This is a genomic window from Micromonospora sp. D93 (assembly GCF_018070365.1).
Taxonomy (GTDB): Bacteria; Actinomycetota; Actinomycetes; order Mycobacteriales; family Micromonosporaceae; genus Micromonospora; species Micromonospora ureilytica.
Map to the genome: position 1 here is coordinate 115344 of NZ_JAGPXW010000002.1, position 57398 is coordinate 172741.

Below are 57398 nucleotides of genomic sequence, written 5' to 3' on the forward strand. Positions count from 1 at the left end.
AGCGCCGCGGCCGTCGCCACGAACCTGGACCTGGATCTCCTGATGCGCACTGCTGATCCTCCCTTGCCGACATCTGCCCACAAGCTGGGCATTCGCAGCGTAGAGAGGATCGGGACGACGCATGTGAATGCTTCGAGACCAGCCTGAGTACCCGAGCTGTACGTTCCGTTCTGCACGGCCCGGGACGCGGCGCGGTCCTACCGGGCGGTGCCGCCACCCGATCGATTCGCGCCGGCGGCGGAGGGCCGGTGCGCGATGCGGGGTGCCCGCACGGCTGAGGCGTTGCCCGACCCCGGGCGGTAGTCCCGTGCCGCGCTGGCCACCATCTCGTCGGCATCGCGGGCGAGCGCCTGCCGGATGCGCGGCGGAACGAACTCGGACGTCGCCATCGCCATGCGAACCTGCACCGCGCGGTCGTCGACCAGGCGGGTCAGGTCCGCCTCGCTCAGCTCGACGGCCCGCACGAGCGCGGCACGGACGTCGACCACCGGGTCCGCGGCGAGCGCGCTGCGCTGCTCGGCGGTGGTCCGCGGGTTGCGGGCAACCCCCTTGCGTACGCGAGCGGTGCGATCGGCCAGCAGGGCGGTGATCACGTCGGGGTCGTGGGTGTGGGTGGCGAGTCGTTCCCGTACCTCGGGTGAGACGTCGTCGATCAGCCTGGCGGCCAGCTCCGGCTCCAGCTCCCGACTCTCCGCGAGGAGACCACGAAGCTCCTTGTCCGAGGTCTCCGACATGACCTGGCGGATCGACTCGTCACAGGCCGGGTTGCCGGCGACCGCCCAGCGGACCCACCGGTCGGCGTCCTTGACCAGGCGCATCAGGTTGGCGATCGAGGTGGAGGGGTTCCTCGCCACGGCCTCACGGACCTGACGATCGTGGTCGCGGGTCAGGGGGCGCAGGGCCTGCGCGGGGGCGTCGGCCCGAGCGGCGACCGCCTTGCGGACCAGGGCCGAGGGGTCGGAGGCCAGGTCGATAAGGGTCATTTGTGGCGTTGTGGGGTCCTGTGCGAGGGCGAGCCGAGCGTCATCGCCGCCACCGATCGGACGGTGGGCGGTGGTGCCGGACTCGCTGTGACTGTCGGCCGCGCCGACGTCCTGCTGTTTCCCCATGGCGCAATCATGTCACGCGCCCGGTTCGCCAGGATCGGCCGCGGGCGGGACCCGGGCGGGTAGGCGCAGGCCGGACATGCCGCCGTCCACCGGCAGCGACGAACCGGTCACCGACCTGGTCGCGGGCGACGCGAGGTAGACGACGGCGGCGGCCACCTCGTCGGCGGTCACCAGGCGGCCGGTCGGCTGCCGAGACGCCAACTGCCGCTTCTCCGCCGTCGGGTCGGCCGCGCTGGCGAGCAGGCGGGCCACCCAGGGCGTGTCGACGGTGCCGGGGGCGACACAGTTGACCCGGACGCCCTCCGTCACCAGGTCGGCGGCCATGGCGAGGGTGAGGGCGTGCACGGCGCCCTTCGACGCCGAGTACAGGGCGCGTCGGGGCAGGCCGACGGTCGCCGCGATCGAGGAGATGTTGACGATCGCCGCGGACGACGACCGGCGCAGGTACGGCAGGGCGACGGCGCTGGTTCGGGCCACGCCGGAGACGTTGACGTCGAGCACCCTGCTCCACCGCTCGTCGTCGTCCTCCTCCACAGTGCCCACGGCCGAGATGCCTGCGTTGTTCACCAGGATGTCGATGCCGCCGAACGCCTGCGCGACCGAGGCGACGGCCGCGCTGAGGGAGGACCTGTCGGCCACGTCCGCCCGGACGCCGAGTACGCCGGAATGCTCCGGCAGACCGGCCAACTCCAGGTCCAGGACACCCACTCGGGCGCCGGCGGCGGTGAACGCCCGCACGCAGGCGAGACCGATCCCCGATCCGCCGCCGGTCACCACCGCCACGAGACCGTCACACCGCATCAGGCGTCCCGGAGCGGGTTGCGCTGCCGGCCGAGGCCGTCGATCTCGACCTCCATCACGTCGCCCGCGGTGAGGTACGGGAATCGGCCGGAGAGCGCCACTCCCTGCGGGGTGCCGGTGTTGATGACGTCGCCCGGGTCCAGGACTGTGAACTGGGACAGGTGCCAGACCAGGTACGCCACGTCGAAGATCATGTCTTTGGTGCTGGAGTCCTGGCGGGGCTCGCCGTTGACCCAGGAGCGCAGCCGCAGCGCCTGCGGGTCGCCGATCTCGTCGGCGGTGACCAGCCACGGGCCGAGCGGTTGGAACGTCTCGCAGGACTTGCCCTTCGACCACTGGCCGCCGGAGACGGCGAGTTGGAAGTCCCGTTCGGAGACGTCGTTGGAGAGCACGTACCCGGCGATGTGCCCGAGGGCGTCGGCCGGCGAGGCGAGGTAGCGGGCCGGTCGGTCGATCACCACCGCCAACTCGACCTCCCAGTCGGTCTTCGTCGATCCGCGCGGGATCAGGACCTCGTCGTACGGGCCGACGACGGTGTTGGGCGCCTTGTAGAAGATGATCGGGTCGGTGGGCGGCGTGGCACCCGACTCGGCGGCGTGCGCCGCGTAGTTCTGCCCCACGCAGAGCACCACCCCGGGCCGGGCGATCGGTGCGCCGACCCGCTGACCGCTGACGTCGATGTCGGGCAGGTCGGTGGCTTCGCGGGCCCGCCGGACGCCGTCGCCGGCGAGGAACTCGCCGTCGATGTCGGCGGTGAGCGACGAGAGGTCGAAGTGCCGACCGTCGACGTACAGCACGGGGCGTTCCCGCCCCACCGGCCCGACGCGCATGAATCTCACGAACCCGACCTCCAGTGCATAGGACGCAAAGCCCCTATTTCCTATAGGATGTTGCCTTGCTAGTGTGTACTCGCTCACACCGGCACAGTCAAGAGGTGGCTGAGGAGACGAGATGGCCCAGCAGGAACCTCGCGAGGGTCGGCTCCGTCCCGCCCGTCGGCTCACCCTCACCGAGGACGTCTACGAGTCGATAAAGACGCTGGTCATGGACCACATCCTTCCCCCCGGCGAGCGGGTCAACATCGACGCGCTCGCCCGGGAGCTGGACGTCTCCCCCACCCCGGTCCGCGAGGCCCTCGCCCGGCTGGAGGCCGACGGCCTGGTCCGTAAACGCCCGCTCTCCGGCTACACCACCACGCCGCTGCTGAGCCGCGCCGAGTTCGACGACCTGTTCGACGTCCGCCACCTGTTGGAGGGCGCCACCGCAGGACGGGCCGCCACGCACGCCTCCGCCGAAGCACGCCACCGGATCAGCGCCGAGGCGGCGGCGAGCATCGACGTGGAGGCCGGCGACGGATATCGCCGGCACGCCGCCTTCACCGCGCTGGACGCGAGATTCCACGACCTCATCGCCGAGGTGTCCGGCAGCCCACTGCTGCGGGACACCATCACGCGGCTGCACTCACACCTGCACCTGCACCGGCTGTACTTTCCGGTCGCCGGCGCCCCGGACACCAACACCGAGCACCAGCGCATCGCCGCCGCCATCGTCGCCGGCGACACGGCAGCCGCCACCGAGGCGATGCGCGCCCACCTCTGCGCCGCCCGGGAGCGCCACCTGCCCGCCTTCGACCAGCCGCCCACCCCCGGAACACCGCGCGACTCGGCGTGACCCACCCCCACACATCCGAGGAGCCGCCGTGCGGATCGCCCTCTTCATCACCTGCGTCAACGACCTCGCGTTCCCGGCCACCGGCATCGCGGTCACCCGCATCCTGCGGCGACTCGGCCACACCGTCGACTTCCCCGCCGACCAGACCTGCTGCGGGCAGATGCACGCCAACACGGGTTACCGGGCCGAGGCCATGCCGATGGTGCGCAACTACGTCGACGTCTTCGACTCCTACGACGCCATCGTCGCGCCGTCCGGGTCGTGCACCGCGATGATCCGCGACCAGTACCCGCGTCTGCACCCGCCCGCCACCTCGGTGGCCGCCCGCACGTACGAGCTGTCCGAGTTGCTCGTCGACGTTCTCGGCGTCACCGACGTCGGCGCCGAGTTCCCGGAGACTGTCACCTACCACCCCACCTGCCACGGTCTGCGCATGTTGCGCCTCGGCGACCGGCCACTGACCCTGCTGCGCCAGGTACGCGGGATCACGCTGGTCGAGCTGGGCGACGCCGAGGAGTGCTGTGGTTTCGGCGGCACGTTCGCCCTGAAGAACCCGGACGTCTCCACAGCGATGCTCACCGACAAGTGCGCCCGGGTCCGCGACACCGGCGCACGGGTGCTCGCCGCGGCCGACAACTCCTGCCTGGCGCACATCGGCGGCGGCCTCGACCGCCACCGGTCGGGCGTACGGGCGGTGCACTACGCCGAGATTCTCGCCGAGACGGGAGCCACCTCATGAGCCATCCGGTCGCACCCGCCACCGGGAGCGGGCGGATCCGCACGCCGCTGCCCTTCCCCACCGCCGCCAAGCCGGCCGTCGCCGACACGCAACTCCGGGCCAACCTGCACCGGGCCACCCGCACCATCCGCGCCAAGCGAGCGCGGGTGGTCGACGAGGTACCCGACTGGGAGGCCCTGCGGGACGCCGGCTCGGCGATCAAGGCGGACGTCCAACGTCGGTTGCCGGAGTTGCTGGAACAGTTCGAGGCGTCCGCCACCGCTGCCGGCGCCACAGTGCACTGGGCCCGCGACGCGGCCGAGGCGTGCCGGATCGTTGTCGCGTTGACCCGGGCCGCCGGGGCCGACGAGGTCGTGAAGGTCAAGTCGATGGCGACCCAGGAGATCGAACTCAACGAGGCGCTGGAGGCCGCCGGGATCGCCGCGTACGAGACCGATCTCGCGGAGCTGATCGTGCAGCTCGGCGAGGACACCCCCTCGCACATCCTGGTGCCGGCGATCCACTACAACCGGGCCCAGATCCGGGAGATCTTCCAGCGTCGCATGTCCGACGCGCCGGCCGACCTGAGCGACGAACCGGCCGCGCTGGCCGAGGCCGCCCGCGTCCACCTGCGACGACGTTTCCTCTCCGCCCGGGTCGCCGTCTCCGGCGCCAACTTCGCCGTCGCCGACACCGGCACCCTCGTGGTGGTGGAGTCCGAGGGCAACGGGCGCATGTGCCTCACCCTCCCCGAGACGCTGATCAGCGTCGTCGGCGTCGAGAAGCTGCTGCCGACCTTCACCGACCTGGAGGTCTTCCTGCAACTGCTGCCGCGATCCTCGACCGGCGAACGGATGAACCCGTACACCTCGATGTGGACCGGCGTCACCCCCGGCGACGGCCCGCAGGACGTGCACGTCGTCCTCGTCGACAATGGCCGGTCCGCGGTGCTCGCCGACCCGGTCGGGCGGCCCGCGCTGTCCTGCATCCGCTGCTCCGCGTGCCTCAACGTCTGCCCGGTGTACGAGCGGGCCGGCGGGCACGCGTACGGATCGGTGTACCCGGGGCCGATCGGCGCGATCCTGTCGCCGCAGCTGACCGGCGTGGCCGACAACGCCTCGCTGCCGTACGCGTCGACCCTCTGCGGCGCCTGCTACGACGTGTGCCCCGTGAAGATCAACATTCCGGAGATCCTGGTCCACCTCCGCCAGCAGGCACCGCACCCGCCGGCCGAACGGGCCACCATGCGCGTCCTGTCCTGGGTGATGCGCAGCCCCCGACGCTGGGCCGTCGCCCTGCGGCTGGCCCGGGCCGGTGCGGGGCCGCTCGGGGCGTACCGTGAGCGACGCACCGGCGCCCGGACGCTGCGGCGACTGCCCTGGCCCGCCTCGGCGTGGACCCGGTCGCGCGACCTGCCGCTGCCCGCGCCGCAGACCTTCCGGGAATGGTGGGGAAAGCAGTGAGCGCACGTGACGAGATCCTGGCGCGGCTCCGGACGGCCCTGGCCGACAGCCCGCCGCCGGTGCAGGTGCCCCGCGGGTACCGCCGGGTCGACGACCGACCCGACCTGATCGCAGCCCTCGTCGACCGCCTGGAGGACTACCGGGCGGTCGTCCACCACGGCATCGACGCCCTACCCCGGCTGCTCGGCGAGGTCGACCGGCTCGCCGTCCCCACTGACGTCCCCGCCGACTGGCTGGCCGGCTACGCCGGGCAGCTGCACCGCGACGCTCCCCCGCTGTCACCGGCCGCCCTCGACGACCTGGACGCGGTCCTGACCGGCTGCGCCGTCGCGGTCGCCGACACGGGGACGATCATCCTCGACGCCGGCCCGGCGCAGGGGCGGCGTGCGCTCACCCTGGTGCCCGACCGGCACATCTGCGTCGTCCGCACCGACCAGGTCGTCGGTCTGCTGCCGGAGGCGTTCACCCGACTGGACCCGCGCGCCCCGCTGACCTGGATCTCCGGCCCGTCCGCGACAAGCGACATCGAGCTCAACCGTGTCGAGGGAGTGCACGGGCCGCGCCGGCTGGAGGTCGTCCTGATCAGCCCGCCGGGCAGCTCAGGCGCCTGACGACGACACCTGCTCGTCGCTGCGGGTATCGCCCCGCCCGGCCGTCGCGCGCAGCGGAACGCCGCGCACGTTGAGCAGCATGACGATGCCCACGCCGACCACCAGGGCGATGTCGGCGACATTGCCGACGAAGAACCCGGCGTAGTCGATGAAGTCCACCACGTGCCCGCGAGCGAACCCCGGCTCCCGGAAGAGGCGGTCCAGCAGGTGCGTCGCCGCGCCGCCGAGCACCAGGCCCAACGCCACCGCCCAGGCGCGCGACGTGACCCGCCACGCCACGACAGTCACCGCGACCACCGCCGCCGCCGCGAACACCGCGAAGATCCAGGTGTACGCGGAGCCGATCGAGAAGGCGGCACCCGGGTTGTACACGAGTCGCAGTTGCAGCAGGTCACCGAGAACCGTGATGGTCTGCCCGCCGGAGAGCGCGGATTCGGCCCAGTACTTGGTGAGCTGGTCGGCGGCGAGCACCACGGCAGCGATCAACACGACGGCGCGGAACATCCCGGAACCCTAACTGGTCCGGGGTGACCGCAACACCGACGGTTGCTCCTGACCCACCATCATGATGCAAGTCTTTGGTAATTGCCAAGGAGTGGCAACTGTGCCACCGTAATGATCAACGGTTGCGGCACCGCGCCCACCCGATCAACGATCCTCCCCACACCACAGGAGCCCTCGTGACCCGGATGCGTCCGACCTTCCGACGCCTCGTGGCGTCGACCGCGGCGGCGGGGATGCTCGTCCTCGCCGGATGCTCGGCCCCGGCCACCCCCGACGGCACATCCGGCGGCGCGACGCTCGTCGTCGCCACCTCCGACGAGCCGGACGCGTTGAACCCGGTGCTCAACTACGGCGTCGACGGCGCCTCGCTGATCTTCGACGGCCTCGTCACCCGGGACGACGACAACCGCCTCGTCGCCGGTCTGGCCACGGCGTTGCCGGAGCTGTCCACGTACCAGGCCGTCCTGGATCCGAGTGTCGACTCGACGCTCCGCTCCGACCTGGACATGGTGGAGTCGGTGACCGCGCCCGACGCCGCCACCGTCGTGTTCCGGCTGCGCTACCCGTACGCGCCATTCCTGCAGCGACTCACCCTCGGCATCGTGCCGGCCAAGCTGCTCAGCGGGCAGGACATCAACACCGCCGGGTTCAATCGCGAGCCGATCGGGACCGGGCCGTACCGGGTCGAGTCCTGGACGCCGGGCGACCGCCTGGTGCTCACGGCCAACGAGAGCTACTTCGGCGGCCGGCCGAAGAACAACCGGGTGGTGGTCGCGTTCGTCGCCGACGACAACGTCCGCGCCCAGCGGATGCGCGCCGGCGAGTTCGACGCCGCCGAGTTGCCGCCGAAGCTGGCCTCCGGCTTCGACACCGACGCCACGTACCGGGTGCAGCGGGTGCCGACCGCCGACTACCGCGGCGTGATGCTGCCGACGGGCAACCCGGTCCTCGCCGACCCGGCGGTCCGCCGGGCGCTCAACCTGGCCGTCGACCGGGCCGCGATGGTGTCCGGGCTCCTCGGTGGGGCCGGCGAACCGGCGTTCGGCCCGATCCCGCCGACCTCCGAGTTCGCCGACCCGGCGATCGTCGGCAAGCCCACCGCCGACCCGACGGCGGCGGGAGCGCTGCTCGACGCTGCCGGCTGGACCCCGGGTCCCGGCGGGGTACGCGTCAAGGACGGCCGACCGGCCCGGTTCACGCTGATGTACCCGGCGAGCGACACGCTGCGCAAGGATCTTGCCCTCGCCGTCACCGCCGACGCGAAGAAAATCGGCATCGAGGTCACTCCGGCGGGGCTCACCTGGGACGCCATCGACCCGCGGATGAAGTCCGACGCCCTGCTGATGGGCTACGGCACCCCGTACGACCCGGATTTCGTCTCGTACAAGCTGTTCGGCTCGCGGTTCGCGGGGCAGGGCTACTTCAACCCCGGCTCGTACCGCTCCGAGGTGACCGACAGTGCCCTCCAGGAGGGTCGCGACCAGATCGACCCGGCCCTTCGCAAGGCCGCGTACGCGCAGTTCCAGAAGCAGCTCGCCACCGACGTACCGTGGCTGTTCCTCACCTATCTGCGGCACACCTACGTGCTGAAGTCCTCGGTGCGGGGTGTGGCCCCGCGGGTCGAGGCGCACGAGCACGGGGTGGCGAACAGTCTCTGGTGGAACATCGACACCTGGACCCGGTCGTGAGCCGCTCCGGTCGCCTGGCCGGGGCCGGCGCGGTGGTCCGGCGTCGGCTCCTCGTCGCCGTGCCGGTGCTCGTCGCGACGAGCATCGGGATGTTCGCCCTCGGCGCCGCCTCGCCGGTCGACCCCGCGAAGCAGTACGCGGGCGCGGCGGCCTTCACCGCGAGCGAGGAGAACCTGGCCCAGCTGCGCGCCAACTGGGGCGTCGACGACCCCCTTCCGGTGCAGTACCTGCGCTGGATCGGCAACCTGGTGCAGGGCGACCTGGGTTGGTCGACCAGCCGCCACGAGCCGGTCGCCTCGGTGCTCGCCGCCCGGGCCGGCTGGACGCTGCTCCTGATCGGCGTGACCCTCGCCCTGGTCCTGGTCGCGAGCCTGCTGCTGGGCGCGCTGGCCGCGTACCGCCGGGGTGGGCTGTTCGACCGCGCGTTGCGGACGGCGGCCTACGCGGTCGAGTCGATGCCGGTGTTCTGGCTGGGCCTGGCCGCGATCGCCGTGTTCGCGCTGGCCCTGGGCTGGTTGCCGGCGGGCGGGCTCACCGACGTCACAGCGACCAGCACCTCCTGGGGCGACGTGGCGCACCACCTGATCCTGCCGGTCGCGGTGCTGGCCGTGTCCCAGGCGCCGTGGTTCGTGCTGTTCGTCCGGGACGCCGTCGCGGAGAGCCTGCGCGACGACCACGTGCTCGCGGCGCGGGCACGCGGGTTGCCCGGTCGGACGGTGCTGTTCGGGCACGCGCTGCGGACCGCGCTGCTGCCGTTCCTCACCCTGGTCGGCACCCACCTGCCCGAACTGGTCGGCGGGGCGGTGCTGGTCGAGACGGTCTTCTCGCTGCCGGGCCTCGGCGCCGTCACTGTCGCCGCCGCGCTGGGCAGCGACTTCCCGCTGCTGGCGGCGATCACGCTGGTCACCACAGCTGTGGTGCTGGCCGCGAACCTCGCGACCGACCTCGCCTATGCCGCCGCCGACCCGAGGGTACGACTCGATGGCTGACCTCGCCGCCCGACCGCCGCTGCTCCGAGTGGCCCGGTCGCGGCTGCGGCTGCGGCCCGGCCAGGCCGGCGCCGTCGCGGCCGGTCTGGTCCTGCTCGTGGCCGTCGCCGGCTCGCTGCTCGCCCCGCTCGTCTGGCCGCTCGACCAGAGCGCTGTCGCACTGGACCAGACCCGGTTGGCGCCGTCCTGGACCCACCTCGCCGGCACCGACGACCTGGGCCGCGACGTGGCGCACCGTGCCATCTACGGACTGCGGGTGTCGCTGCTCGTCGGCGCGGTCGCCGCGCTCGTCGCCACCGTCCTCGGGGGCGTGGTCGGCGGGATCGCCGGCACGCTCGGCGGCCGGGTGGACCGGATCCTGATGCGGATCGTGGACACCATCGCCGCGATGCCGCACCTGCTGCTGGGCATCTTCATCGTCGCCATGCTGCGTCCCAGCCTCGGTGCGGTGATCGCCTCCGTCGGGCTCACCCACTGGCTCTCCACCGCCCGCATCGTCCGATCCGAGTTGTTGAGCCTTCGGACCCGACCGTTCGTCGACGCCGCCATCAGCGGCGGGGCCGGCCGGCTCCGGGTCCTCACCCGGCACCTGCTGCCGCACGTCCTACCCCGGCTGGCGCTGGCCACCACCCTGATGATCCCGCACGCGGTGTGGCACGAGACCGCCCTGTCGTTCCTCGGTCTCGGCCTGCCGCCGCACCTCGCGTCGCTGGGCAACATGATCAACGACGGTCAGGGGTCGCTGCTCACCGGCGCCTGGTGGGCCAGCCTGGCGCCGGGCGCGGTCATCGTCGTGATCACCCTCGCCATCGCGGTCCTCGCCGCCCGTTGGCGCGACCGCCTCGATCCCCGGGTCCGAGCGGAGCTGCACCTGTGACCACCACCGAATCCGTTCCCGCTTCGGCGCCTTCCCGGGCCGTGGTGACTCGGCCGCTGCTCGCCGTCGACGGCCTCGGCGTCGAGTTCCGGCTCCGGAACGCACGCGTGCGCGCCGTCAGCGATCTCAGCCTCACCATCCGGGCCGGCGAACTGTTGGCCATCGTGGGCGAGTCCGGCTGCGGCAAGTCCGTCCTGGCCCACGCCCTGCTCGGCCTCCTGCCCGGCAACGCCACGACCACCGGCCACGCCGTGCTGCACCACCCCGGCGCCGACCCGGTCGACCTGGTCACCTGCGGCCAGCGCCAGCTGGCCCGGCGGGTACGCGGGCGTCGGGTCGGGCTGGTCCCGCAGAGCCCGGCCACCGCCCTGAACCCGGTCCGCACCGGACGGCGGCTGCTCGCCGAGACGCTGCGGGCGCACGGCCGTGACCGCGCCGACGCCGACCACCTCGCGGTCGACGTCGGGCTCGACCCAGCGGACCTGGACCGCTACCCCCACGAGCTGTCCGGCGGCATGGCGCAGCGCCTTGTCACCGCGCTCGCGCTGGCACCCGACCCGTCGCTGCTCATCGCCGACGAGCCCACCACCGGGCTGGACCGGCCGCTGGTCGACCACACCCTCGACCTGCTGCGGCGTCGCTGCGACAACGGCGCCGCCGTCGTGCTCATCACGCACGACCTGGCCGCCGCACGCCGGGTCGCCGACACCGTCGCCGTGATGTACGCCAGCCGCATCGTGGAACACCGCGACACCGACGAACTCTTCACCGCGCCGACCCACCCGTACGCCTCGGCGCTGCTCGACGCCCTGCCGGACCGGGCCTTCCGGCCGGTGCCGGGCGACCCGCCGATGCTCACCGCGCTGCCCCCCGGGTGCGCGTTCGCGCCCCGCTGCCCACACCGCACCGACACCTGCGCGGACCGACCACAGCTGACACCGGTCACCGGTGGCGGCACGGTGGCCTGCCACCACCCGATCGTTTTCGGAGCCGTCACGTGAGCAGCACGCACCTCCTCGCCGACCGGGTGACAGTCGGGTACGGCCGCCAGGTCGTTCTCGACGGCGTCACCCTGGGGGTCGACCGGGGCGAGACTGTCGGACTGCGCGGGCCGTCCGGCTGTGGAAAGTCGACACTGGTCCGGGTCCTGGCCCTGCTGCACCAACCCGATCAGGGCCGGGTCAGCATCGACGGCACCGCTGTCGACGCCGTCCGGTACGCGGTGCCGGTCGCCCTACGGACCCGCGTCGCCGCCCTCTTCCAGAGCCCGCGCGCCGCCGCCGACCCTCGACTGAGCCTCACCGACCTGATCGCCGAACCGCTGCGCGCCACCCGGACGCCCGAGTCGGTGGTCCGCGAACGGGTGACCGAACTCGCCGACCTCGTCGGCCTCACCGCAGATCTGCGCGGCCGGCGTCCCCACGCGGTGTCCGACGGGCAACTGCAACGCGCCTGCCTCGCCCGTGCCCTCGTACACCGCCCCGACTACCTGCTCTGCGACGAGGCCACCGCGATGCTCGACGCCTCCACCCAGGCACACGTCGCCGCCGTCATCCGCGACTACCAGCGGACCCAGGGCGCCGGTGTCCTGGTCATCACTCACGACCAGACCCTGCTGGACCGCTGGAGCGACCGGATCGTCGACCTCACCGGTGCGGCGAGGGCACACGCCTGACCCTCGGTGCGGGGCGTTGCGAATGCCGGGGCAACGGGCGATCGGCATCGGAGGTCCGCCTCCGCCACTCGGGCGCGGCAGCGTCAGCCGACGTCGAGGGGCACCCGCCGAGCGCGCGGGTCTGGACGGCCGCCGAGGATGCCTGCGAGGATCTCCGCGCCGTCGACGACCCTCGGGCCGGGGCGGTTGAAGTAGGCAGGCCCGTCGACCACCCACACCTGCCCATCACGCACCGCGGGTAGGTCCGCCCAGCCAGGTTGCGCGGTCGCCACGGACAGCTCGTCGACGGTTCGCTCAGGCGTGAACCCGCACGGCCCGAACACCACCACGTCGGGAGCCAGGTCGGCGACCACCGACCACAGGTGCGGGGTGCTGTGCGCACCCGGCCCGAGCAGCAGCGACCGCCCACCCGCATGGGTGATCTGCTCCGGAACCCAGTGCCCGCCAGGCATCAACGGATCGAGCCACTCGACGAACAACACCGTCGGCGCGCCGGGCACCGGCCCCGGCAACGCGGCGAGGCGACGCTCGGCGTCGGCTCGGATCTCCGCCGCCCTGCCTTCGGTGCCGGTCAGCGCGGCCACGGCGTCGACCGTGTCCAGGATCCCGCCGATGGTCCTCGCCTCCAGGGACATCACACTGGTGTCGAGATCGATCAGACCAACCGCGTCGTTGACCCGCTGGTAGGAGACCGCACACACGTCGCACAGATCCTGGGTCAGGATCAGATCCGGCTTCAACCCCTCCAGCAGGGCGACGTCGAGCTGGTACAACGACGATCCTCGGTGCGCGTCACCGGCGATCGCCGCCGAGATCTCCCGGCTCGTCAAGGTCTCCGGCAGGGACGTCGCGGTCACCGCCGGGATGTCGGCCAGGGCCCCCGGCGGCCAGTCACACTCGTGGGTACGCCCGACCAGGTGCCCGGTCAGGCCAAGCATGGCCACGATGTCCGTGGCCGCCGGCAACAGGGAAATGATCCGCACAACCGCCTGCCTACCAGGCGCGACCGAGCCACGTCCACTCGCCGACAGCGAAGACCACGGCGGCCATCAGTGTGGTCAACGACCGCCTCGGCTCAGCACGCCTCGACTGGTTTGCGGTATCGGGGTTGCCAAGCGGTCACGCGGTATCCCGCCTTCTCGTACAACCGAACGCTGTTGTTCGGATTCTCCGCGACCGTGCTGAGTCGGGTCGTCGAGACTCCCGCTTCCGCCAAGATACGGAGCGTGCGCCTCATCACCGCAAGACCGACGCCCCGCCGGCGCCACGCGGTGCCTACGGCAACCCACGGCGTCCGGGCGGTGCCGTCGGCCTGCAACTCGTTCACCACGACCGCCGCGATGTCGTCCCCCGCCCACACGACGCACCAGATGTCGATGTCCTGGACGTCGCGGAGGTACTCCTCGTAGGTCCTGGGCCGGTAGCCGTCGCGTGCTCCCGCGAAGCACTCCTCGATCACCTGGTGGATCTGGGGGTGGTGGGCAGCCTCGACCGGACGTTGGGTGAGCCCTTCGGGCAGCCGAACGTCGCCGTCCGGTAGAGCGTTCAGGTCGTGGGCCATGTCAACGGCCGTGAACGCGACCCGGTAGCCGTGAGCAGTCAGCAGTGCCAGCTTGCCCGGTTGGTGCTCGCCCACGTTCGCGCCGAAGACGCTCCGGCCGCCGACCGGCCTACTGCCGTCGAACTCGATGGCATGTGCCTCCTGCCACCGCAGCAGGGCGCTGCCGATGCCCCGTCGGCGCCACGCTGGTTCCACACATCCGCTCAGCAGGTAGACCCGGGTATCGGCCGCTTCGGACCACCAGTCCATCCAGGTGAAGCCGACAGTTCGCCCCGAGTCGGCTTGGGCGATCAGACAGAACGGGTGTACGCCGTTGGAGTCCTCGCTGGTGTCGGGACCGGGCAGCCAGAAATCGCCGTCGGCCCGGTAGACCTCGGCACGGACGGCCTGGACGCCGGCAATGTCACTGGCACCCCCATAGCGCCGCATCGTGACACCGGCCTCCACCAGTGAACCGAACTGCTCAACCGCCACTGTCCCGCCCTCTCCGTGCCAGTTCTTCGGAGGACTGCACGCCCGGTCATCGCGACGACCGTCGCACCCGCGCTACTGACCGCTGCTCTCGATGTTAAGAGACGTACACGCGTGGAAGCCCTTACCGGTTGATCCGGTAACGGGATTCTGACCTGCACAAACTGAGAGTGGACGATGCCGGTACCAAACCAGTGACCTCCTCGGTGTGAAGTCTCGGCAAGTCGGTCGGGCCAGGCTTGATGCGAGGTCAGACAGCTTGCTAACGAGCTTGTCGGCCCGGTTTGGCTCGCACGGTTGCTGTACTTCGCTGTTGCACTGCTGGCGTCAGACGAGGCGTTGGATGCGGACCTTCGGGCGCTCGTTTCTGAGGTGGCCGTGCTTGTGCTGGCGGACCTGTTCGTCCCAGACCTCCTGGTCGTAGTCCGGGTTCGGTGGGATCCACTTGCGGGAGCCGTCGCTGTAGTGGAAGGCGGTAGCTCAGTGCGCAGAGCCGCCATCCACCAGCGCGTACGGGCAATAGCTTGCCGCCGACCGGCGTGATCATTCCGTACACATTCCGGGTTTTGCGGACCGGGCCGCTCCGCCTCACTCCGGGCAAGCTCGCCCAGCCTCGCTCCTCGCGCGCTCGGCCTCGGCGGAATATCCTTCTTGCCGCGCGGCCCGGAGTGCGAGTCATGGACGCCTGCGAGGCAGAGGCGGAGCGTGGTTCCGCCGGTCGGACGAGGCATCGTCTGAGTACCGGGATTACATCCCTCCGGGCCGTGCTCCAGGGCGTGTCGCTCAGCTACGGCTAAGACGACACGCCATCGGCGTCTTAGCCGCCTGTGGCCTTCCGTTGACGAACCCTCCGACTGACCGCGACCTGCACCTTCTGCGACCAACTTGTCCGTCCCGGCCGGGGCCGGCCTCAGTCACCTGAGATCCAGAGATATCCGCGAGCCCGGGTCGTCTCCTCGATGAGCGCCCCCAGCGCCTGCACGTCGACCCGGAGCTCCGGTTTGCGGCTCGCGATCTCGTCCAGCTCCGCGGTCAACTGCGGCAGCTGGATCAGGTTGATCATGGTGTCGCCGTAGGAATCGATCCTCGACACCAGGTGGTGCCGCTCCCGGTCGCTCGCCGCCACCAGGCGTTGCAGCGAGGAGCTTGCTTCCACGCCGGCATAGCGTTGCTCGTGCACCTGGTTCTCGATATACACGTCGAGTCCCACCGCCGCGCCTCCTTCACGGGTGCCAGCTTCTCTGGCTGCGATCTGCGGGATGCCGACCTGCGTGACACGGATCTGTCCTACGCGCGGTTCAGCTACGTCGTGACGCACGATCCGGAGTACGGACGAACGGATGTTACCGGGGCCCGGTGGAACGGCGCCGACCTTCGAGGCGTCACCGCCGAGCGCGTCATTGGGTGGCCGCGCGGTCTCTCAGACTCCGGGGTTACGTCCGGTTGACGTGTCGGCACCCGGTCCCACTCTGGCCCTCGTCGAGGACGCCAGCGCGGCTGCTCACCGACCTCGACGTCCACCCCAGAGCGCCATGCAGGTGCTGAACTACCCGTTCAAGGCTGGATGACAAGGCACTAGTTACCGACGCCAAGGCTCGCCATGAACGCCGCCGGGTAACGGTCACCGCGCGCGGCACCCTTCGGCACGGCCGCCTCGATCTCTTCGAGATCATCGGCCGACAGCTTCACGTCCAGCGCCGGCAACGCCTCGGCCAGCCGCTGCCGGGTGCGCGCACCGACCAGCGAAACGATGGACCGGTCCTGCGCCGCGACCCACGCGATCGCCAACTGCGCCACCGTGCACCCCTTCGCATCGGCGACCCGGCGCAACGCCTCCACCAGGGCAAGGTTGTGCGACGCGTTCTCGGAGGAGAAGCGGGGACTGTGGTTACGCGGATCGTCCGCCCGACCCGGCACCCAGTTCCCCGAGAGCAGGCCACGGCCCAGCACCCCGTACGCGGTCAGCCCGATGCCCAACTCCCGCACTGTGGGCAGCACGTCGGCCTCGACCGCCCGCGACAGCAGCGAATACTCAATCTGAAGATCAGCAACCGGATGTACGGCGTGCGCCCGCCGGACGGTCTCCGCGTCAACCTCGGAGAGCCCCACATACCGCACGTAACCTGCGTCGATCATCTCCTTGATCGCGCCGATCGTGTCCTCGATCGGCACCGACCGGTCGAGCCGGGCCGGCCGGTAGATGTCCACGTAGTCGACGCCGAGCCGGGTCAGCGAGTAGCTCAGGAAGTTCCGCACCGAAGCCGGGCGGGAGTCCTGACCGGCGAACCGCATGCCCGGCCCCACCTGCTGCCCGAACTTCACACTCAGCAAATAGCTGTCCCGGTCGCGTCCCCGCAACGCCTCCGACAGCAGCAGCTCGTTGTGCCCCATGCCGTAGAAGTCACCGGTGTCGACCAGCGTGACCCCCGCATCCAGCGCGGCCCGCACGGTGGTGATGCTCTCCTCGCGATCGGCCGGGCCGTACGCGCCCGACATGCTCATCGCCCCCAGCCCCACCGCGGAAACCTTGGGACCCGTGTTGCCCAGAGTGCGTGTCTGCATCGAAACTCTCCCTCATCGGTCGATCTCGGGTCCACCCTGCGCCGCTTTTCGGCCCGCCGGCAGCGGAGCGCTTATCGTGGGAGCGCCGCTCCCTGGCTCGATGCCCAGTCCCGGGGCAGCATGGAGGCATGCAGCGTGAGCAGCTCGCCGACTTCCTGCGGCGCCGGCGCGAGGCCATCCGCCCCGCCGAGGTCGGCATCGCCGACGGCCCCCGCCGCCGCACCGCCGGCCTGCGCCGCGAGGAGGTCGCCATGCTCGCCGGCATGTCCGTCGACTACGTCGTCCGCCTTGAGCAGGGCCGCAGCAGCCAGCCGTCGACCCAGCTGCTCGGTGCCCTGGCCCGAGCCCTGCGCCTGACCGACGACGAGCGAAGCCACCTGTTCCACCTGGCCGGCCACCAGCCGCCGCCCGCCGACGGCATCGCCCGCCTGGCCCGGGCCGGCCTGGTCCGCCTGCTCGACCTGGTGGGCGACACCCCCGCCATGGTCCTGTCCGACCTCGGCGAGATCCTGGCGCAGAACCGCATGTCGATCCTGCTCACCGGCGAGCACACCGGGCTGACCGGCGACCGCCGCTACGTCGCCTACCGCTACTTCACCGACCCGGTCATCCGCGACCTCCACGGCCCCGAGGAATGGCAGCGGCACGCCCGCCAGCAGGTCGCCGACCTGCGCGCGGTGGCCGGCCGGCGGGCCGGCGACCCGGCCGTGACCGGTCTGATCGAACGGTTGCGGGCTGCGAGCGACGACTTCCGGCGGCTGTGGGCCGAGCACGAGGTTGCGATGCGCCGGGCCGACCGCAAGACGTTCATGCACCCGCGCGTGGGCCGCATCACGATGGACTGCGAAACCCTGGTCACCCCCGACCTCGGCCAGCAGCTGCTGGTGCTGACCCCGGCCGACGCCGAGGCCCGGGAGAAGCTTGAGCTGCTGCGCGTGCTGGGGGTCGAGGAGTTCCCGGCCGGCGTGCCTCACTGACAGTGCCCGCGGTTCCCCACGCCCATGCTCGACCCCTTAACCCACAGGGAACAATCAGGGCGCCTTGACCTGGATCAGCTTCGGCTTCTGGCCTGATCTTGCACCGGTCGACCGCGGCAGTAGGCTGCCCGAGGGAGTCAGTTAGAAGTCACGCCACTCGTCGAGCCACTGGTCGGCCAGATGCGATGGGACATCAGCTCGGGCAGCGAGTTCCATAAACGCGTCACGGGCTTCCTCTTCGCCAGGTGGTGGGCTCCGCTGGGAGGCGTGGTGGGGCTGCGGCAAGGTGGCCTGCTGATCGACAACAGCGGTGCTTTGGAGTCCCTCTACCTGACCCGAAAGCGCACGGAGAAGAGAGTATCGCGGTGGCATCCCGTTGGCGCTCATAGTCGGTGACCGTCGGGACGACGGGCAGGACGAGCAGCAGGACCAGGTACGGCACGGCGAGTAGTCCACCGGTGAGCATGGTCAGCAGCAGCACGACGGTTCGTACCCAGTCGACGCGGAACCCGCCGTACGCCGCGATGCCGAGGCAGACGCCGCCGAACCATTTGCCCTCGTTGATCCGAGACCAGAACCGGCCACGCAACCTCCCCTCGGGGGAAGGCGGCGTGGGGCGTGCTGGACCCACCGGCCCGAGCTCAGCCAGGATCGCTGCCATCTGGGCACCGGTCACCGAGTCGTCGCCCGAGCCTGTGAGAGCACTCAACCGGTCGCCAACCGCGGACTCGAGATCTCGGACGATCTCGTCAGCGTCCGGGTCGGAGCGCAACGCGCGTCGCGCATCATCGAGGTACTGCCGCAGGGCGTCGCGCGCTTCGCCGGAGGCCGGGAAGGCCGCGACATGCCCGGTGAGGCGGATGGATACCGGCTCAGTCATCGGTCATCGTCCAATCGTGTCGATCACGTGGGTCAGCTCGTTCCAGTACTCCCGGAACGCGGCGAGCTGGCCTCTGCCGGCATCCGTGAGGGAGAAGTACTTCCGGGGCGGCCCTGACGGCGACTCCCGCCACTCGTAATGCACGAGCCCGTCTCGCCGGAGTTTGCTCAGCAGCGGATACAGCGTGCCCTCCTGGGCAGGGAAGCCTGCCTCCTGCAGCGCGGCGAGGATCTCCGCCGCGTACCGCTGCTGGGACTCGACGGCAGCTAGTACGAGTGGTTCGAGCAGGCCGCGCCGCAAGGCAACGAGCTTTGGATCGGTCTGCATGGCACTACCTTGCCGGAGCAAGGTACCTTTCGCAACCTAGAGCACATGCGGGCTCCGGTCCGCTGTGCGGGTTAGCCGGGTTGAGGAGAAGAACCGGACTGTTCGCCGAGATCGCCCTCGTAAGGCTGCCCGTCGTGGTGCCACGCCGAAAGCAGATGCGCTCCCGCTGGGTGTGGCGCGTGTGCTGCTCGTGCTCGGCACCACCCCGCGCACCGTCGACAGCGATCTCATCCCAACCGGGTCGCTCCAGAAGCGAAAATTCCGCTATAACGAGCATGCTGTTCCGCTGGCCGACATCGCCCCTCCGGAGTGCCCATGACGACGCAGTTGCGTGACCGTCTCGACCAAATACTCCAAGCTGGCCAGGTCGGCGGTCTGCACGCCGTCGCGGCGGTTCGCGGTGGTCAAACCCTGCTGGAGTGCTACAGCGCCGGCGAAGATTTCGCCTGGGGCGACTCGCTGGGCGTCGTCGAGTTCGGGCCCGGGGTCCTGCACGACATCCGGTCCGTCACCAAGAGCGTGACCGTCCTGTTGTACGGCATCGCGCTCGGCGCAGGGCTGGTCCCGCCGCCAGCTGAGCCGCTCCTGCAGCGGTTCCCGCAGTACCCCGACCTGGCGGCCGACCCCCACCGTGCCCGGCTCACCGTCGAGCACGCCCTGACGATGTCGTTGGGGGTGGAATGGCGTGAAGACCTCCCGTACAACAGCCCGGCCAACGCCGAGATCGCGATGGAGCTGGCGCCGGATCGATACCGGTACATCCTGGAGCGGCCGATCCTCGAGCCGCCCGGCGCCCGATGGACCTACTGCGGCGGTGCCACAGCTCTGCTCGGCCGACTGATCGCCGAGGGCACCGGGCAGTCGCTGCCGCAGTACGGGAAGGCCGTCCTGTTCGCACCACTGGGCATCGACAGATTCGAGTGGATGACCGGCGCGGACGGAGTGGCCTCCGCCGCGTCCGGGCTGCGACTCGCGCCCCGCGACCTGGCCAGGATCGGTGAGCTGGTGCTGGCCGAGGGCGCCTGGGACGGTCAGCGGATCGTCCCCGCCGACTGGATCCGCACGATGCTCCAGCCACGCCTGCAGACCAGTTGGGGCGCGCAGTACGGCTACCAGTGGTACATCGAATCCATCGAGGGCCATCGGCTGCTGGCCGGCATGGGCAACGGCGGCCAGCGCCTGTTCGTCCTGCCCGACCTGGACCTCACCGTGGCGGTCACCGCCGGCAACTACGACGACCCCGACCAGTGGCGGACCCCGCTCACGGTGCTGGAACGGGTCATCCTTCCCGCGATGGCTTGAGGCGCCGCGCCCGCCGGTCAGCCCATCGGCAGGGCGCACATCTGGGCCGGACGTCAGCTCACGCCTGCGGTTGGGACAGCTTCTGCGTTCGCCGGAAAGGCACCCGCGTCACGGCACCCGATCGACATCCGGTCATCGGCTATGAGCGGACACTGCCCTACCGCCCCCGCAGAGTGCTGACGCTGACGCCTTCGGGCTCACCGAAGGGGTCATCACAGAGGATGCGCTGGTCACGGGATCGCGAGTGGGATCGGTGTCTCAGCTAACGGGACCAGCTACTGGTCCGGCACGGCGGGATTGTGCGCTCGAACATCGATGTGCAGCAGACCAGTCTGGGTGACGATCAGCCAGCCGTGATCGGGTGTCGCGAGCAACGCGGAGAGCAGGGGGCGGTGACCACTTCGCCAACCTGCACCCAATCTGCTCCCAGTTGCAAGGTCAGGCCTACCAACGGCTCCTTACCGCTTTGACCTGCGCACACTCCCCCACCAGGCGACATAGAGCGTCGTCGACTGCATCGCCAAACCGCGGAGCACTCCGCGGGAAACAGGACGCCGCACCGACTCTGACCTGCAGAAACGAGAAGCCGCAGGCGGAGGCAGGTGCAGTTGAGCGCCGTGCTCCCCCACCCGGGCCCGTGACCCTGGCGTCGCCCAGGCGCCTTGGGTCTCCGTGTCGGCAGGTCTTCACCGAGCAGCGCGAGACCGACGTTCGGCCAACGCGACCGGGGCGCCGAGGCGCAGGGCGCACGGTCGGCGGCAGAAGAGGATGACGGAAACAGCTTGCCGATAGGCGGCGCCAATGCCACGCTCCGCCGCGATGACTACACGGAGCGAGCTTCGGGCATTGCACGACCAGCAGGTGCGGGGCACCATCGCCTCGCGTCTGCCGAACAACTGGAAGCCGTCGTGGGATGGCCCCGTCCTGCAGATCGCCACCCCCGCGCGAGGATGTGCCTTCGCGCAGGATCTCGACGGCCTCAGCATCGAGCTGGACGCGCTCATCGGTCGCGTGCGTGACCGCTCCGCAGCGCGCGGCCAGGCGGTCGAGTGGAAGACGTACGGCCACGACCGGCGAGATCTCACTGAGCGGCTGCGGCTGGCCGGCTTCGTGCCGGAGGATGAGGAAACGGTCGTCATCGGTCTGGCAACCAACTTGACCGCCGCCAGCGAAGCCCCCGACGGCATCGCCATCCGCGCAACTACGGACCTTGCCGACCTGGGCCGGATCGCGGCCATGGAGTCCGAGGTATGGGGCGTCGACTGGTCGTGGCTGGCTGGTGACCTACGCGACCGTATCGAGTCGGCCCCGGAGAACATCGTCGTTCTCGTCGCGGAGGCTGCGGACGAGGTCGTGTCGGCCGCCTGGCTGGTGATCATTCCCGGCACGGAGTTCGCTGCGCTGTGGGGTGGCTCGACCCTGCTGCAATGGCGCCGGAAGGGCATCTACCGCGCGCTGGTCGCCCGTCGCGCACAGCTGGCTGCCGACCGGGGCATCAAGTACCTCATGGTCGACGCGTCCAAGGACAGCAGCCCGATTCTTCAACGACTAGGTCTGCACCCGATCAGTACCACCACTCCGTGGGTATGGAGTCCGACCACCTAATCGGGATACGTACTCAAATTCGGCGGGTGCGCGCGTCGCAACGCGCCAGTCGGCTGCGCGACCAGCTCGACACCCGGGAAGTGTGCCCCTGGATAAGGCCCGGGTGGTGCCGTGCGGGGCGGGAGGCTCAGGACAAGAAGCGGTGCAGGGCTGCGGTCAAGTCGTCAGGGTTCTCCTCGGCGACATGGTGGCCGGACTCAATCGGGTGCCCGCGTAGATCGGGGGCCCACGGGCGCCAGACAGTTAGCGGGTCGCCGTACAGGTCTTCCATGTCGTCCCGGGTCGACCACAGCACGAGAGTGGGGCAGCGGACAGTACGACCGTTACGCCGGTCGGCTTCCTCGTGCACTCGGTCAACGCCGAGGCCCGCCCGATAGTCCTCCAGCATGGCCCGGACGGTGGCCGCGTCGTGGATGGCCTGCCGGAACTCCTGGTAGTTCTCGGCTCCCATGCTCTCGGGCCGGGCCTTACTGGCGTACCACGCATCGGGGTCGGCGGCGATGGCCCGCTCTGGCTTGTCCGGCTGAGCAAAGAAGAACCAGTGGTACCAGTCATGGGCAAACTTCGCATCACACCTGGCAAGAGCCTCGCTGATGGGAACACCGTCGATGACCACCAACTGACTGGCCGTGTCGGGGTGGTCCAGCGCCAGGCGTAACGCCACGTACGACCCACGGTCGTGTCCGACCGTCGCGAACGTCGGGTGGCCCAGTTTCTCCATCAGCCGGACCAGGTCCGCGGCAACAATCCGCTTGGACTGCTGCGAGTGATCCGCGAGGATCTGCGCCTTGCCGGACTGCCCATAGCCGCGCATGTCGGGACAGACGACGGTGAACCCGAGATCAACCAGCTGCGGCGCGACACGATGCCACGTAGACCCCGTACGCGGATGTCCGTGGATGAGGAGGACCGCAGGCCCGTGCCCCGCATACCGGACCCGGAGCTCCACCTCCCCGACATCGACCCGCTCGTCCTCGAAACCGTCAAACATGCGCGGAAAGTATCCAGGTCCCCGCCAAGAAAACATCTACTCATCGGCCATATGCGGACGCCGCACTACTGCCTCCGCCGGGGGCGCCAACACTGACGCCTTCAGACGTGGCCTTAGGCGAACTGAAATGCCGGCCGGCGCCAGCCATCCGGGAGCAGCAACGCCTGACCGCTTGGGGGGAGCACTGGCCCGACGCTGGCACTCGATTGGTTGGACGCCGGATGGCCGACCCGGGATCTGCTCGACGTACCGGCCGACATGAAGGACTCGCGCGAGCTCTCCCAGCCGCTCCGCTACCGAGCACTTCGCCTCTGGCCCGCCTCGGCACATGCCTACCAGCCGATGAGGATTCACCCCCTCTACGCCGCCCTGGAACGCGATCCGGCGTCCGGCAAGCTGCTGCGAAATCTGTGCGCTCAAGAAACACGCCGCTGCCCACCCGCAGTCCGGGCCCGGCGCCGGCCGTGATCGGCCGGCGCCGGATACCGGTTCAGCGCGTTCCGGTGCGGTGCAGCTGGACGGCGCCGGAGGTCAAATCGCGTGGGGCGATCCGGTCGACGTCGAACTCGGTGCTGCCGGGGCTATGGTCGTAGACGACCGTCCCGGTGGCGGTTTCGAAGACGACCAGGCGGGCCCGGTCGGTGGGGATGCCGACGCAGTCGGTGCGGCCCGACGAACAGGCGTCCCAGCCGTAGATCACCCAGGTGTAGCCGGACCGGCCGTTGAGGGTTCCCTCACCACGGGAGGCGACCTTGCCGTCCTTGGTGAGCACGAGCCACTCCAGGGTGCTGGGTTCGAGCCGGAAGCTCGTCCCGTCCGTCCACGCCTTGCCCTGCCCGACCGGGGTGGTGGCAGCGCTGGTCTGGTACTGCGCGGTGTTGTGCAGCCACGTCTGGCCGGCCGCGTTCGGCACGCTGACCAGGGCGCCGGCCGGGGTGGCGGTGGAGCCGTCGATGTTCGCGGTGCCAGCGTCGGGGTCGTAGACCACGATCATGCTGCCGGACTTGTCGGTGGCGGCGTCGTCGTCGCGGACGGTGACGTCGATGGTGTACATGCCAGCGTCGGTGAAGGTGTGCGTGGCCTGGCAGACGTTGTTGGTGGCAGTCACTGATTCTGTACGGCCGTCGTCCCAGACGACGGTGCAGGTGTGGGTGTCGTTGGTGCCGGGATCGTTGAACGGGACCTTCAGCTCGAACGCCGTACGGGCCCGATGAACTGGCCACTGGGTGGGCGCGACGGCCGCGGCGGCCGCGCGCAGCGGGCTCGGCTCGGGGGTCTCCCGCAGCGACGGAGCGACGTTGCTCAGCGTGACCGTCGCGCTGTCGCTGACCGCTCCGTTGACGCCGTCGTCGGCGGTAAGCGTGACGGTGAAGGTGCCGTCGTCGGTGCAGCTGATCGTCGTGACCGGCGTGCCGGCGTCCTCGAAGGCGCAGGTAGCGCCCGCGTCCACGTCGGAACCGGCGGTGTATGACCACCGGGTGCTCGGGGCGCCGCCGTCGTCGCGGGCGGAGCCGTTCAAGCCGACCGGGCTGCCCTCGTTGCCGCGGCGGTCGGGACCGGCGCTGACCACCGGCGAGTCGTCAATATCGGGGTCGTCGGGCGGGGGGTTGCTGACGTTGCCATCGCCGACCGGGATGAACAAGTTGTCGTAGTCCACGAGCCGGTCGTTCTCCATCCAAATGCCGATGCGGCCACCGGCCTCCTGGTTCTCGGCGGAGGCGACGAACCGGACGGAGTAGTTGTCCGGCAGTTGCACCGGCCGACCGCGCTCGAGGTCCTCGTCGTGGAACTCCGGTCCAGCCGAGCCCTCGTACGTGGCCGCGATTGGGTACTCGTCGCAGTCCCATTTGGGAACGGTCGGGTCGTCCGGCGGTGGCGGCATCGAAGTGCGGGCGCAGGTGTTGGTGGAGACGGTCCGGTTGCGGTCCGCGCGGAACCGGTGCTCGGCGCTCTTGGCGCGCGGGATCCGGTGCAGCGGGTCGCTCGCGGTCGCCCCACGCAGGGCCTTGTTCGGGTTGGGCGGCCAACTGGCCGGCGGGTTCGCGCGGGCCTCCTCGATGTGCACGGCGGCGCCCTTGACGGCCGGGTCGGTCGTGCTGAGGAAGATGCCCGGGACGGCGCGGTCGAAGACCGATCCGAGCTGCCGGGCACGGGCGCTGCTCAGATACCACGCGCTGTCGAAGCGCATCCCGCCTTCTTCGCTCTCCGTGTCGACGAACTGGAAGTACCAGCCCGGCAGGTCGAAGTCGTACTCGATGTGGAACACGCCCGTCGCGATCTGCTCGCCGTTAGCCACGGCCGGCTCACGGGCATCGGACATCAGCTCGAAGAAGGCGTAGTTGTTGGCCCGCCAGCCCGGGATCGTCTTCTCGGTGTCGTCGTCCGGCCCAGGGAAGCACGCGTTGTCGTCGTCGACGTCGAAGACGGGGTCGCGATAGCCGCCGTCGCACTCCATGGTGGCTTTCATTTTCGCCGTCGGCGCCGAGAACACCCCCCGGGCCCACAGCACCTCGACGTCGAGGGTGAAGCCTGCCCACCGCAGCTTGCTCGGGTCGTTGATGTGGCCGCCCTGCTTACCCTCGCCGCGCAGCATGTTCTGCGAGAGGTACTCACCGCTCAACCGGCACGACGGCGGGAACAGCCCACATTCGATCGCCCCGATGTACACCAGGTGGCTCTGGCAGTAGGAATACCGGTTCTTGATCCAGCCCTGCTCGCGCTTGGCCTCGTCGCTGTGCTCCTCGCACTGCTCGCGCGTCGCGTAGTCGTACACGTCGTCCGGCAGCGACCCGCGCGGGAAACGCCCGGAGTCCACCACGTAGCTCTCAGGACCGGCCGCCGCGGCTCGCGGCCGCGCCCTGGTCGACTCCGAGGGCCCATCGGCGGTCGCCGGCTTGACGCCGAGGTTATCGAGGTTCAGGTTCTTGCGGAACTCCTCGCTCACCCGCTCGGGATGGTCGATGAGATCCGGGTCGGAGATGACGTACGGAACGAGCTTGCGGGTCGTCTGGTCCGGGCTCGGCTCGGCGTGGGCCGGAGAACCCGGGATCAGGCCCACGAGCATCGACATCAGGATTGTGACAGGCAGGAACCATCGTCGCATCAGCGCAACTCCCCCGTTGGATAGCTGGTGGCAGGAGTAGTTCAGCCAACGACATCTGCCGATGCAAGGGTGAGTAGGTAAGCGGACACACGCGGTCGGCGGGAGATCGCTACCCTCGTAGTCGACCGAGCGGGGAGGGGTCAGCATGGCGGCGCTGGTCGAGCACACCGAGCTGTACGTCGATGTCGACTATCGACTGTTCGCGATGATCGACGACAGCAACGACCGGCGCAACGTGCCGCCCCCGCCGCACGAGCTCGATCGATGGGTCAGCTCGACGCCGGGCTATGTGGTGGTCGAGAACATCGACGACGCCGTGGTGCTGGGTAGCGACACCCGGCTGGAGACCTGGGACGGGCCGGCCGACTTCGATCCGGCCGGCTGGGACCGCAGCGACGTCCTCGAGGTGGTCTTCGAGTCGGGCATCCTCGGGTTCTCCAGCGGCACGGCCGGCGGCATCGCCGACGCCTACCGCCTACCGCCGGGCCGCCGATGGAGCGTACGGCTGGCCTGGCGCACCGAGGAGCCACCCGCTCCGGACGAGCTGCCGATCGCGTCTGTCCTCATCCAGTTCAGCCCGGCCTGAGCCGCCGGGCCGACACTTCGCGGTCGGGCCTGTCTGTCCTCGTGAGTGCGGCAACACCCACGGGGACGCTGACTCATTGCATTTCGCTGGGGGTGGACTCGGATGCTACACGGGTGCCCCGCTCCCCGAAGGCCCCCTTTATATCGCGATCTTTCCTAATTGATCGATGGCGCGTCCAGAACTTGACCCATGTATGTCCACAGTTGACTCCCGCAGACGGCCGCTGCTACCTTCGATTCGGATTGGCCTATGTGATCTAGTGCGGTCGAATGTGGGTGCGCCGCTCGACGCTGCTGCGATCGAGTGCGAGGCAACGAAGCCGTCGCATCCATGCAGGTCATCACAATACGGGGTATATATGAATACCGTTTGGCTCTTAGCCGACGGGCCGGTCCCGCCGGACGGCCCGTGGGTAGACGACGTCCTCCTGGCCGGCCCCGACGAGGCCGGGGTGTTCCGCGGCGGCCTCCGGGATGCGTTCCGGGAGCGCTACCCGGCAACGCTTTTCGGCAACATGTACGGGATGACGGAGGCGGGGCGATCGCCACCGATCTGTCCGGACAGCATGCCCCCGCCGTTCAGCCGGCGCCCGGCCTGCTGACCATCAACGGCCGGCTGGACTCGCAGGTTTCCATCAGTGGCCTGAAGGTCGACCTGACGGCCGAGGAGATCCAGGCGGACCTCGGCGAGCGTCTGGCCGCTTACAAGCGGCCCCGTCCGCTGTATGTTCTGGGCGATTTTCCCCGCACCGCCACCGGCAAGATCGTCCAGAATCCAGCCGCATTGCGCAGCGTGGCACGGGACGCCGCTGTCCGCTGAGGGCTTGGGCAACGCACGCTCCGAGGTAGCCGAAAGTTCACCGAAAATGGCACGCCGAATCAAGCGGTCGCGCCATGCCAACCGAAGGGAATTCGTATGTCTGCCGACGTATTCGCGTTTCTTGTCGACGCGCTCAAGAGCATGAACTATGACACCTCCTCGGTGACTCGGGAAACGGCGTTGGGCGCCAACGGTCTGGAATTGGAGTCCCTGGCGGTCGCCGAGGTCTCCATTCAGGTGGAGGACGCCTACGGCGTGCGGTTCGACGAGGACGAGGCCGAGCGGCTGGCCATGATGACCGTGGGTGACCTGGCGGATGAGATCACCGTGCGCATGGAGCAGAAATGACCGCTGCCGCCTCTCTGGACCGGCAAGGCGTCATCGAGATCCTCACCGAATATCACCCCGACGACACGTTGCTCCAGATATCCACTGTGGACAGAGTTGCCCGTCTGCTCCGACAGCCGCTGGACGGATGATCGAGATGACCTCAGGGAAGGCGGAAGCGGTCGCGCCGCCCCGGTGCCGTCCGGTATCGATCACCGGTCTGGACGTCATGACCGCCTGCGGACGGGGCGTCCCACCGCTGGCGTCGGCTGCCTTCGCCGGGGCGCCGGCGGTCTCCTGGCCGCCGGGGCGGAGCCCGACCAGAGTGCCGGCGTGCTGCTCGCGAGGCGTCCGGCCGTGCTGACGAACGCCCCCACGACATCTTCCAGGGAGCCGAGACATGGACGTTAAGAGAATGCGGACCGAGCTCGCCGCGGATCCGGCGCTGGGCACCGGAAACCTGCTGACCACGCTGATCGCGCGTGGTGAAGGGCTGGACGATCCGGCGCTGACCTTCGACACCGCGGTGGACGACCACCCGTCCTGGCAGCCGATGTCGCTGACCGAGTTGGAGCATCGGGTCACCGCCCGAGCCGCCGAGCTGCACCGGCTGGGCATCAGGCCGCGGGATCCGGTGGCGGTCTACGTCCGCGCCGCGGCCGACCAGGCGCTGTGTTTCCTCGCGCTGGCCCGGATCGGCGCCGTTCCGGCCCTGATCAACGGCAACCTCGGCAGTGGTCTCGCCGCCGAGTACATCCGAAAGCGGCTGGCCTCGCCCGTGGTCATCACCGACGCGGCGCACCGGCAGGCACTGCGCGACGAAGGGCTCGCCAGCCAGTCGATGGTCGATGTCGCGACGCTCGGCGCCGGCGACCCGCGGCTGGCGCCACCGCCGTTCCAGCACCACCCCGACGATCCGGTCGTCATCACCCACTCGTCCGGGACCACCGGTCTGCCCAAGGCTGTGGCCCACTCGCACCACAGCCTCTTCGCGGCCGTACGGCACCGCCTGACCCTGCCGAAGGCGGCGGCGCTGGACCGGATGCTGGTGATCCTGCCGCCCGGGCACGCGGCCATGGTGATCGCGCTCAGCGTGGCGCTGTGCAATCACGTGGAGCTGGCGTTGTGCTCCCGGCAGAACGGCGCGTATGTCCTCGACGTGATCGAAAAGTGGCGCCCGATCAGCGTGCTCGGCTTCTCGGCGACGTGGTCGGACCTGGCCGGCGTTGACCTCGCCACCCGGGACCTCAGCTCGGTGCAGGCCTGGTGGAACACCGGGGACTGCGCGCACGAACCGCACATCCGTCACCTCGTCGGCGCCGGCCGGCGGTACGTGATGACGAGCGAGGGCGTGACCCAGAAGGCCGGTTCGGTCTTCATCGACGGGCTCGGCTCCTCGGAGATGGGTCATTCGCAGTTCTTCATCACGCACACCCCGGACACCGATCGGTACCGGCGTTGCATCGGCCGGCCGCACGTCTACACGGACGCCGTGGTGTACGACGACGAAGCCCGCGAGCTACCGGCCGGGCAGGTCGGTCAGCTCGGCATCAAGGCGCCCACCCTCTCGCTCGGCTACTGGAACGACTCGGAGCTGACCTACCGGACCCGCCGCAACGGCTACTTCCTCACCGGGGACCTGGTCTTCCGCAACGAGGCGGGCTACTTCTTCCACGTCGACCGGCTTGTCGACGCGGTCGACATCGGCGACGGGAACTGGGTGTACACCGCCCTCGCCGAGGAGCGCGTCCTGGCCGCCTGCCCGGAGGTGCTCGAGTGCACGGTGGTGGCCGTCGGTGAGCCCGGCGAGGTCCGTACCGTGATTCTGCTGACGCTGCATGACGGCGGCGAGCCGGAGCCGGACCTGGTGGCGAAGGTGACCGCGGCGCTCGAACCCGCGGTGGCGGCGACCGTGGCAGGCGTACTGACGGCCGGCGACGGCGTGCTGCCGTTCGGTGCCACCGGCAAGGTGCGCAAGGCGTTGCTGCGCGACCGGCTTCTGAGCGGGGAACTGCTCGGCACAGCCGCGGCGGTGGTGCGGTGATGAGCGCCCGTCCCGTCATCACCGGCATCGGTTTGTTCACCCCGGTCGGGCGTGCCGTCGATACGGTGTGGGATGCCGTCTGCGCCGGCAGGTCCGGCATCCGGCAGGTGCCCGCCGACCATCGGCTCGCCCCGGCCATCGAATACGCCGGCTTCGCGCCGGAGATCGACGCGTCCGAGGTGCTACCCCCCGCCGAGGGTCGGCTCGTCGATCGGTTCGTGCTGATGGCTCTCGCCGCCGCCGCGGACGCGATGGCCGACGCCGGGCTGACCGTCGGCACCGACGTGGATCCCGACCGGGTGGCCGTGGTCGTCAGCAGCGGTGCGGGCGGCCTGGACATCTTCGAGGAGCAGAGCCACGCGTACGCCGCCCGCGGCCGTACCGCGGTGAGCCCGTACATGCTGCCGGGCTTCCTGGGGAACATGGCAGCGGCCCGCATCGCCATCCAGTACGGAGCGCACGGCTTCAGCTCCGCCATGTCGACGGCGTGCTCGGCCGGCGCCCACGCGATAGTGGAGGCGTTCCGCCTGATCGCACACGGGGACGCCGACATGGTGATCTGCGGAGCGTCCGAGGCGCCACTGAACCCGACCGGCTCGCTGAGCTTCCGGCACGGCGGCGCGCTGGCGACGCGGTGGTCGGATCCCACCGCCGCGAGCCGTCCCTTCGACGTGCGCCGCAACGGTTTCGTGCTCGCCGAGGGCGCGGGCATCCTGGTGGTCGAGCGAGCCAGCGACGTGGACGCCCGGGGCGCGGCCGGATACGCCGACCTGCTGGGCTGGGGTGTCACGACCGACGCGTACCGGCCGACGACGCCCCTTCCGGACGGCGCCTGCGCGGCCAAGGCGATGGCGGCGGCCCTGCGTCGCGCCGACCTCCCACCCGGCGAGGTCGACTACGTGAACGCGCACGGAACCAGCACCAAGCTGGGTGACGTGGCCGAGGTCAAGGCACTGCGCACGGTCTTCGGCGCGGTATCGCCGGCGGTCAGCAGCACCAAGTCGGTGACCGGTCACCTGCTCGGCGGATCGGGTGCGGTGGAGGCCGCGATCACGGCGCTGGCCGTGTCCCGGGGCGTGCTGCCGCCGACGTACAACCTGGACGAGGTCGACCCCGAGTGCGAGGCGGACCACGTACGGAAGCAGCCGCGCACCGGCCGGGTGCGCAACGCGATATCGAACTCCTTCGCCTTCGGCGGCCACAACGTGAGCCTGCTCATGGGTGAGGCCAGCACGCGCCGTCATCGCACCGCGGTGACCGACGGCTGACCCGCGCCAAGCCCGACATCCTGAAGGAGCCGTCACGATGGCCAGCAGACTACTGACCGCCTCGTCCGTCCGGACGGGCCTCAACATCGCGTCCTGGATAGCGCCGGCGCTCGCCGGCCACGGCGCGTACGTCACCTTCTGCAAGACCTGGAAGCGGGCGAACCTGCGGGTCACCGAACAGGAGGTGCACGCGTCGGCCATCCGGGACGTCGTGGCGGTCAGGGGAAAACGGGTCGTCACGTACCGCTGGGGTGACGGCGTGAAGCCGGTGCTGCTGCTGCACGGGTGGCGCTCGCGGGCGTCACGGTTCGCTTCCTTCGTACCCCAACTGCTCGCCCACGGGTACAGCCCGCTGAGTTTCGACGCCCCCGGCCACGGCCACTCGGGCGGCGAGGCCACCACCGTGGCGGAGTACGGCCGCGTCATCGACGAGGTGCAGCGGTGCTTCGGAACCTTCGAGGCGATCGTCGCCCATTCGTACGGCGTGCAGTGCGCCCTGCTCGCCGTACACAACGGCGTGCGGACCCGGAGACTCGTGGCCATCAGCGGTGTCGCGGACCTCGGGTTCCTGGTCGACGAGTTCCAACGGCGGCTGGGGGTGAACGAACGGGTCGTGCGCAGCCTGCACCGGCGCGTCCAGCAGGAGGTCTTCTCGGCCGGGCAGGGCGGCGGGCCGCGGTCGCCCGGCGCGCGAGCCGAGGCCGCCGTCCCGATGCTCGTGATCCACGACGGCTCCGACACCACGGTCGGCATGGATCACGCGAACCGGCTCATCGCCGACTACGCCGGCCCGGCCCGGCTGCTCGTCACCGACCGGCTGGGCCACCAGCGCATTCTCATCGCCCGTGAGGTGGTGCAGGCGGTGGTCGAGTTCGTGGACGAGGCGCCGAGCCAGGCGTCGCTGGCTCTGGCTCCCGAAGCCGACGACTGATCGTCTCCGGAAAGGACATCGTGCACTTCTCGGATCCCCTGACCAGCACCGTCGCCGACGAACTGGCGCGGTGCGGTGTCACCGACGTGGTCGCCTCGCCCGGCTTGCACTCCGGAGTGCTCGCGCACGCCGTCCACCAGTGCCCGGGCATGCGGCTGCACGTACGTATCGACGAACGGTCCGCGGCCTTCCTCGCGCTGGGGCTCGCCCGGGCGAGCGGCCGCCCCGCCGCCGTGGTGTGCACGTCGGGGACGGCGGCAGCCAACCTGCATCCCGCCGTGCTGGAGGCCCGACACAGCCGCGTGTCGCTGGTCGTCATCACCACCGATCGGCTGCCCGCACTGCGCGGCACGGGAGCCAACCAGGCGACCGACCAGGTACGGCTGTACGGGACGGCGACGCCCCACTACACCGAACTGAACACCGAGCCACCCACCACGGCCACGGTGCGGTACTGGCGATCCGCGGTGTCCCGGGCCCTCGGCAGCTGTGCCCACGGGCCGGTGCATCTCAACATCGGCCTGCACGAGCCGTACGACGCACCGGCCCCACTGCCGGACGAGGCTGCCCTCCTGGCGTCGGCGCGCCCACCGGGGGAACCCTGGACCCGGGTCCGGCATGCTCCGGAGGCGCCGCGCACGCTGGACGTGCCCGCCCACGGGGTGATCGTCGTCGGCGACGGCGCGAGCGATCCGCACGCCGCTGTCACCTTCGCCGAACAGGCCGGGTGGCCGTTGCTCGCCGAGCCGCAGACCGGTGCGCGCTACGGTGCCAACGCCATCCGGACGTACGGCGACCTGCTCAGCCATCGGGAGTTCCGAAAGGGGGCCGAGCCGGAGATGGTGATCACCATGGGGCGGCCCGGCGTCCACCTCGCGGTTCTCGACTACCTTGGTCAGGCCCGCGACCATCTCGTCGTCGATCCGTCCGCTGACTGGGCCGACCCCACCCGCGGCGCCACCGAGGTGCTGTCCCGGCTCGGTACGCCGATGCTGCCTGACCAGGATCCGGATTGGTTGCGCCGGTGGCAGGACGCCGACAAGGCCGCCGGTGGCGCGCTCGACGTGATGCTGGACCGTACCGATCTCAGCGAGCCGCGCATCGCCCGCGACCTGGTGGCGGCGATCCCGGACGGGTCGCTGCTCTTCGCCGGCTCCAGCATGCCTATTCGCGATCTGGAACAGACCATGCGACCGCGTCAGAACGTCCGGATCCTCGCCAACCGGGGACTCAACGGCATCGACGGAGCGGTGTCCAGTGCGATCGGTGCCGCGCTGGCGCACCAGGCGCAGGGCGGCGGCCGAGCCTACGCGCTGCTCGGCGACCTGTCGCTGCTGCACGACCAGAACGGACTCATCACCGGCCTCGGCTCACCGCGTCCGGACCTCACCATCGTCGTGGTCAACAACAACGGCGGCGGCATCTTCTCGCTGCTCCCGGTGCGGCGGCCGATCGACGACTTCGAGATGCTCTTCGGTACGCCGCACGGCGTCTCCTTCGAACAGGTGGCGGCAGCGTCTGGCTGGCCGTACACACGGGCCGCCGGCACGGCCGATCTGCTCGCGGTGCTCGACCAGCCCGGTCCACGGCTGATCGAGGTGGTCACCGATCGCCGGGACAACGCCTCGCTGCACCGGCGCCTCACGGTGGCCGTCATGTCCGCCGTCGGAGCGGCCCTGTGAGCGGGGCTCCCACTCACTCCACGTCTGCCCGCGGGAGGAAATGATGTCGCCTTTCCACGCTCAACCGGACCACACAGCGGCGGCGGCCCCGCCACGGGTACGACCGAGTGACGCCGCGCTGGTACAGAGCCTGCTCTCCGGAGCGTGGCTGGGCCAGGCCTGCTACACGGTCGCGAAGCTCGGCATCGCCGACCTGCTGGCGGACGGTCCGGAGACCGCGCCGAACCTGGCCGCGCGGTGCGGCGCCGATCCGGACGCGCTGCTGCGCCTGCTGCGGGCACTGGCTTCCGTCGGACTCTTCACCCAGCGGGGCAGCGAGACGTTCGAGCTCACCGGCGCTGGCTCGCTGTTACGGAGCGACGTGCCCGAATCCGCCCGGGCCAGCGCCATCATGCTGGGCGAGGAGGTGTTCCGCTCCTTCGCCGAGCTGCCGCACGCGGTCCGGACCGGCACCCCGGCCTTCGACCAGGCGTACGGGCAGCCCATGTACACCTACCTCGCCACTCACCCCGAGGTCGCGCGTACGTTCCACACCGCCCTTGGCAGCCATCGGACGGTACCCGCCGCCCTGTCGCGGTGTGACGTCGGCGAGGTCAGCACCATGGTCGATGTCGGTGGCGGCGACGGCGCGCTGCTCGCCGCCCTCCTCACCGGCCGGCCGGAGACCCGCGGTGTCCTGCTCGAGCTGCCCGAGGCGATCCGGCAGGCGAGCACCCGCTTCGCCGAGGCCGGTGTCGCGGACCGGGTGACACTGGTGGAAGGCAGCTTCTTCGACCGGGTGCCCGGCGATGGCGATCTCTACCTGTTGGCGCGCTGCCTGCACAACTGGAGCGACGACAAGTCCCTCGCCATCCTGCGGACCGTACGCGAGGCGATGCGACCCGGAGCGCGCCTGGTGGTGCTGGAGAAGGTGGTCCCGGACGGCCCCGGACCGAGCCAGGCCAAGATCTTCGATCTGCTCATGCTGGCCATGGTGGAGGGGCGCAACCGGACCGACAGCGAGTACCGGGAGCTGATCGGCCGCAGCGGCTTCGATGTGATGGCCGTACACCCGGCGTCCCGGCACGATCCGCGGGCCGAGAGCGCGATCGAGGCCGTCGCGGTGTGAGACCCGCAGCAGTCGATGATCAGGCGATCGGTGTCCGCTCGACGAAACGATGGGGATGACTCATGCCAGAGATCAACGCTGTGCCCGATGCCGGACGAGCGGCATTGTCCGACGCGATCCGCAGTGGTGCTGTTCGCGCGGCAGCGGTGATCCGGGCCGCTAAGTCTCCGGACGCCATGGTTCCCGGGCTGAGCTGGACCGCCGGCGAGACCGCGGCGCACCTGGTGAACGAGTTCGTCGACTACACCGCGTACGCGCAGGGACGGAACAACCCCGCCGCGGGCGACCACCCGTCGCGGCGCAACACCGACGCGAACGCCGCGCAGTTGCGTACCGATCCCGATCGTGACCTCGCCTCGCTGGCCGATCGGCTGCTGCCGGCGGTGACGGGATTCCTGGCCGTTGAGCCGCCGGCGCAACCGCTGATCGTCAGCAACGGCCTCGCGTTGAGCTGGTCGACGATGAGCTCGGCGCTGCTCGGCGAACTGGTCGTGCACGGGCTGGACATCGCGCGGGCGAGCGGACAGCCGTGGCGCATCGACCGGTCGGACGCGTTGCTGGTGCTCGACGGCGTACTGACGATGATGCCGCGATACCTGAACCGGAAACGCGCCGCGAACGTCCGCGCGAGCATCGAGATCAGGTTGCGTGGCGGCCCGCGCTATCTGGTGGAGATCGACCACGGGACCGCGGTGACCGGCAGGTCGACCGCACAGGCCAGGCCGGACTGCTGGATCTCCGCCGACCCCGCCGCGTTCCTCAAGGTCGGCTTCGGTCGCACCGGCCAGTGGGGCCAGATCGCCCGCGGCAGACTGCTGGCCGGCGGTCGCAAGCCCTGGCTCGCCACCACCTTCGGCACTGCGGTCACCAGGCCATGAGCGCTCGCACCGGTAACCGCCACGATTGATCGATCAACGGGAGGCATACTGTGTGTGGAGTTGTCGGATAGGTCGGCTTCGCCCGTGACCTGCGCCGCGAGGGCGCGGTGCTGCGGGCGATGACGGCGACGATGAGTCTGCGCGGGCCGGACGCCGAGGGCGTGTGGCTCGACGAGGATGCCGGCCTCGGGCACCGCCGGCTCGCCGTCATCGACCACCCGTATCAGCGGACGGTAGCCGCGCCACCCGCCCAGAAATACAACGGAGCCACTAACACTCTGCTGAGCGAGGGCGGTCCCGACGCTCCATTGGCGCTCGTCATCAGCGCTTTGGCGAACGACTGGGGCTTCGTTGCCTTCGGTGACGACAAGACCGGTCTGGGCTCAGATCAACAGCGCCGGTGCATGACCCACAGGGCTTCCATCTCGCCGGGGTTGTGCAGGCCGCGGCCTCGCGACCAACGACGAGGGGCCCTGCCGGTCCGGCAGGGCCCCTCGTCACAGAGGGCTCAGGAAAGCGTGTTCAGGTAGTCGGGGTTGGCCTTCAGCCACTCCTCGACGGCCTTCTCCTCGTCGCCCTTGTGGGTGTTGAACATCAGGTCCTCCAGGGACGCGAGCTGCTCACCGTCCATCTTGAACTTCTTCAGCATCGTGGTGATCTCGGGGAAGTCGTCGCCGAAGCCGGTCCGGGCGAGAGTGTTGATCTGCTCGGCCTGACCGAGGGTTCCCTTTGGATCGGTGAGGTCCTTCAGCTCGTACTTGGCGTAGGCCCAGTGCGGGTGCCAGAGGGTGACCACGATCGGCTTCTTGTCGGCGATCGCGCCGTCCAGGGCCGCCAGCATGGCCGGAGTGGAGGAGGTCTTCAGCTTCAGCTTGCCGTCCAGGCCGTACTCGGGGATGACCTTCTCCTGGGTGGCCTTGGTCAGGCCGGCGCCCGGCTCGATGCCGATGATTTCCCCGTCGAAGCTGCCGGCCTTGCTGGCCAGGTCGGCCAACGAGTCGACGCCCTCGACGTATTTCGGCACCGCGATGCTCAGGCTGGCGTCGTCGTACCAGACGCCGAGCTTTTCCAACTTGTCGCCGTACTTCTCCAGGTAGGAGGCGTGCGTCTGGGGCAGCCAACTGTCCAGGAACAGGTCGATGTCGCCGTTGGCGAGACCGCCGTAGACGAGACCGGCCTCCAGGTTCTTGAGCTCGACCTCGTAGCCCTTGTCCTGCAGGATGTCCTGCCACAGGTGGGACGCCGCGATCGCCTCGTCCCAGGCCATGTAACCGATGGTGATCTTCTTGCCGTTGTCGGACGCGTCGTCCTGCTCGCCACAGGCGGCAGCGCCGCCGAGGGCAAGGGCGGCGGTCATTGTGAGCGCGAGGGTGCGCTTCAGTGTCGTGAACAAAAGGGTTGTCCTTCCTCTTTCGGGTATGCCGGCGGACCCCGTGTACGCGGGAAAAAGGGGTTGCCGGCGGAGATTGATGGGTCAGGCGGCCTGCCGCGCGAGACGTTGCGCCCGGGCGGACGGGAAGCGGTCGCCCGCGGAGTCGGTGAGCCGGTCGAGTACCACGGCGAGGATCACGACGGCGATCCCACCTTCGAAGCCGCTGCCCACCTCGACCTGGGACAACGCGAACATGATCACGTCGCCGAGGCCGCCGGCACCCACCATGCCAGCGATCACCACCATGGACAGGGCCAGCATGATGACCTGGTTGACGCCGGTCATGATGGTGGGCAGTGCCAGCGGCAGCTTGGTCCGCAACAGCACCATCCACGGTGGCGCGCCGAAGGACTCGGCGGCCTGGACGATCTCCTTGTCGACCTGGCGCAGACCCAGCTCGGTCAGGCGGACGCCGGGCGGCATACTGAAGACCAGGGTGGCCAGTACGCCCGGCACGGTGCCGATGCCGAAGAAGAAGATCGCCGGAATGAGGTAGACGAACGCGGGCATGGTCTGCATCAGGTCCAGCACCGGCCGGGCCACTGCGGAGGCCCGCTTGTTCTCAGCGACCAGCACGCCCAGCGGGATAGCCATCAGCAACGCCAGAATGCTGGCCACGAGCACCTGGGCGAGCGTGCTCATGGTCTCCTCCCAGTACGGCATTCCGGCCACCAGGCCGAGGCCGACCGCGGTGCCGAGGGCGAACTTCCACCCGCGAAGCCACCAGCCGAGCCCGGCGAGCACCAGTACGACCACCACCGCCGGCACGCCGGTGAGCAGGTCGTTGAGAGGTCGCACCAACGCCTCGACCACTGCGGCGACACCGTCGAAGAACGGGCCGAGCGTCGCGGTGGCCCAGTCGACGGCGGACTCGGTCCAGGCGCCCAGCGGCACCCGGGGCAGCCAACTGTCCAGCGGTGACTGAGTCAGGCTCATGCCGGCTCTCCCTTCGTCCCGACCAGTTCCACCTGGTCCTGGTCCTGCGTCGGCTGGTCCGGGGTCGCGGCGGCCAACGCACTGAGCAGGGTGATCCGTGGGATCACCCCGATCAGTCGGTCGCGCTCGTCGAGAACGGCCACCGGGTGCTGACTCTCCGCGCAGTCGGCGAAGAGGTCGGCCACCGAGGTGTCCGCGGTGACCGTGCGGACTCGCTCGGTCGATACGTAACCGTCGAGGTGGGGGCGGCCCTCGCGGAGCGCCCGCAACACCTCGTCCTCGGTGACCGTGCCGAGGAACCGCTTCATCGGACCGGTCACGTAGACCACCGAGGTTTGGCTTTCCCGCAGCGCCTTCGCGGCGACCCGGGGACCGGCGTTGACGTCCAGCACCTGCTGGGGCTTCTCCATCACCGACGCGGCGGTGAGGATCCGGGTCCGGTCGACGTCGGCGACGAACTGCGCCACATAGTCGTTGGCCGGGTCGGTGAGGATCTCCTCGGCAGTGCCGATCTGGACGATCCGACCGTCCCGCATCACCGCGATCCGGTCGCCGAGCCGCATGGCCTCGTTCAGGTCGTGGGTGATGAAGATGATCGTCTTGCCCAGTTCGGCCTGCAGCTCCAGGAGTTGGTCCTGGATCTCCCGGCGGATCAGCGGGTCCAGTGCCGAGAACGCCTCGTCCATCAGCAGGATCTCGGTGCCGGCCGCGAGCGCGCGGGCCAGCCCGACCCGCTGCCGCATACCGCCGGACAGGTCGTGCGGCAGGTTGTCCGCCCACTCCGTCAGACCCACCATGCGCAGCGCGTCCATGGCCCGCTCACGTCGCTCTGCCTTGGGCAGCCCGGCGACCTCCAGCGCGTACCCGGCGTTCTCCAGCACCGTCCGGTGCGGCATGAGCGCGAAGTGCTGGAACACCATGCTGATCTTCTCCCGGCGCAGCTTGCGCAGCGCCGCCGGTTTGAGCGTGGTCAACTCGACCCCGTCGACCCGCACACTGCCCCTGGTGGGCCGCAAAAGGCCGTTGAGCATCCGGATCAGGGTCGACTTTCCGGAACCGGAGAGGCCCATGACGACGAAGATCTCGCCTGGGCGCACCTCGAAGTTCGCGTCGATCACGGCGGCCGTGGCCGGTAGCCCGGCCAGGGCCTCGCTGCGGGGCCTCCCGTCCGCCAGACGTCTTACCGCTTCGTCAGCTCGACTGCCGAATATCTTGTAGAGCGACTGCACTGTGAGCGCGGACACGATCCCCCCTTCGAGACGGAAACCGGTTGGCGTAACGCGCCAGTGGGCGCCCTCTTCGCGTCTCATCGTCGATATCAGCATCGATCACATTCAGCGGGCGCATAGGCCCGGCGGCGAAACCTACCTACGTCATCGCGACAAATCCAGTCGGCGCCGGAGGTTGTGGATATGCACACAAAAATTTGCAGGCACCGGTACCGAATTGGTCGTCCGCACATGTTGCGCGAGGCATCGCACGGACGGGTCCGACCGCCCGGGTTCCGTACGAGCTGCGCCGATCGTCCCGCTGGAGCGCGCCTCACCAGCGTTTCGGCGCCTAATCGGAGAGCAGTTCCAGAATTTGACGGATCTGACAAAGAACTGTCATGCAACTGTCATATTCCATGGCTGCCCGATCGCGTATTCTGCTCTGCGGGATAGTGCTGCGGCTCCCGATCGCGGCCCAGCCTCACGGAAAGCGCCTTCATTAAGGCGACGCTCAACTCATCGTGGGGAGTGAACGGGAGCGCGAGGGCTCGTTGCTACCTGACCACGGGCTGACGCTCGACAAGCAGGAGCGCGATGTCGTCGTGCGGCTCGCCACCGACGTGTCGATGCACGGCGTCCCAAACGGCGTTCAGATAGTCGTCCACTGACGGTTCGGCCAGACACGCGCGTAGCGCGCGCAGCGGAAAGAAGCGCCGCTGACGGCGGGGTGGCCACAGTTGACGGTCCGAATCTCGTCGCCACGAAGTTCGACCAGAACCGCGGTGACGAACGTCGAGCCCTTGGCGGGCATCGGCTCCCGCGCGACGAACTGGTCCAGGTCGCGCGCCACCTGCGCCAGGTCCGGCCGGACGATCGCCGACTGCCGGAACGCCCCCGTCACCGCCGAGGCCAGCCGCACGGCCGCGACGCCCTTGCCGCAGACGTCGCCGATGATGATGATCGTGCTCACCACTGCCACCCGCAACAGGTGGTCGAGGCTGCCGAGCAACCCGCTGGGCAGCCCGGCCGCGACCGCCGCCGTGGTCGCGGTGGCCGACACCGCGGTGGTACGGCGCGGTGTTTCGACGGCCGCGGCGAACAGCGGGGCCGGCGGGGGTTGTCGTGTGTTCGGCGCGGTCAGCCAGAGGATCGAACCGCATGACTGCAACCATCCGCACTGTCATCCGACGTTGAGGCCTGCGGGTCGAGCTGACGGGAGCGCCGCAGCCGCTCCCACCGCGCCGCCCGCTCGGCGGTCAGCGTTTCCGTCCTCACCTGCATGAGCGACCCAACCCGACTTTTACGTGTATCCGTGCATCCATTCCTGGTGGAGCTGTACGTGGAAGCCGACACTCCGTCGACCACACCTGAGGTTCAACTGGTCGACGACCGGTCCGCGGATGGCACGTCTCCATTTCGCCGGGGACGTGGCATCCGCCGGCCAGGAATCCGCTGACGGTTGGCGCTGGCCGAGGTACGCGTGGTGGCGCCGGTCAGCAGCCGAGCCGAGTTGACCAACCCCACCAGGCTGAACGCCTGCGGAGTGTTGCCCAGGTGGCGTCCCGTGACCGGGTCGCACTCCTCGGCGAGCAGGCCAACGTCGTTACGCAGGGCGAGTAGTCGCACGAACAACTGCTGCGCCGCTTCCGTACGGCCGATGCCGTGCAGCGCGTCGACCAGCCAGAAACTGCACGCGAGGAAGGCTCCTTCAGTGCCCGGGAGACCGTCGTCGCTTCCGTGCTCGGGGCGGTAGCGCAGCACGAGACCGTCGTCGCAGAGGTCCCGCTGCACGGCCTCGACGGTGCCCACCACCCGCGGGTCGTCCCAGGCAAGGAAGCCGACCCGCGGGATGAGCAGCAACGCGGCGTCCAGGGCGGGCTGGCCGTACGACTGGGTGAAGGTGTTGCGGACGCTGTCGAAACCGTGCTCGCACACCTCCTGGTGGATCTCGTCGCGGACCGCCCGCCACCGTTCGACAGGGCCGTCCAGGCCGTGCTCCTCGACCGCCCGGACCGCCCGGTCGAAACCGGCCCAGGCCATCACCTTCGAATGGACGAAGTGTCGCCGTGGGCCGCGGACCTCCCAGAGCCCGTTGTCCGGCTGGTGCCAGGCACCCTCCAGGTGGTCCAGCAGCGCCCGCTGTACGTCCCACCCGGCCTCAGTCGCGGCGATGCCCGCCTCCCGGCTCAGGTGCAGCCCGTCGAGCACCTCGCCCCAGACGTCCACCTGAAGCTGGTCGGCGGCGGCGTTGCCCACCCTGACCGGCGCCGCCCCCTGGTAGCCGTCCAGCCAGGGCAGTGTGCTCTCCGGTAGCCGGCGGGTGCCGTCCAGCCCGTACATGATCTGCAGATCCGCCGGATCTCCGGCGACGGCTCGCAGCAGCCAGTCCCGCCAGGCCCGCGCCTCGTCCACGTACCCGGTGCCCAGCAGTGCCTGCAGGGTGAAGGTGGAGTCGCGCAGCCAGCAGTACCGGTAGTCCCAGTTGCGGGGCCCGCCGGGTTGCTCCGGCAGCGAGGTGGTGGCCGCGGCCACGATGCCGCCGGTCGGCGCGTACGTGAGGGCCTTGAGCAACACCAGGGATCGTCTGACCTCGCCCGCCCAGCGCCCCTCGTAGTCGCAGCGGGCGATCCACTCGTGCCAGAACCGTTCGGTGCCGTGCAGCGCGCGGCGGGCGTCGACCGGCTTCGGTGGTGGTTCGTGTGAGGGTCGGTGGGTGAGCACGAAGGCGACAGACTCTCCTGCCGCCACCGTGAACTCGGCCGTCGTCGTGCCGTCGCTGGTGGAGAGGGGCACCTCGGCGTGCAGCCAGGCGGCGTCCGGACCGGCCACCGCCGCCAGGTCGTGCCCGCGCTGACGGATCCACGGGGTGATGTGGCCGTAGTCGAAGCGCAGCCGCAACCGCATGGCCATGGGCACCCGCCCGGAGACGCCCTCGACGACGCGTACCAGGTCGGCCGCCTCACCCCTGGGCGGCATGCAGTCCACGACCCGGACGGTGCCGTCCGGCGTCTCCCACTGGCTCTCCAGTACGAGGCTGTCCTCACGGTACCGCCGACGGGTGGCCGGGCCGCCCTCGGCCGGGCCCAACCGCCAGTGGCCGGCGCTGTCGTCGTGCAGGAGGGCGGCGAAGCAGGCCGGTGAGTCGAACCGGGGCAGGCACAGCCAGTCCACCGACCCGTCACGCGCGACGAGGGCGGCGGTCTGCAGATCGCCGATGACGGCGTAGTCCTCGATCGGTGCGGGCACGCAGGTTCCTCACTCGAAGGTCAGTACGACTTTGATGTCGTCCGGTTGGGCGTGTAGAGCGTCGGCGAAGCGGCTCAGCGGCACCCGCCGGCTGATGAGTCGTTCCAGCCAGTCCCGGTCGGCGGCGGCCAATGCCTGTGCGGCGGCGGAATAGTGGCGCAGGTTCGCGTTGACCGAGCCGATCACCACGTCGTTCTCCAGGACAATCTCTCGGTTCGTGGCACCAGCGTCGACCGGGATCCGACGACCACCGGAGGAGACCCCGGTGAGGCAGACGATGCCGTAGGGCGCGGTGCCGGCGATGGCGTCGAAGACAACCCGTCCAACGCCGGTGGCCTCCACCACGACGTCGGGTTGGATCTTCTCGGTGACCTCGGGGACGGGCGCGTGGTGGTAGGTCGCGCCGAGCGCCGCCACCGCCGCCGGCTTCGGCCCGTCCGCGACCACGTCCAGCACATGTACGTCGAGTCCGCGCTGCGTCCCGAGCAGCGCGGCCAGCAGGCCGATGGGGCCGGCTCCGGTGACCAGGACCCGCTGCGGCGCGTACCAGGACCGCTGCCCCACCCGTTCGATCTGCTCCCACGCCTTGGCCACCACACTTGTCGGTTCCATCAGCACGCCGACGGACTCCAGAGCAGGGTCGAGTCGGACCGCGTAGTCGGTCTCGACCGTCCACAACTCGCTGCCGTAGCCGTCCCTCTGCTTGATGCCGCGCTCGGTGTAGCGGCCATTGCGGCACATGTCGAACTCGCCCAGGGCACAGGCGCCGCACGGCACCGGGTCGGGTCGGCGCACCACCCCGACCACCAGGTCGCCGTCGGCGAAGCCGGCACCCTTGGACGCCCGACGCACCCGACCCAGTGATTCGTGGCCGAGCACCAGCCGCTCGCGCCCCTCGGGCGCCCAGCCGTAGGCACCGGAGACGATCTCCCGGTCGGTGCCACAGACACCCAGCGCCACCGCCTCGACGAGCAGTTCGCCCGGCCCGGCGTCCGGATCGGGTACGTCACTCACCTCGGCGCTGTCGGGTTGCTGTGGTCGTACGGTCAAGGCGCGCACGGCGGGCTCCTGCTCTGCTCAGCGGCGGATGAGTTCGGGGGCGGCGGTGTCCAGCGGCACGGCCTCGCCGGGCACCAGCCCGAGTTGCACGGCCGGGCGGGTGCCGGTGGCGGTGAACAGCCAGTCCGCGACGGTTCGGGCTCGGTTGGCCGGCAGCGACAACAGGTGGTAGCCGAGGGCGACGGCCCGGGCCGGCGGACCGGAGAGCGGGACGTGCAGCGGATTCGCCGTGGCCTGCCAGCCGCCGAGGTCCACCACGAAACCGAGATCCCGGTGCCGGTAGGGCCGGCGCCGGCCCACACCGTACGAAGCGGCGATGTTGTCCGCGGCGAGCCGGCCCTGCCGCACGGCGTGTTGGGCCGTCATCGGGGTGATCTCCCCCGGTCGGGACGGATCCGGCACGGCGGCGGCGTCGCCGCACGCCAGGATCTCCGGGTGACCGGGTACCGCGAGGTACTCGTCGACGGTGATCCGCCCCTTCGTCACGGGCAGTTCGGTGGCCTCGACCAGCGGGTCGGGCCGGACGCCCACGCACCACACAAGCGTCCGGGACGGCACGAACCGGCCGTCGGAGAGCCGAACCCCGTCGGCGGTCGCCTCGCCCACCGACGTGCCCAGGCAAACCTCGACGCCACGCTCGCGCAGCACCCGCCCCGCCTCCCGGGACATCCGGTCGGCGAGGCCGGGCAGCACCCGGTCGGCGGTGTCCAGCAACAGCCATCGGGGGCGTACCCCGCCCAGGCGGGGGTGACGCCGAGCGATCTCGTCGGTGAACAGCTGCCCCTGCGCGGCGACCTCGGTGCCGGTGTAACCGGCGCCGACCACGACGAACGTGCAGCGCGCCTCCCGCTCGGCCGGGTCGTCGGCGGCGTCGGCGAGCTCGATCTGCTGAATCAGGCGCTCCCGCAGATGCAACGCCTCCGGGATACCCCGGAACCCGTGCGCGTGATCGGCCACGCCGGGAATCGGCAGCAGCTTGTTGACGCTGCCCGCGGCGAGCACCAACCGGTGGTACGCCAGCCGGCCCCGCCGCCCCTCCGAGTCGGTGTACGAGACGCTGCGCCCGTCCACGTCTAGGCCGTCGACCTCACCCACCACCACCCGCACCCCGGGCAGCGTGTCCACCAGGGGCACCGCGACCCGACGCGGGTCCAGCACACCGCCGGCCACCTCGGGCAACAGCGGCAGATACAGGAAGTAGTCGGTCGGGTTGATCAACACCACGTCGGCCGCTCCCCGCGCGCGCCGGGCCAGCCGGCGTGCGGCATGGAAGCCAGCGAAGCCCCCTCCGACGATCACGATCGTAGGTCGCACCACGCACACCCCTCATCCGTTGAACTGTCGTTCCCCGTCCCCCCTTGGCCGCTACCCCCGCTCAGCGCGACGGAAACCGGTGATCTGGTCCCCCCGTGCTCGTTGGTCCGTTTCAACACGACACGGGCGGGAAGGCACGGGCGCCCGTTGGTCGGGCTCGGCCCGGACAGGCCGACACTCTGACCGGAGGCCACAGATGCCAGCCTCGGACGGGCAACCCGGCGCCCCGCCGGCCGTGCTGCGTGACTACGCGCTGCTGGCCGACGGGTACCGGGGCGCCCTGATCGGCCCGGACGGGGATGTCGGTTGGCTCTGCGCGCCCGGCTGGTCCGATCCGTCGCTGTTCTCGGCGCTGCTCGGCGGATCGGGTCGTTTCCTGGTGACCCCAGCGGCCCGCTTCGTCTGGGGTGGCCACTACGAGCCCGGGTCGTTGATCTGGCGCAGCAGGTGGGTCACCCAGGACGGGATCATCGAGTCCCGGGAGGCGTTGGTCTTCCCCGGCGAGGCCCACCGGCTGGTGTTGCTGCGGCAGATCCGGGCGTCGGACCGGCCGGCCCGGGTTCGGGTGGTTGTGGATCCGCGCGCCGACTTCGGGCGGCAGCCAGTACGCGAGGCCAGCCGGCAGGACGAGGCGTGGCTCGCCCGCACCGGGCCGCTGTACCTACGGTTGCACGGGGGCGCGGGCCTGAGCGCGACTGCGGACGCCTTCCTCGCCGGTGAGCTGCTCGTGCCCGCTGGCGGCCGACACGAGCTGGTGCTGGAGGTGTCGACGACACCGCTGGACCAACCCTGCGAGGATCCCGGGGAACTGTGGCGGACCACCGAGCAGCACTGGCGGTCGATGGTGCCGGAGCTGACCGGTCCCGCGCGGCGCGACGCCACCCTCGCGTACGCGGTGTTGCGCGGCCTGACCCGTCCAGGCGGTGGCATGGTGGCCGCCAGCACCACGGCCCTGCCCGAGCGAGCGCTGGCCGGGCGCAACTACGACTACCGGTACGCCTGGATCCGCGACCAGTCCTTCGCGGGCCAGGCAGCGGCCCTGGTCGGCCGGTACGACCTCCTCGACGACGCTGTCGCGTTCCTCACCGCGCGGGTGCTGGCCGACGGAGACGCGCTGGCGCCGGCGTACACAGTGAGCGGCGAGCCGGTGCCGCACGAGCGGCGGCTGGAGCATCTGCCGGGTTATCCGGGCGCCGAGGTTCGGGCCGGCAACTGGGTACGCGAGCAGTTCCAGCTCGACGCGTTCGGCGAGGTGCTGTTGGTGTTCGCCGCCGCGCAGCGGCTCGACCGGCTGGACAGTGACGCGTACCGCGCGATGCGGGTGGCCGCGACGGTGATCGAGCGGCGCTGGTCACAGCCGGACTCCGGCATCTGGGAGCTGCCCGCGCGGCAGTGGACGCACTCCAAGTTGACCTGCGTCGCCGGGTTGCGTGCGGCGGCGCGTGTGGGCTCGGGTGACCTGGCCGGACGTTGGTCGGCACTGGCAGATGGAATCCTCGCCGACGCCGCCGCCCACGGCCTCGGTCCAGGCGGGCGCTGGCAGCGCGCCTACGACGATCCGCGGGTCGACGCCGCCCTCTTGCTGCCCGGCATTCGCGGTGCCCTGGCCCCGGACGATCCACGTACCGAACGCACCCGGCAGGCCGTCCTGGCCGAGCTGACAGAGGACGGCTACCTGTACCGTTTCCGACCCGACCGGCGACCGCTCGGCGACGCGGAGGGAGCATTCCTGCTCTGTGGCTTCATGGCGGCGCTCGCCGCCTGGCAGGCCGGGGACGCGGTGGGCGCCAACCGGTGGTTCGAGCGCAACCGGGCCGCGTGCGGGCCGCCCGGCCTGTACACGGAGGAGTACGACGTCGGTCAGCGGCAGTTGCGCGGCAACCTGCCACAGGGGTTCGTGCACGCGCTGATGCTGGAGACGGCGGTGACCCTGGGCCAGGTCGACCCCTGGCGGTGAGACGACGCCCGCCGCCTCACCGGCTGACCGGCGACGGTTGCGAAACGGTTGAGGGGGTCGCGGTGCCGGCACCCTCCGCCGGCGGTGTCTCGTCGACCACCCGGCGGTTGAGACTCACCTGCGCCAGGCCGGTTCGTCGAAGTAGAGCACGGAGAGCGCCAGCGGCATTGGCTCGTCACCCTCCAGGCCGCGCAACCCGGCACCGCCGGTGGAACCCTGGACGGCCAGGCGGGTGACCTCCCGGCCGTCCCGCGCCGGCAGCATCCGCACCTGGCGCGCGTGCGTGTGACCGGCGAGAACCAGCGGCACCGCGCCGTCGAGTGGGACCACGCACGGCGGCGGCCACCCGGTACCCGGGTGGCCGCCAGGCGAAACTCAGCGGGTACGGCTCAGCGCCTGCGGGCCTGCGCCGTCGCCCGCGCGTTGGCCTTCTCGATGGCGTCGACCAACTCGCCCTTGTTCATGTTCTGCGGGTCGTCGATGCCGACCCGGCGGGCCACGTCGTCGAGATGGCCCTTGCTGGCGTTGGCGTCCACGCCCTGCGCCGCTGTCCTCGGCGGACTCCAAGGTCTCCTTGTACGTGCGAACCGCCTTGTCGTCCGATCTGGCGATGGTCGAGGGCACGTCCTCGCGCATCTGCTCTGCCTGCTCATGCTTGTCCGGCATGGCGTCCTCCGCTGGTGAACGAGTGGCCTGATCAACGTTGCAGTTCGTCGCGGGCGGCGGCGGCACCGGCGGGCACCACCCGGCCGGCGGTGGCGGAGACCACGTCCTGGACCTCCTCGGCCAGCCGGGCCGAGCTGCCGCCCGCCGCCCGGAGTTGCGCCAACCCGACGCGACCCAGAACGACGGCGGCGGCGACGTAGCCGAGGGTCAGGCCCGATGCGGCGAGCCTGCGGGGCAGGAACGAGTCCAGCACCCTCAGCACAGTCGTCGACGCCGCGCCCGCACCGAGCACGAGGCACCCACCGGCGGCCGCCACAAGCATGATCCCGACTCCGGCCGGGCGGGCGGCGTCGGCCAACTGGCCGCGCACGGCGCGTACCTCCTCGCGGACGACATCGGCCACGTCCATCGCCAACCGGTCCGCGGAACTGCTCACCCGATCACCACGTCCCGCCCGGCCGGCCACCGCGTCACTCATACCGCCTCCACCCTGCTCCTCATGTCCGCCGGGGGTACCCCCGGAGCGTCGCGGCACACTGGCCGGGCCCGGTTTCCGACATGTCGTCGCTGATCCACCTTGCTTTCAGCGGCGGCGCACAGCGACCACGCCGGCCACCGCCCCGGCCAGCCCGGCTGTTACCAGCCGGCGGTGGCGGGACAGCCACGCCTGGGGACTGTGACCGTGGGAGCGGCCGGCAAAGCCGCCTCGCGCGCCGTAGTCACGCCCACCCGGTCCGTCCAGCGGATGCCACAGGTTGTTCGGCCGGTCGTGATCGGTAGGGCGGCCGGTTTGCTGGGACTTGTAGCCGGTCCGGGCCAGGTAGCGGTCGAGCAGCCCCGGCGCGACCCGGTTGCCGAGGATGGTCAGCACCGTGGAGATGCCGACCCAGTATTCCCGCCGCTGGGGCCGGTCGGCCGCGCCCACGATCGCCCGGGCCGCCACCTCCGGTCGATAGATCGGCGGCACCGGTTCGGCGTGCCGAGGTAGCCGGGACAACAGCCAGTCGAACTGGGGGGTGTTCAACGCCGGCAGCTGCACCATCGTCACCCGCACTCCGCTGCGCTCGTGCAGCAGCTCACAGCGCAGCGACTCGGTGAAGCCGACGATCGCGTGTTTCGCCCCGCAGTAGGCGGCCTGCAGCGGAATCCCGCGGTACGCCAACGCCGAGCCAACCTGCACGATCGTGCCCCGGTCGCGGGAGGTCATGTGGGACAGGGCAACGCGGGTGCCGTGCACGTACCCCAGGTAGGTGACCTCCATGGCCCGTCGGAACTCCTCCGGGCGGGTCTGCTGAAACGGCGCGAAGACCGAGCTGAACGCGTCGTTGATCCACAGGTCGATCGGCCCCAGTTCGGCTTCGATCCGCCGACCGGCGGCGACCACCTGGTCGTAGTCGGCCATGTCGACCTCGATCGGCAGAGGTCGGCCGCCGGCGGCACGCACCTCCTCGGCGGCGGCGTCCAACCCGACCCGTCCCCGCGCCAGCAGCGCGATGGCGATTCCCCGCTGGGCGAGTAGCCGCACAGTCGCCCGGCCAACCCCGGCGCTCGCCCCGGTCACCACCGCCACCCGCACGTCGTGTCCCCGACCCATGTCGCCTCCCGACCGCCTCGTGTCCCCTGCTGGCTGTACCCGCTGCGGCGTTTCCCAGACCCACCGAATGGATCGGCTACCGGCCGGGCCCGGCGATCAGCGCCAACCCGGTCTCCGGGTCCACCTGTTTGCTCAGCTCGGGGGCGACCTCGGTGATGATCACCTCCAGCGTCGGCCACACCCGGGCGGACAGCAGGTGCCCGCCGACAGTGCTGCCGTCCGCGCGGCCGAGCACGGCGTGCACGTGCAGCACCGGCTCGCCGTCGCGGGCGGCCACGTCGCCCACCAGTGAGAGCACCTCCACCTGCTCCCGCACCGGGATGTGCCGGTAGTCGCGCGCCTGCCGGTCGAACCAGCCGACCTCGGCCTCCCGGAAGCCGCCCACGGCGGTCACCCGGCCGGCGCGCAGGTCGTGTCGGTGCAGTGCGTCACTGATGACGCTCACCGGCTCGTCGCCGTCATCGCAGACGACGACCAGCACCCGACCGGTCGGTTGGTGCAGTTCCTGAACCCTCATCGGTCTCCTCGATCTGTTGCCACGATGACGCCCAGGACTGCCCAGGTGGCGGCGACGGCGGCGTCGGTCAGGGCGGCGGGCCGTTGCCGACGGTCGGCGGCGGCCAGGACGAGCGCGGTGGCGCAGTGCAGGCCGTCGACCGCCGCGCCGGCGGCGAACACGCCCCTGGTTGGCCGCCAGAGAGTCACCGCGGTCTGGGCAACGTGGCGGGCGCCGAGCACCCGGAGGGTCATCACGGCCGTGGTGGTGATCGGACCCACCGGACGTAGCAGCGCAACGGGCGCGAGCAGCAGCAGACCGCCCCAGGCCAGCCGGGCGGTGACCGCCACGCTCCGCGGCGGCAGCCAGGGAATCCGGTCGGCCATGTCACGCCACCCGGTACTGCTGGGCGTGATCCGACCGGAACTCCAGACCGTTGCCCGGCCGGTCCAGCGGCACCCGCGCCACGCCGCCGGTCGCCGGCACGGCTCCGTCGAAGAGCATCGACTCGATCCGGACGTGGTCGTGGAACCACTCCAGATGCCGCAGGTTTCCCACGGCTGCGGCGACCGGCAGGTGCTGGTGCGGAGCGCAGTGCCCGGACACCTCCAGCCCGGCCGCGTCGGCCACCGCGGCGGCGCGGAGGAACTCGCTGATCCCGCCACAGCGGGTGACGTCGATCTGCAGGCAGTCCACGTAGGGGGCCATCCGGTGGAAGTAGGTCAGGTCGAAGCCGTACTCCCCGGCCGCCACGTCCGGCACGACGCGGTCGCGGACCAGCCCCAGCCCGGCGAGGTCGTCGGAGCTGACCGGCTCCTCGTACCAGCGCACGTCCAGCTCCGCCGCGGCCTGCGCCACCCGGATCGCCTGTTTGCGCTGGTAGGCACCGTTGGCGTCGACGTACAGCTCGGTGTCGTCACCGATGGTGCGCCGGGCCGCCTCCATCCGGGCGAGATCCCGCCCCATCTCCGTACCGAACGACTCCCCGATCTTGATCTTCACCCGGGGTATGCCCTGCTCGTGCACCCAGCCGGCGAGCTGCCGGTGCTGGCGCTCGTCGTCATACGTGGTGAAACCGCCGCTGCCGTACACGGGCACGTCCCGGCGCGCGGTGCCGAGCAGCCGGGCCAGGGGCAGCGCGTGCCGGCGGGCCTTGAGATCCCACAGCGCGCAGTCGACGGCCGACAGGGCGAGGCCGGCGACACCTGGCCGGCCGGCGTTGCGCAGCCGTCGACGCATGTTCGACCAGGCGGCCGGCACGTCGTCGGGGTCCAGGTCCGCGACCACCGGAGCGAACAGGTCCGCCACCAGCGCGGCAGCCGCCGCCGGCGCGTACGTCCAGCCGATGCCGGTGTGCGCGTCGGCGTGTGCCCGGACCAGCACCAGTGTGGTGCTGGTCCAGGCCAGGGTGCCATCCCCCTCCGGGGTGTCGGTGGGCACCCGGTACGCCTCGGCGGTCAGCCGGATCCGAGTCACCGCCTCCTCCGGCGCACCAGCGCGGCCAGCGGGGCGAGTGCGGCCGCCGCGACAATGCCGGCCGCCACCCAGCGGGAGAACACCGACGGTGGTCGTGGACGGTCGCCCCAGCTCTGCTCAGGGCGGCGGGGCACGGTGTCGTTGTGCAGGGCGGCGCGCAGCAACTCGGCCAGGTGAAGGGCCGACCGGCCGTCAGACGCGCTCTGCTCGACCTGGGTGCGGCAGCTGAACCCGTCGGCGAGGATCACATCGGTCTCGTCTGCGTCGCGGATCGCCGGTAGCAGCACCCGTTCGGCGCACGCCTCCGAGACCTCGTAGTGGCCCTCCTCGAAGCCGAAGTTTCCCGCCAGACCGCAGCAGCCCGAGTCCAAGAATTCCGCGTTCACTCCCGCTGCGGACAGGACCGCCTGGTCGGCGGCGGTACCGAGGATCGCGTGGTGGTGGCAGTGAGGCTGGATCAGGGCGTGTGCCTCGATCCGCGGCGACTGCCAACCCGGGCTGTGATCGTGCAGCAGTTCCGCGAGTGTGACGGTCTGCTCCCGCAGCCGGGTGACGTCGTCGTCGGCCGGGAACAACTCGTGGGCGTCGCTGCGGAACACCGCAGTGCAGCTCGGCTCCAACCCCACCACCCGTGTGCCGGCGCGCAGGTGCGGGCGCAGCACGTCGACGGTGCGGCGCAACACCCTCTTGGCGATGTCGAGTTGGCCGGTGGAGATCCAGGTCAGCCCGCAACACACCGGCCCGTCCGGCACGCGTACCCGCCAGCCGGCCGTCTCCAGGACCTCCACCGCCGCGCGTGCCACCCCCGGGTGGAAGTGGTTGGTGAAGGTGTCCGGCCAGAGCAGCACCTCGCCGCGCGAGCCGTCGCCACTGGGGGCACGGTGGGCGAACCAGTGTTGGAACGTCTCCGGGGCGAAGGCCGGAATGTCGCGACGTTTGTCGATCCCGCCGAGGGTCTTCGCGAGCCGGCTCAGGCCGGGGGCCTGGGCCAGCGCGTTGACCGTCCGCGGCAGCCGCGCCGCGACGGCGGCCACCAGCGGGAGCCAGCCCATCGAGTAGTGCGAGCGAGGTCGTAGGCGGCGGGCGTAGTGGTGGTGCAGGAACTCGGCCTTGTAGGTGGCCATGTCCACGTTGACCGGGCAGTCGGCCTTGCAGCCCTTGCAGGCCAGACACAGGTCGAGGGCGTCGCGTACCTCCGTCGACCGCCAACCGTCGCCGATCGTGCCGCCGCGGGAGGTGCCGTCGAGCATCTCGAACAGCAGTCGGGCCCGACCTCGGGTGGAATGCTCCTCCTCACGGGTGACCATGTAGGAGGGACACATCACTCCCCCCTCGTGGCGCCGGCACTTGCCGACCCCCACGCAGCGCAGCACCGCGTTGCCGAAGCTGGCCCCGTCATCGGGGTAGGCGAAGACCGTGTCGACAGCGCCGTGGTCGTAGTCGGTGCCGAGGCGCAGGTGACTGTCCAGCCGGTACGGCGGCACCACCTTGCCCGGGTTCATCCGGTCGTCCGGATCGAAGATCGCCTTGAACTGGCCGAACGCCCGGGTCAGCCGGTCGCCGTACATCTTGGGCAGCAGTTCGCCACGCGCCTGCCCGTCGCCGTGCTCCCCGGAGAACGAGCCACCGTAGGAGACCACCAGGTCGGCGGCGCGCTCGACGAAGGACCGGAAGTCCCGGATCCCGTCGGCGGTACGCAGCCGGAACGGAATGCGGGTGTGCACGCAGCCCTGCCCGAAGTGCCCGTACAGGGACGCCTGCTCGTAGCCGTACTCCCGGTAGAGCTTCCGCAGGTCGCGCAGGTAGTCGCCGAGCCGGTCCGGGGCGACCGCGGAGTCCTCCCAGCCGGGCCAGGTGTTGTCCGCGTTCGGCACGTGCGCGGTGGCGCCCAGCGCGGACTCCCGAACCCCCCACATCTGCTTCTCGTCGGTGGGGTCGGCGAACTCGTGCACTGTCGGCCCGCCGTCGCGGCGAACCGCGGCGACAAGCCGGTCTGCCGCCGCCCGCGCCTCCTGCGGCACGTCGCCGCCGAGTTGGACCATCAGCCAGGCGCCGCCCGGCGGCAGTTCGTGCAGGGCGTGCGGGTGCAGGCTCTTGCGCCGCTCGAAGCTGACCAGCTTGTCGTCGATGCCCTCCAACGCGATCGGCTGATGCTCCAGGATCCGCGGTACGTCGTCCGCGGCGGCGGCGATGTCCTGGTAGCTGAGGAAGACCATCGCCTTGGACTTGACGATCGGCACCAGCTTCAGCCGGGCCCGCAGGATGGTGACAAGTGTGCCCTCGGACCCGACCAGCGCCTGCCCGACGTGGAAGGTCTTCTCCGGCAGCAGACTGTCGAGGTTGTAGCCGGAGACCCGCCTCGGGATGTGCGGATAGCGGGTGCGGATGTCGGCCAGGTACTCGTCGCGCAGCGCCCGCAACTGCTGGTAGAGGTGCGCCTTGCGGCCACCGTCGCGCTGGATCCGGGCGTACTCCTCGTCGGTGGTCTCCCCCACCCACATCCGGGTGCCGTCGTAGAGCAGCACCTCCAACTCGACGATGTTGTCGACCACCTTGCCGGTGCGCTGCGCCGTGGAGCCGCAGGAGTTGTTGCCGAGCATCCCACCGAGCGTGCAGTGGTCGTGGGTGGCGGGTCGGGGCCCGTACTCCAGCCCGGTCGGCTTGAGTTCGGCGTTGAGTTGGTCGAGCACGATGCCCGGCTCGACCAGGCAGGTCCGCGCCGCCTCGTCGACCTCGAGCAGCCGGTGACAGTACTTCGACCAGTCCAGCACCACGGCCGTGTTGGTGCACTCGCCGGCGAGGCTGGTGCCGCCGCCGCGGGAGGTCAGCGGTGCGCCGTGCCGGCGGCACACCGCGACGGCGGCCACCGCCGCGTCGACGGTGCGGGGCACCACCACCCCGAGCGGCACCTGCCGGTAGTTGGAGGCGTCGGTGGAGTACGTGGCGCGCGACCCGGCGTCGAAGCGGACCTCCCCGTCGACCGCGTCGCGCAGGTCGGCGGCGAGCACGCCCAGGTCGATGTCGTGAACGGGTTCGGGCGGGCGCAGGACCGGTTCCGGCAGCAGAACCCCACTCATGAACGCAGCTCGTTGAACTTGTCGCGGGCGACGGTGGCGAGGGTGGCGACCTTGTGTGGCTGCCCGCGCAGGAACGCCTCGGTGAAGTGTTTCGCCTGGTCGTACTTGATCTTCCCGGGCATCGGCGGTTCGTTGGGATTGACGTCGCAGTCCACCAGGGCCGGACCGGGGTGCGCGAGCGCCTCCCGGATGGCGCCGGGTAGCGCCTTCGCGTCGGTGACCTTGACGCCGAAGGCGCCGCAGCCGCGCGCCCACGTCGAGAAGTCCGCCTCCGGCTGACGGTGCCGCACCGCGTACTCCGGGTAGCCGAGGATGATCTGCTCCCAGAGGATCTGCCCGTAGGAGTTGTTGTTGTTGATCACCACCTTGATCGGCAGCTCGTGGCGCACAGCGGTGAGGAACTCGGCCATCAGCATCGCGAACCCGCCGTCACCGACGTACGCGATCACCTGCCGGCCCGGGTAGGCGTGCTGCATGGCGATCGCGTACGGCAGGCCCGGTGCCATCGTGGCCAGGTTGCCCGACAGGTAGAACTCGCGGTCGCCACGGATGGTCCAGTGCCGGGCCGACCAGGTGGCGATCGTGCCGGAGTCACAGGTGAGAATGGCATCGTCGGCGGCGGCCTCGTCGATGCAGCCCATCAGGTACTGCGGCGCGATCGGCGCCCGCTCCGGGTCCACCAGGCTGGCCATGTCCGAACGCCAGCCGTCCATCTTCCGCTGGTACGTCTGCAGGAAGGCGCGGTCCGGCTGGTGCGTGAGCATCGGCAGCAGCTGCCGCAGCGCCTGGCGGGCGTCCGCGCAGACCGGCGCCTCGACCGGCAGCCGCATGCCGATCAGGCTGGGATCGACGTCGATCTGCACCACCCTGGCCTGCCCCGGTGCCGGCAGGTACTTCGCGTACGGGTACGAGGTGCCCACCATCAGCAGGGTGTCGCACTCCTCCATCAGCTCCTCGCTCGGGCCGGTGCCGAGCAGCCCGAGGCCACCGGTGGTCAACGGGTGATCGTCGGGCACCACCAGCTTGCCGGGAAGCGTCTTCACGATCGGGCTCGCCAGGGCCTCGGCCACCGCGAGGACCTCCTCGCGGGCACCACGGGCCCCGATGCCGACCAGCATGGCGACCTTCCGGCCGGCCTTGAGCACCTCGGCCGCCTTCGCCAGCTCACGCGGATCCGGCGGCAGCTGCGGGTAGGACACCACCGCCGCGCTCATCGGCGGCTTACCGGGGCTGACATGCCGGTACGGGTCCTCGTCGGCCGGCGCGACCTGAACGTCGTTGGGGAACGTCAGATGCGCGACCGTGCGCTTGCTCAACGCGTCGCGGATGGCCAGGTCCACAACTCCCGGCATCTGCTGCGGGTTGGTGACCATCAGGTTGTACGACGCCACGTCCTGGTACAGCTGGGTGGTGTGCACCTCCTGCTGGTAGTACGAGCCCAACACCGACGTCTCCTGCATACCGGTGATCGCCAGCACGGGCACGTGGTCGAGCTTCGCGTCGTAGAGCCCGTTCAGCAGGTGAATAGCTCCCGGCCCGGAGGTGGCACAGCAGACGCCAAGGCGACCGGTCGCCTTGGCGTACCCGGTGGCCATGAAAGCGGCCGCCTCCTCGTGGTGCACCAGCACGAACCGCAACTTGTCCCGTTGCCGGCGGAAGCCCTCCATCAGGCCGTTGATGCCGTCGCCGGGCAGCCCGAACACGGTGTCGACGCCCCACTCCACCAGCCGTCGGGCCAGGCTCTCACCCACGATCTCCTGCACGTCATCCTCCTCGTTCCGGGGGTTCGTCCGACCCGCTCGGTTCGGCCGCGGTGGTCTCACCGCGCCGTCCACCGTCGCGGCCCGATCTGGGACCGGACACGGCGGACGAGGCCGGACAGAGTGGCGGCTACCCGGCCACCGCGTCGGCAAACCAACTCGACCCCGGCAACCTGCCGACGTCCACCCGGGCCGTCACTCGCGATCCGCGCGGCGCAGCACCGACATCTGCCCCCGGCCTTCCAGAACGGCCAGGTGCACCCCTGCGACGTCGGCCGCGCCGTGTTCCCGCAGCAGGGTGTCGAGGTCGGCCCGCGTCATCCCGGCGCGGTGCAGGTTCGATGCGAGCACCCGCCCCCGGGAGACGAGCACCACCGGCCCCTTCTCGATCAGCCGTCTGCCCAAAGGAAGCAACCGCACCCGGGTGATCAGAGCGTGCGCGGCCAGGATGGTCAGCAGGGTCACCGCGCCGGACAGGTAACTCGCATCCGGTGCGCTCGGCAGCCGGCCCACGATCGCACCCACCGCCACGGCTGCGACGAAGTCGTACGGGGACAGCTCGGCCAGCGTGCGGCGCCCACCGGCACGCAACCCGATCACCGCGGTGACGTAGAGCAGGAACGCCTTCAACGCGACCCAGCCCAGCCAGCCGGGATGACCGATCAGCGCGGTGACGGCGTTCACCTCGGTGGCTGCCCGTCCCCGTCACGGCGGCGGTCCCGGCGCTGCCGGAGGGCCGCCGCGAGCAGCGAGGCGCCCAACGCCACGTTGCCCCACCGGACCAGCATGGTCCGGATCCGTCCGGGTGGCGGGGGCGGCGGCGGGCCGGGCACCGTCACGTGATCAACACCGGGGTAGGCCAGCCGCGCCGACTCCGCCGCCGCACCCTTGGACAGCACGGCGCGATTCCCCAGGATCGCGACGCCGGCCGGCTCGTCGCGGTAGCGCCAGCGCCACACGTCGCCGTCCGGCCACAGCTCGATCCGCTCCCCGGGCCGGTCCGGCGCCGGCAACTCCGGCTCGCCGGCGGCGCGCGGCCCGGCACCCTCGCCGGTGCGCTGCCGACCCGCTCGCAGGTCGGCGCGGGTCAGGTCACCCAGCCGCGCCGCACCGCCGCGCCGAAGGGCCCGGGCCAGCACGAAGGCCAGCACACCGGCCAGGACCGGCAGGACGAGTACGAGGACGCGAAGCACGTTGAGCACGTCGTAGATCGGCACTCGCAACAGCCGGGCGATGATGCCGTCGCCGGCGGTGACGACGAGCACTCCGAAGAAGGTCAGCGCCAGCACGCCGACGCCGGTCCGGACCGGATGGTCGCGGGGCCGGTCCAGCAGCTGGTGCGACGCCCGGTCGCCGGTGCACAAGCGTTCCAGGAACGGCCAGGCGTACAGGGCCAGGAAGGTGACGCCGCCGAGCACCACGCCGGGAAAGAACGGCGCCGGCACGAGGTGGCCGGCGATGTGGATCTCCCAGGGCGGGAACAGCCGCAGGGCCCCGTCACCCCAGGCGACGTACCAGTCGGGCTGGGCGGGGGCGGTGGCCTGGGCGGGGGCGAATGGCCCGTAGATCCAGACCGGGTTGATCTGTACGAGCCCACCGAGGGCGAACAGCACCGCCAGCACCCAGGCGAACAGCGCGAGCGACCG

General features: G+C 70.5%; 55 protein-coding genes and 1 pseudogene (2 of these 56 cut by a window edge). 24 read left to right on the forward strand and 32 right to left on the reverse strand.

Features of this window, described 5'->3' with window-relative positions; all coding sequences use genetic code 11:
* From KBX71_RS02630 to KBX71_RS02645, 4 genes are all read right to left on the reverse strand, one after another.
* A protein-coding gene (locus tag KBX71_RS02630; protein WP_307846931.1) for a carbohydrate-binding domain-containing protein crosses the window boundary here: on the reverse strand, window positions 1-20 show its start. Its footprint begins 1312 nt before the window's first position; the window shows 20 of its 1332 coding nt (coding positions 1-20); it begins with the start codon at window positions 18-20; the stop codon falls past the left edge of the window.
* 177 nt (window positions 21-197) lie between these two features.
* Entirely contained in the window at window positions 198-1109 is a 912-nt protein-coding gene (locus KBX71_RS02635) for a hypothetical protein (RefSeq protein WP_210816339.1), read from the reverse strand.
* 12 nt (window positions 1110-1121) lie between these two features.
* The gene (locus KBX71_RS02640; RefSeq protein ID WP_210816340.1) at window positions 1122-1910 is read right to left on the reverse strand and encodes an SDR family NAD(P)-dependent oxidoreductase; all 789 of its coding nucleotides are present in this window, start codon (window positions 1908-1910) and stop codon (window positions 1122-1124) included.
* On the reverse strand, window positions 1910-2749 hold the full coding sequence (locus KBX71_RS02645; RefSeq protein ID WP_210816341.1) for a fumarylacetoacetate hydrolase family protein: 840 nt from the start codon (window positions 2747-2749) through the stop codon (window positions 1910-1912). The genes KBX71_RS02640 and KBX71_RS02645 overlap by 1 nt, the downstream gene beginning before the upstream one ends.
* A gap of 112 nt (window positions 2750-2861) precedes the next feature.
* Between KBX71_RS02645 and KBX71_RS02650 the strand changes: the two genes are divergently transcribed.
* From KBX71_RS02650 to KBX71_RS02665, 4 genes are read left to right on the forward strand one after another with little or no spacing between them, the layout of a single operon-like run.
* Entirely contained in the window at window positions 2862-3581 is a 720-nt protein-coding gene (locus KBX71_RS02650; protein ID WP_210816342.1) for a GntR family transcriptional regulator, read from the forward strand.
* Window positions 3582-3609: 28 nt separating this feature from the next.
* Complete coding sequence (locus KBX71_RS02655) at window positions 3610-4320, forward strand: (Fe-S)-binding protein (protein ID WP_210816343.1); 711 nt, start codon at window positions 3610-3612, stop codon at window positions 4318-4320.
* Window positions 4317-5762 (forward strand): LutB/LldF family L-lactate oxidation iron-sulfur protein, encoded by a 1446-nt coding sequence (locus tag KBX71_RS02660; protein WP_196926132.1) that lies wholly within the window; start codon window positions 4317-4319, stop codon window positions 5760-5762. Before KBX71_RS02655 ends, KBX71_RS02660 begins: the two co-directional genes overlap by 4 nt.
* A complete protein-coding gene (locus tag KBX71_RS02665; protein WP_307846932.1) occupies window positions 5759-6373 on the forward strand; it encodes an LUD domain-containing protein in 615 nt (204 codons plus the stop codon). The genes KBX71_RS02660 and KBX71_RS02665 overlap by 4 nt, the downstream gene beginning before the upstream one ends.
* Here KBX71_RS02665 and KBX71_RS02670 read toward each other — a convergent pair.
* Window positions 6362-6877 carry a signal peptidase II gene (locus tag KBX71_RS02670; protein WP_210816345.1) on the reverse strand — a complete coding sequence of 172 codons (516 nt, stop codon included), beginning with the start codon at window positions 6875-6877 and terminating at the stop codon, window positions 6362-6364. The genes KBX71_RS02665 and KBX71_RS02670 overlap by 12 nt on opposite strands.
* 185 nt (window positions 6878-7062) lie before the next feature.
* Here KBX71_RS02670 and KBX71_RS33480 point away from each other — a divergent pair, with 185 nt between their 5' ends.
* From KBX71_RS33480 to KBX71_RS02690, 5 genes are read left to right on the forward strand one after another with little or no spacing between them, the layout of a single operon-like run.
* Entirely contained in the window at window positions 7063-8565 is a 1503-nt protein-coding gene (locus KBX71_RS33480) for an ABC transporter substrate-binding protein (RefSeq protein WP_247682876.1), read from the forward strand.
* Window positions 8535-9554 (forward strand): ABC transporter permease, encoded by a 1020-nt coding sequence (locus KBX71_RS02675; RefSeq protein ID WP_307846933.1) that lies wholly within the window; start codon window positions 8535-8537, stop codon window positions 9552-9554. Before KBX71_RS33480 ends, KBX71_RS02675 begins: the two co-directional genes overlap by 31 nt.
* Window positions 9547-10431, forward strand: a complete 885-nt coding sequence (locus tag KBX71_RS02680; protein WP_210816347.1) for an ABC transporter permease — start codon at window positions 9547-9549, stop codon at window positions 10429-10431. The genes KBX71_RS02675 and KBX71_RS02680 overlap by 8 nt, the downstream gene beginning before the upstream one ends.
* A complete protein-coding gene (locus KBX71_RS02685; protein WP_307846934.1) occupies window positions 10428-11432 on the forward strand; it encodes an ABC transporter ATP-binding protein in 1005 nt (334 codons plus the stop codon). Before KBX71_RS02680 ends, KBX71_RS02685 begins: the two co-directional genes overlap by 4 nt.
* Window positions 11429-12106, forward strand: coding sequence for an ABC transporter ATP-binding protein (locus tag KBX71_RS02690; RefSeq protein ID WP_210816348.1), 678 nt, complete (start codon window positions 11429-11431; stop codon window positions 12104-12106). Before KBX71_RS02685 ends, KBX71_RS02690 begins: the two co-directional genes overlap by 4 nt.
* 83 nt (window positions 12107-12189) lie before the next feature.
* Here the strand turns inward: KBX71_RS02690 and KBX71_RS02695 are convergent, their stop codons facing one another.
* The 3 genes from KBX71_RS02695 to KBX71_RS02705 form a co-directional block, all read right to left on the reverse strand.
* A complete protein-coding gene (locus tag KBX71_RS02695; protein ID WP_210816349.1) occupies window positions 12190-13089 on the reverse strand; it encodes an ABC transporter substrate-binding protein in 900 nt (299 codons plus the stop codon).
* Between the two features lie 92 nt (window positions 13090-13181).
* The gene (locus tag KBX71_RS02700) at window positions 13182-14141 is read right to left on the reverse strand and encodes a GNAT family N-acetyltransferase (RefSeq protein ID WP_210816350.1); all 960 of its coding nucleotides are present in this window, start codon (window positions 14139-14141) and stop codon (window positions 13182-13184) included.
* Between the two features lie 907 nt (window positions 14142-15048).
* The gene (locus KBX71_RS02705) at window positions 15049-15456 is read right to left on the reverse strand and encodes a hypothetical protein (RefSeq protein WP_247682839.1); all 408 of its coding nucleotides are present in this window, start codon (window positions 15454-15456) and stop codon (window positions 15049-15051) included.
* Between KBX71_RS02705 and KBX71_RS34710 the strand changes: the two genes are divergently transcribed.
* Window positions 15391-15585: a hypothetical protein gene (locus KBX71_RS34710; protein WP_374102577.1), complete on the forward strand. Its 195-nt coding sequence runs from the start codon at window positions 15391-15393 to the stop codon at window positions 15583-15585. The two genes, KBX71_RS02705 and KBX71_RS34710, sit on opposite strands and share 66 nt — an antisense overlap.
* A 128-nt stretch (window positions 15586-15713) precedes the next feature.
* Here KBX71_RS34710 and KBX71_RS02715 read toward each other — a convergent pair whose 3' ends face one another.
* Entirely contained in the window at window positions 15714-16700 is a 987-nt protein-coding gene (locus KBX71_RS02715) for an aldo/keto reductase (protein ID WP_210816353.1), read from the reverse strand.
* Between the two features lie 128 nt (window positions 16701-16828).
* On the opposite strand from KBX71_RS02715, the gene KBX71_RS02720 reads away from it, so the two are divergent.
* Window positions 16829-17677 (forward strand): helix-turn-helix transcriptional regulator, encoded by an 849-nt coding sequence (locus KBX71_RS02720; RefSeq protein WP_210816354.1) that lies wholly within the window; start codon window positions 16829-16831, stop codon window positions 17675-17677.
* 223 nt (window positions 17678-17900) lie between these two features.
* Here the strand turns inward: KBX71_RS02720 and KBX71_RS02725 are convergent, their stop codons facing one another.
* Window positions 17901-18557, reverse strand: coding sequence for a PspC domain-containing protein (locus tag KBX71_RS02725; protein WP_210816355.1), 657 nt, complete (start codon window positions 18555-18557; stop codon window positions 17901-17903).
* A gap of 3 nt (window positions 18558-18560) precedes the next feature.
* On the reverse strand, window positions 18561-18884 hold the full coding sequence (locus KBX71_RS02730) for a PadR family transcriptional regulator (RefSeq protein WP_210816356.1): 324 nt from the start codon (window positions 18882-18884) through the stop codon (window positions 18561-18563).
* 181 nt (window positions 18885-19065) lie between these two features.
* On the opposite strand from KBX71_RS02730, the gene KBX71_RS02735 reads away from it, so the two are divergent.
* The 3 genes from KBX71_RS02735 to KBX71_RS02745 all read left to right on the forward strand — a co-directional run bounded on the left by KBX71_RS02735 (window position 19066) and on the right by KBX71_RS02745 (window position 21791).
* Window positions 19066-19203 carry a hypothetical protein gene (locus tag KBX71_RS02735; protein WP_210816357.1) on the forward strand — a complete coding sequence of 46 codons (138 nt, stop codon included), beginning with the start codon at window positions 19066-19068 and terminating at the stop codon, window positions 19201-19203.
* On the forward strand, window positions 19200-20186 hold the full coding sequence (locus KBX71_RS02740) for a serine hydrolase (RefSeq protein ID WP_210816358.1): 987 nt from the start codon (window positions 19200-19202) through the stop codon (window positions 20184-20186). Before KBX71_RS02735 ends, KBX71_RS02740 begins: the two co-directional genes overlap by 4 nt.
* Before the next feature lie 861 nt (window positions 20187-21047).
* Window positions 21048-21791, forward strand: a complete 744-nt coding sequence (locus KBX71_RS02745) for a GNAT family N-acetyltransferase (protein ID WP_307846935.1) — start codon at window positions 21048-21050, stop codon at window positions 21789-21791.
* 127 nt (window positions 21792-21918) lie between these two features.
* On the opposite strand, the gene KBX71_RS02750 is transcribed toward KBX71_RS02745, so the two are convergent.
* On the reverse strand, window positions 21919-22782 hold the full coding sequence (locus KBX71_RS02750) for an alpha/beta fold hydrolase (protein WP_210816359.1): 864 nt from the start codon (window positions 22780-22782) through the stop codon (window positions 21919-21921).
* Window positions 22783-23272: 490 nt separating this feature from the next.
* Window positions 23273-25885 carry a PKD domain-containing protein gene (locus KBX71_RS02755; protein WP_210816360.1) on the reverse strand — a complete coding sequence of 871 codons (2613 nt, stop codon included), beginning with the start codon at window positions 25883-25885 and terminating at the stop codon, window positions 23273-23275.
* A 145-nt stretch (window positions 25886-26030) separates the two neighbouring features.
* Here KBX71_RS02755 and KBX71_RS02760 point away from each other — a divergent pair, with 145 nt between their 5' ends.
* Window positions 26031-26471: a hypothetical protein gene (locus KBX71_RS02760; protein WP_210816361.1), complete on the forward strand. Its 441-nt coding sequence runs from the start codon at window positions 26031-26033 to the stop codon at window positions 26469-26471.
* Between the two features lie 489 nt (window positions 26472-26960).
* On the opposite strand, the gene KBX71_RS34715 is transcribed toward KBX71_RS02760, so the two are convergent.
* Complete coding sequence (locus tag KBX71_RS34715; protein WP_210816362.1) at window positions 26961-27302, reverse strand: hypothetical protein; 342 nt, start codon at window positions 27300-27302, stop codon at window positions 26961-26963.
* A gap of 84 nt (window positions 27303-27386) precedes the next feature.
* Between KBX71_RS34715 and KBX71_RS02770 the strand changes: the two genes are divergently transcribed.
* The 8 genes from KBX71_RS02770 to KBX71_RS02800 all read left to right on the forward strand — a co-directional run bounded on the left by KBX71_RS02770 (window position 27387) and on the right by KBX71_RS02800 (window position 35528).
* Entirely contained in the window at window positions 27387-27638 is a 252-nt protein-coding gene (locus KBX71_RS02770; RefSeq protein ID WP_210816363.1) for an acyl carrier protein, read from the forward strand.
* Entirely contained in the window at window positions 27635-27769 is a 135-nt protein-coding gene (locus tag KBX71_RS34190; RefSeq protein ID WP_256441943.1) for a hypothetical protein, read from the forward strand. The genes KBX71_RS02770 and KBX71_RS34190 overlap by 4 nt, the downstream gene beginning before the upstream one ends.
* Window positions 27770-28017: 248 nt before the next feature.
* A complete protein-coding gene (locus KBX71_RS02775) occupies window positions 28018-29661 on the forward strand; it encodes a class I adenylate-forming enzyme family protein (protein ID WP_210816364.1) in 1644 nt (547 codons plus the stop codon).
* Complete coding sequence (locus KBX71_RS02780) at window positions 29661-30929, forward strand: beta-ketoacyl synthase (RefSeq protein WP_210816365.1); 1269 nt, start codon at window positions 29661-29663, stop codon at window positions 30927-30929. Before KBX71_RS02775 ends, KBX71_RS02780 begins: the two co-directional genes overlap by 1 nt.
* Before the next feature lie 37 nt (window positions 30930-30966).
* Window positions 30967-31860, forward strand: a complete 894-nt coding sequence (locus tag KBX71_RS02785) for an alpha/beta hydrolase (RefSeq protein WP_210816366.1) — start codon at window positions 30967-30969, stop codon at window positions 31858-31860.
* Between the two features lie 20 nt (window positions 31861-31880).
* Window positions 31881-33542, forward strand: a complete 1662-nt coding sequence (gene menD / locus KBX71_RS02790; protein ID WP_307846936.1) for a 2-succinyl-5-enolpyruvyl-6-hydroxy-3-cyclohexene-1-carboxylic-acid synthase — start codon at window positions 31881-31883, stop codon at window positions 33540-33542.
* Window positions 33543-33585: 43 nt separating this feature from the next.
* A complete protein-coding gene (locus tag KBX71_RS02795) occupies window positions 33586-34650 on the forward strand; it encodes a methyltransferase (RefSeq protein WP_210816367.1) in 1065 nt (354 codons plus the stop codon).
* A 62-nt stretch (window positions 34651-34712) separates the two neighbouring features.
* A complete protein-coding gene (locus KBX71_RS02800) occupies window positions 34713-35528 on the forward strand; it encodes a maleylpyruvate isomerase N-terminal domain-containing protein (RefSeq protein ID WP_210816368.1) in 816 nt (271 codons plus the stop codon).
* Between the two features lie 508 nt (window positions 35529-36036).
* Here KBX71_RS02800 and KBX71_RS02805 read toward each other — a convergent pair.
* From KBX71_RS02805 to KBX71_RS02835, 7 genes are all read right to left on the reverse strand, one after another.
* Entirely contained in the window at window positions 36037-36885 is an 849-nt protein-coding gene (locus tag KBX71_RS02805; RefSeq protein WP_210816639.1) for a glycine betaine ABC transporter substrate-binding protein, read from the reverse strand.
* A gap of 117 nt (window positions 36886-37002) precedes the next feature.
* The gene (locus KBX71_RS02810) at window positions 37003-37896 is read right to left on the reverse strand and encodes a proline/glycine betaine ABC transporter permease (RefSeq protein ID WP_210816369.1); all 894 of its coding nucleotides are present in this window, start codon (window positions 37894-37896) and stop codon (window positions 37003-37005) included.
* The gene (locus KBX71_RS02815; protein WP_307846937.1) at window positions 37893-39140 is read right to left on the reverse strand and encodes a glycine betaine/L-proline ABC transporter ATP-binding protein; all 1248 of its coding nucleotides are present in this window, start codon (window positions 39138-39140) and stop codon (window positions 37893-37895) included. Before KBX71_RS02815 ends, KBX71_RS02810 begins: the two co-directional genes overlap by 4 nt.
* A 616-nt stretch (window positions 39141-39756) precedes the next feature.
* Window positions 39757-40275: a SpoIIE family protein phosphatase gene (locus tag KBX71_RS02820; RefSeq protein WP_210816371.1), complete on the reverse strand. Its 519-nt coding sequence runs from the start codon at window positions 40273-40275 to the stop codon at window positions 39757-39759.
* A 206-nt stretch (window positions 40276-40481) separates the two neighbouring features.
* Entirely contained in the window at window positions 40482-42353 is a 1872-nt protein-coding gene (locus tag KBX71_RS34390) for a glycoside hydrolase family 15 protein (protein ID WP_210816372.1), read from the reverse strand.
* 9 nt (window positions 42354-42362) lie between these two features.
* Window positions 42363-43412, reverse strand: a complete 1050-nt coding sequence (locus KBX71_RS02830) for a glucose 1-dehydrogenase (RefSeq protein WP_210816373.1) — start codon at window positions 43410-43412, stop codon at window positions 42363-42365.
* An 18-nt stretch (window positions 43413-43430) separates the two neighbouring features.
* The gene (locus KBX71_RS02835) at window positions 43431-44729 is read right to left on the reverse strand and encodes an NAD(P)/FAD-dependent oxidoreductase (RefSeq protein WP_210816374.1); all 1299 of its coding nucleotides are present in this window, start codon (window positions 44727-44729) and stop codon (window positions 43431-43433) included.
* A 193-nt stretch (window positions 44730-44922) separates the two neighbouring features.
* On the opposite strand from KBX71_RS02835, the gene KBX71_RS02840 reads away from it, so the two are divergent.
* Window positions 44923-46683, forward strand: coding sequence for a glycoside hydrolase family 15 protein (locus KBX71_RS02840; protein WP_210816375.1), 1761 nt, complete (start codon window positions 44923-44925; stop codon window positions 46681-46683).
* Window positions 46684-46815: 132 nt separating this feature from the next.
* Here the strand turns inward: KBX71_RS02840 and KBX71_RS34720 are convergent.
* From KBX71_RS34720 to KBX71_RS02895, 11 genes and pseudogenes are all read right to left on the reverse strand, one after another.
* Window positions 46816-47022, reverse strand: a pseudogene (locus KBX71_RS34720) (metallophosphoesterase); the annotation flags it as partial.
* Window positions 47023-47072: 50 nt separating this feature from the next.
* Window positions 47073-47219: a hypothetical protein gene (locus KBX71_RS34725; protein WP_374102569.1), complete on the reverse strand. Its 147-nt coding sequence runs from the start codon at window positions 47217-47219 to the stop codon at window positions 47073-47075.
* 161 nt (window positions 47220-47380) lie between these two features.
* Window positions 47381-47785: a phage holin family protein gene (locus tag KBX71_RS02855; protein ID WP_210816377.1), complete on the reverse strand. Its 405-nt coding sequence runs from the start codon at window positions 47783-47785 to the stop codon at window positions 47381-47383.
* A 147-nt stretch (window positions 47786-47932) separates the two neighbouring features.
* Entirely contained in the window at window positions 47933-48943 is a 1011-nt protein-coding gene (locus tag KBX71_RS02860; protein WP_210816378.1) for an SDR family oxidoreductase, read from the reverse strand.
* Between the two features lie 76 nt (window positions 48944-49019).
* On the reverse strand, window positions 49020-49460 hold the full coding sequence (locus KBX71_RS02865) for a PPC domain-containing DNA-binding protein (RefSeq protein WP_210816379.1): 441 nt from the start codon (window positions 49458-49460) through the stop codon (window positions 49020-49022).
* Window positions 49457-49825, reverse strand: coding sequence for a hypothetical protein (locus KBX71_RS02870; RefSeq protein ID WP_210816380.1), 369 nt, complete (start codon window positions 49823-49825; stop codon window positions 49457-49459). The genes KBX71_RS02865 and KBX71_RS02870 overlap by 4 nt, the downstream gene beginning before the upstream one ends.
* Window position 49826: 1 nt before the next feature.
* A complete protein-coding gene (locus tag KBX71_RS02875; RefSeq protein WP_210816381.1) occupies window positions 49827-50915 on the reverse strand; it encodes an enolase C-terminal domain-like protein in 1089 nt (362 codons plus the stop codon).
* The gene (locus KBX71_RS02880) at window positions 50912-53992 is read right to left on the reverse strand and encodes an FAD-binding and (Fe-S)-binding domain-containing protein (RefSeq protein WP_210816382.1); all 3081 of its coding nucleotides are present in this window, start codon (window positions 53990-53992) and stop codon (window positions 50912-50914) included. The genes KBX71_RS02875 and KBX71_RS02880 overlap by 4 nt, the downstream gene beginning before the upstream one ends.
* On the reverse strand, window positions 53989-55755 hold the full coding sequence (locus tag KBX71_RS02885) for a thiamine pyrophosphate-dependent enzyme (protein ID WP_307846938.1): 1767 nt from the start codon (window positions 55753-55755) through the stop codon (window positions 53989-53991). Before KBX71_RS02885 ends, KBX71_RS02880 begins: the two co-directional genes overlap by 4 nt.
* A gap of 192 nt (window positions 55756-55947) precedes the next feature.
* Window positions 55948-56436, reverse strand: coding sequence for a DUF421 domain-containing protein (locus tag KBX71_RS34485; RefSeq protein ID WP_210816383.1), 489 nt, complete (start codon window positions 56434-56436; stop codon window positions 55948-55950).
* On the reverse strand, window positions 56433-57398 hold the 3' portion of the coding sequence (locus tag KBX71_RS02895) for a cytochrome bc complex cytochrome b subunit (RefSeq protein WP_210816384.1). 756 nt of this gene lie beyond the right edge of the window; the window shows 966 of its 1722 coding nt (coding positions 757-1722); its start codon lies off the right edge, out of view — the gene reads right to left on this strand; its stop codon occupies window positions 56433-56435. The genes KBX71_RS34485 and KBX71_RS02895 overlap by 4 nt, the downstream gene beginning before the upstream one ends.

Coding starts and splice junctions, on each gene's coding strand:
- KBX71_RS02635 (WP_210816339.1), bottom strand. CDS start 1,109: ATGGGGAAACAGCAGGACGTCGGCGCGGCCGACAGTCACAGCGAGTCC.
- KBX71_RS02640 (WP_210816340.1), bottom strand. CDS start 1,910: ATGCGGTGTGACGGTCTCGTGGCGGTGGTGACCGGCGGCGGATCGGGG.
- KBX71_RS02650 (WP_210816342.1), top strand. CDS start 2,862: ATGGCCCAGCAGGAACCTCGCGAGGGTCGGCTCCGTCCCGCCCGTCGG.
- KBX71_RS02660 (WP_196926132.1), top strand. CDS start 4,317: ATGAGCCATCCGGTCGCACCCGCCACCGGGAGCGGGCGGATCCGCACG.
- KBX71_RS02670 (WP_210816345.1), bottom strand. CDS start 6,877: ATGTTCCGCGCCGTCGTGTTGATCGCTGCCGTGGTGCTCGCCGCCGAC.
- KBX71_RS33480 (WP_247682876.1), top strand. CDS start 7,063: ATGCGTCCGACCTTCCGACGCCTCGTGGCGTCGACCGCGGCGGCGGGG.
- KBX71_RS02680 (WP_210816347.1), top strand. CDS start 9,547: ATGGCTGACCTCGCCGCCCGACCGCCGCTGCTCCGAGTGGCCCGGTCG.
- KBX71_RS02715 (WP_210816353.1), bottom strand. CDS start 16,700: ATGCAGACACGCACTCTGGGCAACACGGGTCCCAAGGTTTCCGCGGTG.
- KBX71_RS02720 (WP_210816354.1), top strand. CDS start 16,829: ATGCAGCGTGAGCAGCTCGCCGACTTCCTGCGGCGCCGGCGCGAGGCC.
- KBX71_RS02725 (WP_210816355.1), bottom strand. CDS start 18,557: ATGACTGAGCCGGTATCCATCCGCCTCACCGGGCATGTCGCGGCCTTC.
- KBX71_RS02730 (WP_210816356.1), bottom strand. CDS start 18,884: ATGCAGACCGATCCAAAGCTCGTTGCCTTGCGGCGCGGCCTGCTCGAA.
- KBX71_RS02740 (WP_210816358.1), top strand. CDS start 19,200: ATGACGACGCAGTTGCGTGACCGTCTCGACCAAATACTCCAAGCTGGC.
- KBX71_RS02750 (WP_210816359.1), bottom strand. CDS start 22,782: ATGTTTGACGGTTTCGAGGACGAGCGGGTCGATGTCGGGGAGGTGGAG.
- KBX71_RS02755 (WP_210816360.1), bottom strand. CDS start 25,885: ATGCGACGATGGTTCCTGCCTGTCACAATCCTGATGTCGATGCTCGTG.
- KBX71_RS02760 (WP_210816361.1), top strand. CDS start 26,031: ATGGCGGCGCTGGTCGAGCACACCGAGCTGTACGTCGATGTCGACTAT.
- KBX71_RS02770 (WP_210816363.1), top strand. CDS start 27,387: ATGTCTGCCGACGTATTCGCGTTTCTTGTCGACGCGCTCAAGAGCATG.
- KBX71_RS34190 (WP_256441943.1), top strand. CDS start 27,635: ATGACCGCTGCCGCCTCTCTGGACCGGCAAGGCGTCATCGAGATCCTC.
- KBX71_RS02775 (WP_210816364.1), top strand. CDS start 28,018: ATGGACGTTAAGAGAATGCGGACCGAGCTCGCCGCGGATCCGGCGCTG.
- KBX71_RS02780 (WP_210816365.1), top strand. CDS start 29,661: ATGAGCGCCCGTCCCGTCATCACCGGCATCGGTTTGTTCACCCCGGTC.
- KBX71_RS02785 (WP_210816366.1), top strand. CDS start 30,967: ATGGCCAGCAGACTACTGACCGCCTCGTCCGTCCGGACGGGCCTCAAC.
- KBX71_RS02795 (WP_210816367.1), top strand. CDS start 33,586: ATGTCGCCTTTCCACGCTCAACCGGACCACACAGCGGCGGCGGCCCCG.
- KBX71_RS02800 (WP_210816368.1), top strand. CDS start 34,713: ATGCCAGAGATCAACGCTGTGCCCGATGCCGGACGAGCGGCATTGTCC.
- KBX71_RS02805 (WP_210816639.1), bottom strand. CDS start 36,885: ATGACCGCCGCCCTTGCCCTCGGCGGCGCTGCCGCCTGTGGCGAGCAG.
- KBX71_RS02810 (WP_210816369.1), bottom strand. CDS start 37,896: ATGAGCCTGACTCAGTCACCGCTGGACAGTTGGCTGCCCCGGGTGCCG.
- KBX71_RS02840 (WP_210816375.1), top strand. CDS start 44,923: ATGCCAGCCTCGGACGGGCAACCCGGCGCCCCGCCGGCCGTGCTGCGT.
- KBX71_RS02860 (WP_210816378.1), bottom strand. CDS start 48,943: ATGGGTCGGGGACACGACGTGCGGGTGGCGGTGGTGACCGGGGCGAGC.
- KBX71_RS02865 (WP_210816379.1), bottom strand. CDS start 49,460: ATGAGGGTTCAGGAACTGCACCAACCGACCGGTCGGGTGCTGGTCGTC.
- KBX71_RS02870 (WP_210816380.1), bottom strand. CDS start 49,825: ATGGCCGACCGGATTCCCTGGCTGCCGCCGCGGAGCGTGGCGGTCACC.
- KBX71_RS02880 (WP_210816382.1), bottom strand. CDS start 53,992: ATGAGTGGGGTTCTGCTGCCGGAACCGGTCCTGCGCCCGCCCGAACCC.